Consider the following 57671-nt stretch of genomic DNA (forward strand, 5'->3'; position numbering starts at 1 on the left):
GCCGACGCCGCCGACGCCGCCCGCGCCGCCGACGCCGCCCGCGCCGTCGCCGCCGGTGCCGCCCGAGCCGCCGACGCCGCCGGTGCCGCCCACGCTCGAGGAAGCGGAGCCCGAAGAGGGCGAGCTCCCTCCGCCGCCGCAATGCAAGCAGAATCCACCGAGAACCAAGGAAAGAAGGATAGAATGTCGACGCATGTGACCTCCGCGCGGGAGGTCACATTGTCATGTTCACAGCGCGTCCACCAACGGAAGCACCTTTACGCGCGTCGACACGAGCGCGGGCTGCCCCCTCGGGCATTACGGCGCGAGCCGCACGAGCCCGAAATCCGTCCCGCTCTTCGGGTTGAACCCGCGACCGGCGAGGACGACCTTTCCATCCGGCTGGAGCAGCCCGTCGTACGCGCCCCACGGCCCCGGCGCCGCGACGAGCGCGCGCCCCGCATTGCCGAAGCTCAGGTCGGGTTTGCCGTCGGGCAAATACTTGAAGACCACCATCGTCTCGCGGTCGAGCACTTGCGTGGTCGCGAGGTAGAACGAGCCGTCCGGCAGCGGCACGACCGCGGGGGGGTCGGACGTGATGACGCTCGCGACGTTCTGCCGGACGAAACCATTCTCGCCGAACGTCATGTCTCGCACGCCTTTGTCGTCGAAGCGCGTGATGCCGACCTCGAAGTTGCTGATGTTTCCCGGCGACAAGAACACGCCCGCCGCGAGAAATCCTCCGTTCGCTTCGCGCGCAATGCGGTTGAGCAAGGCGCTGTTCGGCACCGTCGCCACGCCCGCATTGCCGAAGGACGCGTCGAGCGCGCCGCTCGGGAGCACGCGGAGCACGAACGAAGCAGTTTGATCTTTGTAGCCCGTGGCGACGATCGAGCCGTCGTCGAGCACCACGAGGTCGAAGACCTGCCCGAGAACCTCGGGAAACGTCACCGCCCCATCGCCGTCGAAGCTCGTATCGAGCGCGCCCGTCGCGAGGAGCCTCGCAAAATAGGCGGTCCCGTAGATCGAACCATTCCCGACCCCGCCCATCACCACGCGCCCGTCGCCGTCGATGCCCAGCGCGGTCGGCCTGCCATGCGTCGCCTCCGGCAGGTTGACCACGCCATTCGCGCCGAAGCTCGCATCGGGCAGGCCCGCCGCGTCGAGACGCACGACCCGGCGGTTGGTCGAGCCGACGGGCATGCCCGCGACGACCGTCTTGCCGTCCGCTTGCAGCACGACGTCCACGGCTTTCCCCAGGGTGTCGAGCACGACGACGCCGCCCGCGCCGAAGCCCGCGTCGGGCGCGCCGTCCGGCAGGTGCCGCGTGATCATGGCATTCGTGATGTCCGTGAAGCCGCCCGTCGTGCCGGCCGAGACGATCTTGCCGTCCGCGCCGAGCTTCATCGAAAAGGCGATGTCCCGCGTCGCGCCCGATTGCAGCGTGCCGACGCCTCCCGGGCCGCCATACGTGGTGTCCTGCACGCCGAGCGGCGCGAGCCGCGTGACCGTGGCGCCGAGGGTCGAAAAAGTCTGGCGGCCGGCGGCGACGACGCTTCCATCCGGGGCCACGGTGATATCGCGGACCGCGCCCTGCTTGGGGAGCTGCGCGAGGCCTGCCGTGCCGTAATTCGCGTCGAGGGTCCCGTCGGCGGCGAAATGCGCGACGGCGTAGGAGGTCTTCGAGCGGAAGACGACGAACACCGAGCCATCCGGCTTGAGGCTCAGCGACTCCGCGGAGGCCGAGCCGCCGGCGGCGTCGCTGACCGTGGCCAGGCCATCGCCTTCGCCGTACGTCGTGTCGGCCTTGCCGCTCGCGTCGAGGCGCAAGACCGCGCTGGAGTCCACGACGGCGCCGGCCACGAGGATCTTGCCGTCCGGCGCGACGGCGCAGATCGAGCCGGCATAGGCGGTCGTCCAGTCCGCATACTTCGACAGGTTGAGGAGCGGCGTCACGAGGATGCCGTCGTCGTCGAAGCTCGGATCGAGCGCCCCATTCGGCAGGAGGCGCACGAGGGTCGTGCCGCTGTCATTGCCGTTTCTCCCGCAGAGGACGATCTTGCCCTCGCTCGTGAGGGCCACGGCCGAGGCGAACGACCCGTTGTCGAATGGGGTCTCGACGACGCCCGCCTCCCCGAACGTCGTATCCACGCTCCCGTCGGCGTTGAAGCGCTGCACGAGGTGTCGGTACGGCGCGTACCACCCGCCCTGGCCGGCGACGACGATCTTGCCGTCGGGCTGGAGCGCGATCGCGAACGCCGTCCCTTTTTCGCCGAGCACGAGGCCTCCCTCGCCGAAGGAGGCGACAGGCTTGCCGGTCGCGTCGAAGCGCGCGACGAGCACGTGGTCCATGCCGAACTGCGACGAGGCCAGGCCCGCGGCGAGGATGTCGCCGTTCGGCGCGACGATCACGCCGTGGAACGAGGCGCGGCTCCGGGTCGTCGCGAGCACCTTGCCGCCCTCGCCGAACGAGGGGTCGAGCGTGCCGTCGGCGTTGGCGCGGAAGAGAAAGCCCTCGCCATAATGATAGTCCGACGTGCCGCCGGCGATGAGGACCTTGCCGTCGGGCTGGCGCGCGGAGGCGTGGATGAGATCCGGGTTCGCCCGGGTCCCGGCGGCCGTGGCGACGCCCTCCACGCCGAAGCTCGGATCGAGCGGCACGAAGGCCTCGGGGACGCCGCCGCCACCGCCCGCGCCGCCGACGCCGCCGGAGCCGCCGGAGCCGCCGACGCCGCCCGAGCCGCCCGCGCCCCCGGACGCGCCCGCGCCGCCGCCCCCCGACGCGCCCGCGCCGCCGGAGCCGCCGACGCCGCCCGAACCGCCGGCGTTCGATGTATTGGAGCTTGAAGAGGAACCGTCTCCGCCGCCGCAATGCAGGCAGAAACCGCCGAGGACCAATGAAAGAAGGAAGAAATGTCGACGCATGTGACCTCCGCGAAGGAGGTCACGTTGTCATGCTCACGGCTCTTCCACCATCGGGAACACTTCCACGCCGAGCGACTTCAGCGCGACGGCGCCTTCCGGCGGCTTCGCCTCTTTGAAAGCATTCATCTGATCGCGCGTCTCCCAGAGGCTGATGGTCATTCCTTTTCCGGTCGCCGGATCCGTCACGAAATAACTTGCTTTGCATCCGGGCTGCTTTCGCATCCAGGCCCGGTGGGCGCGCGCCTTCTCCAGGTCCGCCTCGCTCGCCTTCTCGTGCGTCACCACCCGGCAAAAGCCTTTCGTGGGCACCGACGACGCCGACTTCTCGTTCGCCTTCCACAGGTTCGCCGCGGCCCACAGCTTGCCGATCTGCAGCACGGGGTGCGCGCCCTCGACGCCGTAGTCCTCCGGCGTCACCACGCGGCCGCGTACCGAGAAGTAGCCGGTTCGAAGGCCGAACTCGTCGGTCACGGCGTACTGACCGCCCGCGGCGGTCACATGGTACAGGCTGTCGTCGATCGTCACCTTGTTGCCGTCGACGTGGGTCTTGCTCGCCATGGGCGTACACTACCAGAGCTCGGCGGCTCTTCCGCCTTTGAAGCTCACGGGTTCGTCCCTTCTTTGCTACCCTCCGCCCGGCGTCATGACCGCACGTGAAGACAGGGCAGGGGGCGAAGGACTCGGGCGTAGGGTGCGTCTCGTCCCCGGGGGCATCGAGATCGCCGGCAACGTCGTCCCGCTGCGCGCGGGCTCCGTCCACTACTGGCGCCTCGATCCGAACGAGTGGCGCGCTTGCCTCGAAGCCGTCAAGGCCATGGGCCTCGGCCTCGTCGACACCTACATCCCCTGGGGCGTCCACGAGGTCGCGCCCGGCAAACTCGAGCTCGGCGCGACCGACCCGCAGCGCGACATCACGCGCTTCTGCCGCATCGCCGAGGAGCTCGGGCTCTACGTCATCGCCCGCCCCGGCCCCCACATCAACGCCGAGCTCACGTACTTCGGCCTCCCCGAGCGCATCGTCTGGGACCCGGCCTGCCAGGCGCGTTCACCCGACCAGAACCCGGTCATGCTCCCGATGCTCCCGTTCGCGTTCCCGGTCCCGAGCTACGCGAGCGACGCCTTCCACGACGAGGCCGCGCGGTACTTCCAGGCCCTCGGCCCCGTCCTCGCGCCGCTGCTCTACCCGAACGGGCCGATCGTCCTCTTCCAGATCGACAACGAAGGCGCCCTCTACTTCCGCGACGGCGCCTACGACCAGGACTACCACCCCGACGCGATCCGCCTGTACCGCGAGTTTCTCCGGGAGAAATACGGCACCATCGACGCCCTGCGCGCCTCCTACGGCACCGAGCTCGCCGAGGGCGAGGTCCCGTCGAGCCGCCGCGGCGAGGTCAAACGCTTCTCCTCGATCGACCCTCCGCGCAAGCTCGACGCCGAGCGCCCGCGCGACCTCGCGCGCCACCTCGACTGGTCCGAGTTCCACGAGCACCTGCTCGCCACGGCGTTTCAGCGCCTCGGCCGCGCGCTCGTCGCCGCCGGCATGGACGGGCTGCCCACGACGCACAACCTCCCGCCGGGCCAGGACGCGACGCCCCTCAACGCCGCGCGCGTGACCAAGGTCGTCGACCTCGTCGGCCTCGACTACTACCACACGGCCGATCCCACGAGCCGCGCCATCATCGCGCGCCGCACGAGCGAGCTCGCCACGCGCTCGGAGGCCCTCGCCGTTCCCGCGTTTGCCTGCGAGATGGGCGCGGGCTTTCCGCCGTTCTTCCCGCCGCTCGACGAGCGTGATGGCGCCTTCACCGTCCTCTGCGCCCTCGCGTACGGCCTGCGCGGCTTCAACGTGTACATGGCCGTCGAGCGCGACCGCTGGATCGGCGCGCCCATCGATCGCCACGGCCGCGCGCGCCCGTACGCCGTCTTCTGGCGGAAGCTCAGCGCCGCCCTCGATCAGACGAGCTTTCACGAGCTGCGCCGAAAGACGCCCGTCCGCATCCTCATCCCTCGCACCGAGCGCAGGCTCGCGCGCGTCATGCACGCGTTCGGCCCGCTCTCCGGCGCGTTTTTCTCGATCGTCGGGGCTGGCGCGCGTGAGCGTTGCGTCGAGGACGACCTCGGCCTCGGTTATCCGGTCGCCATCGAGGCCGACAACTTCGCCCGCGCCTTCGAGGAGGCCCTCGAAGCGCGCGGCGTGCCCTTCGCCGTCGTCGGCGGCGAGGACCGGGACATCGCGCTCGGCGACGCGCGCTGGCTCATCTGCGCGACCTCCGGCGCCTTGAAGCCCGAGCTCTTCGAGCGGCTCGCCGAGGCCCATGCGCGCGGCGCGCGCGTCACGATCGGCCCGCGGGAGCCTCGCTTCGACGGCGCGTTCCGGCCGCTCGACGTCCCCTTCGACCTCGGCCGCCTCGGCGAGGGCGGCCCCCTCACCGGCGACGTCCCCGCCGCGGCCGACGCGGCCGTCTCGCACGCGATCGAGACGCTCAGCCTGCCGGCGTACGCCTGCGATCCCGGCGGCGTCTACGTCACCGTGCACGAGGATGCCTCGGGGGCGCCGCGTGTCCTCTTCATCGTCAATCCTTCCGAGCGGGACATCGTCACGCGCGTGAGCGCAGGCGCGGCGCGCACGAAGGCGACCGACCTCATCGACGATTCCACGTTCGAGGCCCGCGCGGGCACGCTCGAGGTGCGCATGAAGCCGCGCACGGTGCGCATGCTGGCATTGCGATGACCACGGAGGGGCATATCCGTTGCTAGGCGCCTTGCCGCGCCCTTGCTTCGGAGGTGCTCGATGAAGAACGTCATTCTCGTGGGATCGGCGGCCCTCTCCCTGGTCGTCGCCGTCGGCCTGGCCGCGTGTAGCGGAAGCGAGCTCAGTGGAGCTTACCAAGGGGCTCCGGAGCCGCCCGGTGGCGACGTCGTGGCGCCGCCGCCCCCGCCGCCTCCGCCCTCGGAGGGCAGCGACGCGGGCACCGACGCCGCTGCACCTTTTGCGTGCGAGGGCCTCGACAAGGACAGCCCTGTCATCCTGTACCTCTCGGCGGACGATTCGAACTCGATGGGCTCTCCGGTGCAGATCCGCGAGCTCTTGAACAAGGGCATCACGCCCTCGGCGAACCTCGTCCGCACCTACGAATTCCTCAATTACTACCGCATCCAGTACCCCGCGCCGCCCACGGGCGACCTCTCGATCTTCGCGCACCTCGGCGAGACCCAGGTCGCGGGGGAGCTCGACCTCCAGCTCGGCGTCCGCTCCTTCGATGCCGTCAAGCCGCGCCGCCCCATGACGATCACGTTCGTCCTCGACACCTCCGGCTCCATGGACGGCGAGCCCATCGACCGCGAGCGCGCCACCGTCGAGGCCATCGCGAAGAGCCTCGCCGAGGGCGACATCGTCAACGCCGTCACCTGGAACACGAGCAACAACATCGTCCTCTCCGGCCACAAGGTCACGGGCCCGAACGATCCCGCGGTGCTCGCGATGGCTCAATCCATCCAGGCGAGCGGCGGCACCGATCTTTCGAATGGCCTCAAAACGGGCTATGAGCTCGCGGGCCAGCATTACGGAACGGGCCGCATCAACCGCGTGATCCTCATCAGCGACGGCGGCGCCAACGTCGGCGTCACGGACGAGGACCTCATCGGCCTGCAATCGAAGGACGCCGACAAGGAGGGCATCTACCTCGTCGGCGTCGGCGCCGGCCCCGGCGAGAACTACAACGACCTGCTCATGGATACCGTCACGGACAAAGGCCGCGGCGCGTACGTGTATCTCGACAGCCCGGCCGAGGCGGAGCGTATGTTCGTCGACCGATTCGACGAGACGATGGAGGTCGCCGCGCGCGGCGTGCGGGTCGAGATCACGCTGCCCTGGTACATGCGCATGTACAAGTTCTACGGCGAGGAGTACTCGACGAACCCCGAGGAGATCGAGCCGCAGCACCTCGCCCCGAGCGACGCGATGATCTTCAACCAGGTCGTCAAAGCGTGCGACGCGTCGGTCGTCGATCCGAACGACAGCATCACGGTCGTCGCGCGCTGGAAGACCCCGCTCACGTATCTCGACCGCGAGGTGAAGGTCACGATGACGCTCGCCGAGCTGCTCGCTGCCCCGAAGCCCCAGCTCGCCAAGGGCAAGGCCATCGTCGCTTATGCCGAGGCCCTCAAGAACCCGAGCCAGGAGGCCTTCGCGAGCGCGCTCGCGCTCATCGAGGAAGCGAAGGCCGGCGCCGCCGATCCGGAGCTCGACGAAATCGCCGCGCTCCTCGTCAAGCATCCGGCCTTCGTCCAGCCCTGAGCCGGGCGGGACGAACGGCGCTGTTGCTTCTGCGCCGGAGCTCTTTTAAAAGGGGCCGTGCGAACGATTGCGAAGATTCTCGGAGGCCTGCTCACGTGGAGCCTCCTCTGGGCCGGCTGCAGCGACGATTCCCAGCAAACGACCGACGATCCGCTCGCCGGCCTCCCCGCGACCTATGCCCGCGTCCAGTGCGGCCGCGTCTTCGCCTGCTGCGACGCGGCCGAGCGCGACGACGTGCTCCTCTTCGACCCGGTCCCGGCGACCCAGGCCGAATGCGAGAGCCGGTACGAGAGCTTCTTCGGCGCCGTCGTCGTCGATCTCCGCAAGGGCATCGAGGCCGGCCGCATCGTGTACGACGCGGCGCGCGCCGACGCTTGCTTCACGAAGGCCGAGTCCGCGACCTGCGGCGATTTCTTCGGCTCCGATTTCCTCGACGAGGACCCCGATTGCGAGGCCGCGTTCCAGGGCACCGTCGCGCTCGGCGGCGCCTGTCTCGGCGACGACGAATGCAAGGACCCCGGCGCCTCCTGCGCGGGCGCCTCGGGCGCGGACCTCGGCACCTGCAAGGCCCCGCCCGGCGAGGGCGAGGCTTGCCAGGACGGCCTCTGCGGCCCGGGCCTCACGTGCCGGCTCGACGAGGGCATGCTGAAATGCGTCGCCCCCACGGCCGACGGCGCCGCGTGCGACCTCGACATCGATTGCAAGAGCGGCTATTGCGATTTCCAGGCCGGCGTCTGCGCCGAGCCCGCGCCCGAAGGCGGCGCGTGCGCCGTGAACGCGGGCTGCGCGAGTGGGTATTGCGACGTCGGGGCGGGGATGTGCGCCGCGAAGAAGGCCGACGGCGCGGCTTGCGTCACGAGCGTCGAATGCGCGAGCGGCTTCTGCGACGACGCCGCGGGCGCGGGCGCATGCGCTCCCACGAAGCCGGACGGCGCGGCCTGCATGGTCTCCGCCGAATGCGCGAGCGGCCTCTGTGACGCCGGCGCTTGCAGCCCGGGCACCGGCACCCCTGTCTGCGACGGCGTCTGACCGGACGAGAACCACGCCCCGCGGCGCACCTGCCATTCCGGTTGACGCGGCGCCTTTTTCATCCCACGTCCCCCTTCAGCGAGGCGTGCTGCCCATGGACCGAGACCGCTGGCTCTCCGTTGTGCTGAGGACGGCGCTGCTCGTCCTGTTTTTCTGGATGATCCGGACGATCGTCGTCCCGATTGTCCTGGGCGGCCTCTTCGCGCTGCTCCTGAGCCCCCTCGCCGAGAAGGTGAAGCCGCGGCTCGGCCGCGCCGCGCGCTACACGCCGGTCCTTTTCACGTTCGGCACGATCATCCTCGTCGTGATCCCGTTCGTCTTTTTCACGATCGAGGCCATCCAGTCGATCAGCGAGTTTTTGGCCCGCGACTGGACGCCGACGATCGAGCGCTTCCAGTCGTTCCTGACGGAGGGCATCGACATTCGGGGCCGGAGCATCCACATCGGCGGCCCTCAGCTCCAGACGGCCATCCAGAACATCGGTCAGCGCGCGGCGGCCATCGCGGCCTCGGCGGCCGGCGGCATGGCCGCGGCGCTCCCGGTGCTCATCCTGAACCTCTTCCTGTTCGGCGTCTCGCTTTATTATTTGCTGCGCGACGGCGGCAAGCTCGTCGGCTGGATGCACCGCCTCTCGCCGTTCCCGCCGAACCAGACGCGCGAGCTCTTTGCCTCCGTCCGCGAGACCGTCAATGGCGCCATCCTCGGCATCCTCGCGACGGCCGTGGTCCAGGGCAGCCTCACGCTGCTCGCCCTCAACGTGTTCGGCGTGCCAAACGCGTTTTTGCTCGGTGTCCTCGCCGCGCTGCTCTCGTTCATCCCGCTCGTCGGCACGACGCCGGTCACGGTGGGCTCGACGATCTACCTCTTCGTCACGGGGCACATCGGCGGCGCCATTGGAATGGCCGTCTCGGCTGTGATCATCGGCCTCTCCGACAACGTCGTGCGTCCGTGGGTGCAGAGCTCGTCGACCCGCATGCATCCGCTCATCGCGCTGCTCGGCATCTTCGGCGGCCTCGAGCTCTTCGGCCCGGTCGGCGTCTTCCTCGGCCCCGTCATCGCGGCCATGGCCGTCTGGACCGTCGACACCTACGCGAAGCTGCACCCGCCGCGCCGCGAGGCCAAAGCGCCGCCCACGGACGCGAGCGTGCCCCCGCCGAGCTCCGCGCCCCCGGCGGAAACCCCGCCGTCGTGAGCCCTCACAACCACCCCTGTTCCCGGTAAAACCTCGCCGCGTCCGCGAGCGACACGTCGAGCGGCCGCGAGCCATACCCGAGCTCCCGCGCCGCCCGCTCCGACGACATCCGCACCCGGAGCGTGCTCTGCAAGGCCATTTCGTGCGTCAGCATGGGCGGCCGTCCGGTGAGCCGCGACGCGCTTTCCATCAAGAACGACAGACCCATCACCGCGCGATCCGGCAGCGTGAAGCGCGGCGCCTTCCCACCTGCCGCGGCCGCGATCCGCGTGAGCAGCGCGCGCACCGAGAGCGCCTCGCCGCCGAGGATGTAATGCCGCCCCGAGGTCCCCCGCTCGGCGGCCGCGAGGTGCGCCGTCGCCACGTCCCGCACGTCGCACGTCGTCCGGATCCCGTTTGGCGCGGCGATCGTCGTGCCCTTCCGCGTCGCTGAAAAGAGCGGCAGCACGTTGCGTTTCCAGTCGCCCGGACCGAACACCGCCACGGGGTGCGTGATCACCACGAAGAGCCCCTCGCGCCCCGCCCGCTCCACCTCCTGCTCCGCCAGCCATTTCGTGTGCGGATAGACCATCTGGAGCGGCGCGAAATTGTACGCGCTCGACTCGTCGACCGTGACGATCGCCTCGGTCGAGGGATACGGCTTTCCGATCGTCGAGCCCGTCGACGTGAACACGAATCGATCGATGCCCGCGCGCCGCGCCGCGGAGAGCATGTTCCGCGTGCCCGTCACGTTCGTCCGCTCGATCTCCGCCCACTTCGCGCGCCACATCCGCACGTCGGCGGCGACGTGATACACGACGGACGCGCCGCGCATGGCCTCGGCCAGCGTCTCCACGTCGTCGAGATCCCCGCGCACGATTTCGAGCTCGGCCCGCGGCAAATCGCCCGGAAGCGCGTTGCTCCGCGACAGCGCGATCACGTGGTGCCCCGACGCGAGGAGCTGCCGCGTGATCTCCCAGCCGAGGAAGCCCGTCCCGCCCGTCACGAATGCGGTTTTTCGCCGCGGGATCGTGTTCATGCGCGTTTCCCTCGCCTGGGCGGCCGCGGGTGGGCGATGTAGGCGCGCGCCTCTGCTTCGGTCGCGAAGAACAGGACCTCCATGTCGGGCGGCGACGTCCCGAGGAACCGCGCCGCACGCACGACCATTTCGGCGAAGATCCGGGTCGCGAATTTCGCGCCGAAACAGACGTGGGTCATCGGGGTCGTGTGGCGTATGTCCTGGAGCACGCGCCGCGCCTCGACCGTCGCCCCGGTGACCGCGGAGAGGTCGCACAGCACGAAGGCATGGTCTTTCCCGGAAGCCCAGGACACTTGATAGGCGATGAGCGCGTCGATCGACGGCCCGTCGACCTCCCCCTCGAGGCGCATGGCGAAGATGTTCGGCTCCTCGGTCCACGCGACTTGCGCTCCGAAATGCCGCCGCTCTCCCGGCGTCGATTCCGCCATCGTCATTCCCCTCCGCGCTTCACCGGAGGAGGCTGCGCAGGCGCCCGCGCTCCTCGGCGAGCCACGCCCGCGCCTCGGCCTCCGAATGGAAGAAATCGAAGCGCATGTGCCGCTTCGAGAGCACCCGGACCGCGCTCAGCACCATTTTCGCGAGCGTCATCCCCGAGAACGACGCGCCGAACATGGCGATCGAGCCGGGCGCCGTCCGCTCGCGGGCCCATACGACCATGGCCTTTCGGGCGTCGGGGGTGACCGTTCCGAGCTTTCGCCCGTCGAGGAGGATGAGCCGGTAGCCATGGGCGGCTTCGAGCGCCTCGCGGGCGCGCTGCACGGAGAGCTCGACCTCGAGGTCGTAATTGCCGTCGAGCCGCGCCACGAGCAGATCTTCCTCGAAGGTCAGGTCGACGCGCGAGGGTTTCTCGGGTGGATTCATGGGACACCGTCACCACCTTTCGATCGGCCATCCGCGCTGCCGGGCGAGCCGTTCGAGCCGCGGATCGGGGTTCACGGCGATCGGCTCGGCCACCCGTTCGAGCAGCGGCACGTCGGTCACGCTGTCCGAATAAAACGTCGCTTCTTCGAGGGCAAACCCGAGCTTTTCAGCGAGCGTCTGCGCGCGCCGCACCTTGCCCGCGCCGAGGCAGAGCGGCCTCTCCGCCCGGCCCGTGAAATGGCCACGCCCGTCGACTTCGAGCTCCGTCCCCACGACGTGCTCGATCCCGAGACGCTGCGCCAGCGGCCGCGCCGCGTACTTCGTCGCGCCGGTCACGATCGCGCAGACGTCCCCCGCCGCCATGTGCCTCTTCACCGCGCGCCGCCCGGCGTCCGCGACGTGCGGCTCCACGTATTTGCCGAACCAGTCCTCGCAGCGCGTGACGAGCGTGCTCTCGGGCGTGCCCGAGAGCGGCGCGAGCGCCCTCTCCGCCATGCCCTCCGCGTCGAGAATGCCGAGCGTGTATTGCCCGACCCAGTAGAACGTCTTCAGGAGATCGAACGTCGATGCCTCGCCGATGTCGCGCAAATACCGCACGTACAGGCTCGCGGTCTCCTTGCGCACGAGCGTGCGATCCATGTCGAAGAGCGCCGCGCGGGGCTTCGGCGCGCTCATCGCGAAAACCCGTAGCCGCGCTGGAGCGTCGCCGAGAAGATGTTGCAGAGCGCGTGGAACACGACGCCCGCGCCGACGCCGCCCGTCCGCGCGCGGAGCCAGCCGAACACGAGCGACGGGAAAAACACCGCGAGCCTGTCCGGGCTCGGCACCGTCAAGAAGTGCCCGATCGCGAAGATGGCCGACGAGACCACGACACCCGGGCCGAGATCGGCGCCGAACACGCGCCACCGGGGCGCCCACGCGGCGTCGAGCTGGGTCTGGAGGTATCCCCGGAAAAACGCCTCCTCGGGGAGCGCCACGGCCAGGAAATGCCCGGAAATCTCGTTCCAGGGCGATTCGAAGCCCCGGAAGACGAAGGGCATCTTCACGCGCCAGAACAGCTTGAAGCCGAACCAGAACGGCGGAAAGATGATCGCCGCGAGCAAGAGCACCCAGAGCGAGGCCGTGGCCGCGTCGCGCATCAGCCTGCGCCGATCGAGCGGCAGCGGTTCGAGCAAACCGCCGAGCGAGAGCCCGTGCGCGCGGATCACGTGCTCGTCCGCGCGCAGGACGAGCCACCACGTGACCGCGAGGAACGCGAGCCCGACGGCCGTCCCCGCGTGATCCTTGGGCACGAGGTACGAGAGCGCGGTCACGAGGAGCGTCGTGGCGAGCACGGCGAGGAGCGGGCGGCGCGCGCTCGGCGCCTCGGGGACGGACGCGAGGGGCGCGGCGGGCGCGGGGCTCTCGGCGCCGAGGCCCGGTGCGGGCGGCGGCTCAGGGCTTTCGAGGGGGGCGGGAGGATCCGGGAGCACGCGCCGGCGAGGATAGCTTCGTCTGGTCGGCGATGCGAGTCCGTGGTCAAGGGGTCGTCCGGAAAGAACTTCGATTTTCTGGCCTTCCTGGGGACGGCAGGTAGAGTCGGCTCGTGGTGCTCGGTTCGCTTCTCCGCTCCCTGGCCCCGTCCTTCCTCGCGGCGCTCACGTTCGGCGCGGGCATGCTCTGCGCCGGCCCGGCGAGCGCGGTCTCGCCGTTCCTGGTGACGCCCGAGGCCTCGGTGGTCGAGGCGAGCCCGGCGTATCGATACGCGAACATGACGGACGACGAGGCGTTCGCCGAGCTCGATCGCCGGAGCCTGCCGTACGTGCGCGTCGAGCCCGTGCCCGGCGTGCGCGCGCCGATCCGGCTCACGGGTCGGCTGCACGGCGTATCCATCCATTCGGCGCTGCCGGAGGAGCAGCGGCCGACGTCGATGTTCGAGATCCTCGACGCGCGCCTGGCGCTCGCGCTCGACGATTTCACCGCGGTGCTCGAGCGTCACGAGATTGACGAGCTCGTGCACTACACGATGTACCGGCCGAACGTGCCCCGCGAGGTGCCCGTGACGGCGAAGAAGGAAACGCCGAAGAAGGCGGCGCCGAAGAAGGAAACGGCGAAACAAGAGGCGCCCAAAAAGGAAACGCCGAAAGCGGCAGCGCCGAAAGCGGAGGCGCCGAAAGCGGAAGCGCCGAAGACGAGCTCGAAGCTTGTTGCGGGGAATGCGGCGAAGGCGCCGGACCTCGGCAAGGGCTCGCTCGGGGCCAAGCCTTCGCACGAGGGCGCGGCGAAGGGCACGAAACACAAGGCGCCGGCCGTGGCCCAGGAGAAGCCGCGCGAGGTGGTGACGGCGAGCGAAAAGCCGAAATCCGCGCCGCGGCACGCCCCGAAGGCTGCCCCGCAGCACGCGCCGGCGAAGGCCGAGGCGAAGGCGGCGCCGGCGAAGCCCGAGGCGCAGGCGACGCCGGCAAAGGCCGAGGCGCAAGCGGCGCCGGCCAAGACCGAAGCGCAGGCGACGCCGGCAAAGGCCGAGGCGCAAGCGGCGCCGGCCAAGACCGTGCATCACCCGCGTTGGGCCCCGCCGGGCACGCGTCACCCCGCGGGGCTCGCGATCGACGTCGGCCGATTGCGAAAGAAGGACGGGACCTGGATCAGCGTCCTCGACCATTTCCACGGCAAGATCGGCGAAAAGACCTGCGGCGACGGCGTCCGGAAGCCCGAGCAGCCCGTCGCGCAGGAGCTCCGCGCCATCGTGTGCGAATCCCAGGACGCGGGCATCTTCACGTACGTGTTATCGCCGAATTACAACACCGACCACGCCGACCATTTCCACATGGAGATCAAGCCCGGCGTGCGGTGGTTCCTCGTGCACTGAGCGGCGCTAGCGGCAACCCATCGGGCGCACCGCGTTGGGAGGGCCGACCGTCCAGGCGCAGAGGAGCATGGCTCCAATGTAATTGTCGCTCGGGACCAGGGGCCGGACGTCGATCGACGCGGACGCGCCGCCCATGGCGACGCCCTGACTCTGTTCCAGCGAGGCGATGAACGCGCGCGTCGCGGCCTCGTGGCGGCCGGGCACGACATGGTGGTAGACGCCTCCGCCTCCCGGGGGCGGCTTCACGCCGGCGGGCGGCGCCGGAATGCCCGCGGGCCAGGGCAAAGGCGGCTTTCGTGCGCTGGAAAAATCCGAAAGCATGATCTCGATGGTCTCGGGCTTCCAGGGCGTCGCGCCCGGCGCGTCGAAGCTCGTGAGGCGCTGGTATGCCCGGACGAACACGGCCGGCGCCTCGCCCGTCTTCGCGGCGGTGGCCTTTCCATCCCGCCCGAGGCCCTCGACGGAAGCGTATTTCCATTGCGAGTCCTGGCGAAGCGCGATCCCCACCGTCGTCTGATCCTCCGCGGTCGTGACCGACATCTCCCGTGGCAGGGCCATGAAATCAGCCGTCGCGAGCTCCTCGACGAGTTTCCTCGCCGCCTCCGCGCCCACGTTCACGGTGAGCGCTTCGGCCTTGTTTCCCACGATTTTATGATAAACGACGAGCCCGTCTTCATACACGACGATCGTGGGCACGTCCGAGCCGAGGACCAGGAGCCAGGTATTCCTCTCGCGCAGCACCGCCAGCGGCTTGTGGTCGAGCTTGTCGAGGCCCTCGACCTCGAAGAGCGGCGAGGCATTGCGGGGAGGTTCTTTCGCGGTCGACGTCGGCGCGGCCGAAGCCGACGGCGTGAGAGGCGCGGACGGCCCGCGCTCGTCCGGGGGCGTGGCGTCGCGACAGCCGTAGGCCAGGGAGAGCAGCGCAAGGAGCGCCGTGACGCGGTGAGGGGGGAGGAGCATGCCTTTTCCTTCTACCGTCGCGGCCAGCGTTTTCGCAAGTGTGACTCACCATTGCAGCAGCACCCCGTGTTCGAGGTCGATGGGCAGCTTGAGGGTGCCGGCGAGGACGAGCTCGACGCGAGGGAGCGGGCCGTCCGAGAGCGTCGCAAACGGGAGATCGAGCTGGAGCGTGAGCGAAGCGAATCCGACCGACACGAAGGGCGCGAGATGCGCGCCGACGAATGCGGCCCGGTCCTTCGTCGCGCTTTCGAACGTGGCACCGACCTCGGCGCCGAAGATCGAGGTATTGATCTGCGGGCCGAACGAGACCCGCGCGCGCTCGAAGCCCACGGCGCTCGCCTGGACGAAGCCACCGAATCCCGCTCCCCGGCCGGACGCGTTCCCGTAATGCACGAACGTGACCTCGCCGCCGAGGAGACCCGCTGCGGTCTGCTCGGGGCCGAACACGATGCCGCCCATCGGCCCGACCGTGAAAACGTTCCACCCCTCGGCGCGGCTCGGGTTCGCGGAGACAAGGAGCGCGACGGCGACGGCGAGCGAGGTGATCCGGCGGCGCATGAACGGGGGAGCGTGGGGGGGCGCCTGCGCCCTGTCAATGGCAGAATATGCTCGCGTCCTCCCTCTTTCGAGGGATATGCTACGCGGCTGGCGCCGGAAGGAGAAAGGACTCTTCCGGGCCGTTCGGAGCAGCGTGGGACAGGTGACGGACACGAAGAGGTTTCGCCGGCGGCGGGCGTGGCGCCGCCTGGGAGCGCTAGGTCTGTGCGGGCTCCTCGTGTGTGGCGTGGTCCGGTCCGCGCGGGCGAGCAGCCGGGACCGTAGCATCGCTCAATTTTATCACTCGCGCTGGACGGTCAAGGACGGCGCGCCCGGCCAGATCTCCGCGCTCGCGCAGACCCGGGACGGCTTCCTGTGGCTCGCCGCCGCGGCGACGCTCTACAGATTCGACGGCGTCCGCTTCGAGCACGTGGAACCGCTGGACGGTGAACCCTTCACGGTCGGCATCCAGACGCTGCATGCATCGCCCGACGGTGGCTTGTGGCTGGGATTTCAGCAAGGCGGCGCGGCCTATTTCAAGGACGGGCACGTCACGCGTCATGGCGAGGCGCAAGGTCTGTCGCCGCATCAACTTTCGTCGTTCGCCATCGACGCAGACGGAGTCGTCTGGACGGGCGGCAGGTCCGCCGGGCTGCTCCGACTCGAGGGCGGGCGCTGGCATTCCGTGGGCGACGACTGGGGCTTCCCGAGCAGGCAGGCCACCTATGTGTTCGTCGACCGCGATGGCACGTTGTGGGTCGCCACGGAGAACACGCTCGTCTTTCTCCCCAAGGGCAGCCGCACGTTTCGCAAGACGGGCGCGCGCGTGAAATGGGTGGGCCGTATCGCGCAGGCGTCGGATGGCTCGATCTGGATCACGGAGCTCGATGGCAATGTGCGGCCCGTGGCACGCGCGAATGGAGAGCTCCTCGACGCACCGGCGAGCATCGACGTGCTGTCGGCCGGCATGGTCTTCGATCCCGAAGGCAGCCTATGGATGAGCACGCTCGGCGAGGGCATGCGCCGGCTGCCTCATCCCGAGCTTTTGGGGGATCGACAGATCGGCCGGCTCGATCCGGCCGCGGAGATTTTCACCGAGAAGGAAGGGCTCAGCGCGGATTACGCCTGGCCGCTCCTCCAGGATCGCGAAGGCAACATCTGGGTCGGCACGAGCGGCGGGCTCGACCGCTTTCGTCACAGCTCGCTGGTGCTCGCGGAGTTTCCTCGCGGCGCGCACGACTTCGCTCTGGCTGCGGGCGACGACGGGGCGATCTGGGCGGGCACGACCAATCGTCCCTTGATGCGGCTGCACGACAGGCAGGTCGAGCTCACCGAGCTCGATGCGGACGTCCGCTGCGCCTATCGCGATCCAGACGGCACCGTGTGGCTCGGGACCTCGAAAGACCTCTGGCGCATCGAGGGCAACCGGCCCGTGCGTGTCGCCGCGCTCCCCGAGACGGCGGTGTCCCAGCAGGTCCAGGCCATGACGAAGGACGCGTCGGGGGCGTTGTGGGTCGCCCAGGCGGCCGCAGGGCTCTTGCGCTGGAAGGACGGCGTCTGGACGCGGATGGAAGAACCGCTCGGCCTCGCGCCGGAGATACGGGTCTTTTCAGCGACGACCGACGCGGAGGATCGCGTCTGGCTCGGATCGCGTGACAATACGATCATCGCCATCGACCACGGGGTCGCGCGCCATTATGGCGCCGCGGATGGGCTCCACCTGGGGACGGTGATCTCGCTGCGAGCTGGAAAGCGGCTCTGGGCGGGTGGAGAGCACGGCCTCGCCCATTTCGACGGCCACCGCTTTCACCCCTTCGGCGTGGCGGACAAGGAGTCCTTTCGCGGCGTCGCGGGCATTCTGGAGATGCCCGACGGTGGTTTGTGGCTCCACGCAGTCCCGGGCATTTTCCACATCCCTGCGGACGAGGTGGCGCGCGCCGTCGCCGATTCGACCTACCTCGCGCGCGGCGAGCGCTTCGATTTCCTCGATGGTTTGCCTGCCCGACCCACCTTGTTGCGACCCTTGCCCACCGCGGTGCAGGGCACCGACGGCCGGCTGTGGTTCGCGACGAGCAATGGTGTGGTGTGGATCGATCCGGCGCGGATCTTCCGCAATCCCGTACCTCCCCCGGTGGCGATTCGGTCGGTGCACGTGAATGGGCGGCGGCTCGCGCCGAGCTCCTCACTCACCCTACCGGAGCGGGCGACGAGCATCGAAATCGATTACACGGCCCTGAGCTTCACCATTCCCGAGCGCGTACGTTTTCGTTATCGCCTCGAAGGCGTGGACGAGGCATGGCAGGACGTCGGCGCGCGGCGAGAGGCTTACTATACAACTCTCGACCCTGGACACTATCGCTTCCGGGTCATCGCCGCGAACAACGACGGCGTCTGGAACGAGACCGGCGCGACGCTCGACCTCACCTTGCCGCCGGCCTTCTTCCAGACGTGGTGGTTTCGCGCGCTCTCTGCCGCCGCGGTCCTTTTGGGGCTCTGGGCGGCGTACCTCTTGCGATTGCGAAAGGTGCGGGCGCACATGCGCAGCTTGCTGGAGGAACGCCACCGCGAGCGCGAGCGCATCGCGCGCGAGCTGCACGACACGCTGCTGCAGGGCTTCCAGGGCTTGATTCTCCGCTTTCAGGCCGCGGTGGAGAAGCTGCCGGCGAGCGAGCCGGCGCGGGCGGCGATGGAGAAGGCGCTCGACCGAGCCGACGAAGTCCAGGGCGAGGCGCGTGCCCGGGTGAAGGATTTGCGCGCGGCTTCGGAGCGCGTCGGCGAGCTATCGAGCGCCTTCACGAGGGTAGGGGAGGAGCTCGCGCAGGATGGGCCTGTGGAGTTTCACGTCTCGGTCGAGGGGCAGCCGCCGTCGCTGGATGCAATCGTACGCGACGAGGTCTTTCGTATTGGTCGCGAGGCGCTGCTGAACGCATTCCATCACGCCGGCGCGCAGCGGATCGAGGTGGAGCTCGTTTATGACGACGGTGAGCTCTGCCTGCGCGTCCGCGACGACGGATGTGGTGTCGACGCGGAGCTCCTCGAGGCCGGAGGGCGCCCCGGGCATTGGGGGCTGCCCGGCATGCGCGAGCGGGCGCGAAGAATAGGAGCGCAGCTCGAAATCGGGGGCCGCGGCGATGCGGGGACGGTGGTCGAATTGCGCGTGCCGGCCGCGGTGGCGTATCGCGGCGACCCGAAGCGCGCCTTTCGACATCGGCTGTGGCGTGTCGTCCGGGGAGGCCGCTGACCACGCTCGACCGTCGACGTCAGATATCGATGATGCCGCGCTTCAGCGCGACCACCACGGCGTGTGTCCTGTCCTTGGCGCCGAGCTTGGTCAGCACGTTCTTCATGTGCGTCTTGACCGTCTCCTCGGAGATGCCGAGCCGCGCGGCGACTTCCTTGTTCGCGTTGCCGGCGGCGACCTGGGAAAGGACGTCGCGCTCGCGCGCCGTCAGCTCGTCGTCCGCCATGTGTTCGGCCATCTCGGAGGCGATGTCGGCGGAAATGCGACGGCGCCCCGCGTGCACGCTGCGTATCGTCTCGACCAGCTCCTTTCGGAGCATGTTCTTGAGCAGATACCCCGACGCGCCGGCCTTGATGGCGCGCAGCGCCTGCGCGTCGCCCTCGTAGGTCGTGAGGACGATGATTCGTGCTGCGGGGAACTCCGCGCGTATCGCGGTGATCGCATCGATCCCGCCCATCGTGGGCATCCGGACGTCCATCAACGTGATGTCGGGCCGGTGCTCGCGGAAGGCTTGCAGGGCGTGCTCGCCGTCCTCGGCCTCGGCGATCAGCGTCATGTCCGTCTGCCCGTCGATCATGGCGCGGAGCCCTTCGCGCAGCAGCGGATGATCGTCGACGACCAGGATGCGAATGGGCGAGCCGGTGGAGCTCATCGTTACGTTGGATGCCCTACGTTCCCAGCTTCGGACTCCCCCAAAAGGGGGAGCGTAGAGTCCCTTATCCCAGGTTCCGTCGTGTCGCGCCAGTGGGAAATTTCGTGGATTCGACGCTTCGTCTCCCATTCGGCGAGCGTCGAGGCGCCGCGCGCCGCGGGAGCGTGCGTTCCCTCGACCGGGGGAGCGATGGCATGCCCTTCCGAGTGTTTCGCGACCGAACGTGACGCCCTACCGTGACATCGAGGAAGGGGCGCTGCGGCGCCCAGACGTCCTGATCCACGAGGGAATTCGACGATGACGATCGGAATTATCGGCGCCGGAGACATTGGCCTCGCCATCGCCAAGCGGCTCGCCCGCGCGGGCGTGCATGCGGTGATCAGCAATCGTCGGGGGCCGGATTCCCTGACCCACGTCGCGTGGGAGCTCGGCCCCACGATCACGGTCGCTTCGCGCGAGGTCGCCGCGCAGGCCGACATCGTGTTCCTGGCCGTGAACTGGGAGCACCATGTCGAAGCGTTGTCCGGTCTGCCGCCGTGGAGAGGTCGGATCGTCGTCGACGCCATGAACCCGATCATTGCCCCGGGCCTCACCGTCGCGAATCTCCGCGGGCGAACGTCGAGTGAGGTCGTGGCCGAGCGTGTCCCGGGCGCGCGCGTCGTGAAGGCTTTCAACACGCTGACGCCGGCGGCTCTCGAGGCCGATCCTCATGTGCGCGGCGGGCGGCGCGTGGTCGTCATGTCCGGCGACGACGCGGCGGCAAAAGCCGAAATCGCGAGGTTGATCCACCGACTGGGATTCATGCCCGTCGACCTGGGCGGCCTCGTCGACGGCGGTCGACTGCAGGAGTTTCCGGGTGGGACGTTCCCCGCCCTGAATCTCATCGAGCTCGGGTGACGAGCGCGGAGCCGCAACGCTGCAAGGCCCCGCTCCAGACCCCGCTTACAATTTCTCGGACAGCGCGCTGTGGTGGTATCGTGCGATCCTACCATGTCTCAGGTCGAGGGCCGAGATGCCGACGCTGGTCTACAATCCTGGTGAGCCGGACGAGCGCTGCTTCCCCATCGGGGAGGCCTCCGTGACCATCGGTCGCGCGGAGGACCAGGGCATCTACATCCCGCACAAGAGCCTGTCGCGGAGCCACGCGCGCATCGAGCCTTCCGAGGGGCGATTCGTCGTCGTCGATCTGGAGAGCAAGAACGGCACGCTCGTCAACGGCGTACGGGTCAAGCGCAAGGAGATCAGGCACGGCGACACGCTCACGCTCGGCGATCTCGATCTGCTCTTCCGCAACGAGGACACGCGCGACAGCGAGAACCCGGTGAGCCGGACGCACGACACGCAGCCCCAGGCGACACGCGCGCTCTTGCGCAGCCCCATCGCGCGGCTCGTCGGCGATCCGGACCTGGCAGGGAGCCAGGATCCCGGGACGCGGGCGCACGGACGGCTGCGAATTCTGATGGAGGTCGCGAAGCTGCTCCCCGTCTCGGACGACGTCGATTCGCTCCTCCAAAAGACCCTCGACCTCGTCTTCCAGATCCTCGACGTCGATCGGGGCGTGATCCTCCTGATCGACGAGCAGACGGGCGAGCTCACGCCGCGCGTGGTGAAGCCCGCGCAGCCGGCGCATGGTGACCTGCCGATTTACAGCGAAAACATCGTCGAGTACGTCCTCCGCAAGAGCGTCGCGGCGCTCTTCGCCGACGCGGTCAGCGATGCGCGCCTCGGCTCGGCCCGGTCTGTCGTCGTGCAGTCGATCCGCGCGTCGATGTGCGTGCCGCTCAAGCCGAGAGACGACGTGATCGGCGTGCTTTACGTCGACAACCTGCGCGCGGCGCACCGCTTTTCCGAGGACGATCTCGATTTCCTCGTCGCCTTCGCCAGCCAGGTGGCCGTCGCCATCGAAAACGCGCGGCTCTACCGGCGTGTCGAGCTGGAGACGGTCGCGCGCATGCAGCTCATCATGGAAGCGAAGCTCGCTTCGCTCGGCGCGATGGTCTCGGGCATTGCGCACGAGCTCAGAAACCCGCTGCACTTCATGATGAACTTCGCCGAGGTCTCCACGGGCCTGACGGCGGATCTGACAGAGGCGCTGCGCGCGCAAGGTCCTCGGCTCCCTGCCGACGCGCGCGCAGATCTGGACGAGATGCTGGTCGACCTGGGCGAGAACACGCGCCGGATCAACGAGCACGGTCGGCGTGCGAGCACGATCATCCAGAACATGACCCAGCATGCGCGCCGGACGGCAGGCGTGCGCGAGGCCGCCGATCTGAACACCGTGCTGGCGGAGAGCGTGCACCTCGCCCGCAAGGGGCCGCATGGGGCCGGGCTCGAGGTGACCGTCGTGGCGGACTACGATCCGGCGATCGGGCCCGTGGAAATGGTGACCCACGACATGGGCCGGGTTTTCCTCAACGTGATCGAGAATGCGATCGATGCGATGCGGGAGAAGAAGCGCGATCAGGGCCCGGGCTACGTGCCTGAGCTCCGCGTCCGTACGATCGGGCGTGGAGGTCAGGTCGAGGTGCGCATCCGCGACAATGGTACGGGTATCTCGAAGCGAATCGAGGAGCGGATCTTCGAGCCGTTCTTCACGACGAAGCCCTCCGGGCAAGGGACGGGGCTCGGGCTCTCGCTGAGCCACGAGATTGTCGTGCTCGGACATCAGGGGTCGATGCGGGTGGAGACGATCCCGGGGGAGTTTGCGGAGTTCGTGATCACGTTGCCAAAGGGGGCGGGCGTGGGATCGAGGCGGTGAGGAATGCGGAGCGGAAAGGCGCTGCCTTCATCGCGGGCGCGCCTCGCGCAGCGCCGTGCCTGCCGATCTGGGCGGGCCAACGATGGCCTTGACAGACCCCGCCAGGGCTGGTGTGGTACTTCTCTGCGGGGAGACACAAACCTCGTGATCAGCGGAACTGACGAGGCGGGCTAGCGATCATGGGGAACGAGGGCTCTCTGCTCGTGGTCGGCACGGGCATCCAGTGGGGCGGGCAAACGACGCTCGCCGCGCGACACGCGATCGAGAAGGCAGAACGGGTGCTGTTCGTCGTCGCCGATCCCTGGGCCTCGCAGTGGGTGCTCAGCCTGAATCCGCGCGCCGAGCAGCTCCCGTATCCGCTGGATGGACGTCCTCGCAGGCAGATCTATCTCGACATGGTCGAGCGCATCCTGAGCGAGGTACGGCTGGGCCGACAGGTTTGCGCGGTCTTCTATGGCCATCCGGGCTTTCTCACCGCTCCCGGGCACGAGGCCGTCCGCCGCGCGCGGAGCGAAGGTTTTTTCGCGCGGATGCTGCCCGGTGTGTCGTCGCTTGACTGCCTGATCGCGGACCTCGGGCTCGAGCCTGGGCACGATGGCTGGCAGGTCTTCGAAGCGACGAACTTCCTCACGCGTCCGCGTTCCTTTGACGTCCACACGGCGCTGATTCTCTGCCAGATTGGCGGGATCGGGAACCTCGGTCCCTTCGATCCATCGGAGCGGGAGCGGATCCGGCGTGGGCTCTCCGCTCTCGGCGAGCTGCTCCGCAGCCGATTTCCCGCGACCCATGAGGCCGTGATCTACGAGGCGTCCGTTCATCCGGTCGATCCACCCAGGATCGACCGGGTCACGCTCGGCAATCTCGAGGAGGCGTCCGTTTCGGAGCTCTCGACGCTTTACGTGCCGCCGATCGAGCGGGCCCCGCTCGACGCCCGGATGGCCACGCGGCTGGGGCTTGACGGGGGGGACCCGTCCCGTACCTGAGCATCTTGCCGTCGCATAAGGAGGCATTGCCCATGAATGAAATGATGGAGAAGGAAGCTCCCTCGCCGCAGCAGGCCGAGATGCTCCGCACGAGCGGTCTCTACTCGAATGCGGTCGACTGCTTCACGGCGTGGCTCGAGAACAACAAGAACGATGCGTGGAGCATCGCCCATCGTGGCGCTGCGCGGGCCGCGCTCGGGGATCACCAAGGCGCCATCGCCGATCTCGATCTGGCGCTGGAGATGCGAAAAGGGTATTATCCCTGGGCGCATGCGCAGAAGGGGGAGGCTCACCGTATCTATGTGCGGGATATCATCCCCTGGGTCGAGGAGAACCTGTCGAGGCTCGAGGGAGAGATCAACAAGTCGCTCGCGTCGTTCGCGGAGGCCATCAAGCAGTCGAGCGGCTATGCATGGGCTTATGCGCACAAGGGGGCCATGCATGCGGTCGCCAGCTTCATCTACAAGAGATTTCCCGCTGCCACCGGAGACTGGGAAAACCACTTCAACGAGGGCTCCAGGTGCTTCCGGAGGGCGACGGAGCTGAATGGCGCGTACGCCTGGGCCATTGCATTTCACGCCCTTCTGCACGCGACCAATCAGGATTTCGATAAGGCGCAGGAGCTGATGGGGCTGGCCGTGCAGCGCAACGTGAACCACGATCTGCATCACCACCGGGCGATGGCCGAGTTGCTGTATTATGGGGGCCGATACCAGGAGTCTTTGGTGCAGGGGTGGCTGACGCGCCAGCTCGACCCCGAGGACATCCTTGTGCTGTATTTCGTCGCGCAGAGCCTCTTCCAATCAAAGAGCCCGAACGCAAAGGCCGCCAGCGACCTCGCGCTCGACCGGCTCTGGACGCTGCTCAACATCAACGTGCTCATGATTTCCGGACTTTACTACGCGAGGGGCGAGAGCAAGGAGGCCGCGGATATGATCAGGCTCCTCCTCGGAAAACAGAACATGGAGACGCTCTTCATCGCTCATAGCGATCCGGTGTGGGAGGACGTACGAAACGGGCGCGTGAAGGACGAAGAGCTTTTGCCTGTCTACCAGGCTCTCATATCGGGCAAGAGCCGTTATAAGAAAGAGACATGAAGGAGGCGGCGAATGAATGAAATGATAGAGGCAAGGTCAGAGCATCTCTTCCATTGGCTCGCGGAGCTGAGCGTCGATCCCTTCAAGCTCGAGGCGCTGGTCCGAGATCCTGCGCGGGTGATGGCGGAGGCTGGGCTTTCGCCCGCCGAGCAGGCGCTCGTCGAGCGCCGCCTGAAGGGGGAGGGTAGCGTGGCAGCTCCACCTGTGCGGGGGGCGTTCGTCTTCGATCCTGGTGATGATCCCGACCCGAACCCGGACCCCATGCCTGAGAGGCCTGCGGAGCCTTCCTCCTAGGACTGCCGATCGCGTTCCCGCTCAGCGTACGACCGGACGTCCCTGTTGCCCTCGGGAAGTGCGTACCGCCGGAGCGGACACGCGCTGCCTTTATCTCGGGCGCGCCTCGCGCAGCGCCTCGAGCAGTTCCCTGTCGCGTTCCTACGATTTCTACTCTCTTTTCGTCGTCGGGCTCAACGAGAAGCGCTGGATCCGTGTACGCGCCGTCGGGGTGGGGTGCACGGACGAGGGGTGGGCGCGTGCCGTACGCAGGCACGACCCTGCTCGCCGGGCCGTGCCTGCCGTTTCAACGACTATCCGTACAACTTTTTCAGCGCCTTCAGGAGGTTCCTTCCCATGGGTGAGCCGAGCCCCGTGCAAGGATTCCACACCTGCCCCGGGCGCGCGTCGTAGCCGCCGTTGCTCCCCTTTTCTGTGGTGCGAAACAGATTCTTCTTTTCGCGCTGCAGCTCGTAGAGGAAGGGGTGGATGAATCCCAGCCTGCGGCCCAGCATCTGGTTCAGCCGGATGATGAGGCCCGCCAGCACCGGCGAAGCGGCGCTCGTGGCCCCGCCGGAGCCCCATTGGCCGTCGAAATAGATGTCGTACCCATGGAGAAGATCCGCGCTCGCGGCGATGTCCGGGATTCCGCGCCCGCGATAGCGCTCGAGCGGCTGCACCACCGTGCCCCGAGCCGTCATCGTCACGGCTTCGGGCACGTCCAGGCCTTCCTGATAAACGGGGAGCGAATTCAGAACACTGACGCCACCGCCGCTCGCGCCGCCGGGCCCGCTGTAGATGATATGGCCCCTCTCGTCTTCGATGCTCCAGCGCTGTGCTAGCTGGTTCCAGACCACCTCTTCGCGGATCCGATTGCCCTCGGCGATGAGCTTGGTGCCACCACAGGCGAGTACGAGGGGGCTCGCGGCCGGATAGCAGGTGACCGAGCCCATCACCAGGAGCGGCACTCCCTGCCTCTCCGATACATGGACCGGATTCATCGAGCCGAAATCACCGGAGGGTGCGCAGATGGTGATACCCAGGAGCGTGGCCTTGACCAGCAGCTCGTTCAGCGCTGCCTCCTCGGCTTGGCTGATACTGGCATCCGCGCCTTCCGGCGCACACCAGGCCACGGACAGCACCGACGGCTGGTTCTGCGTGTCGAAGATGGCCGTCGCCATGACACGATAAAGATCGTGAACGGAGAAGTCTTGCGAGTGGTGATTGTAAAGGACGATCTTCGCGCCTGGACAGACGGTCCCCGCGAGCTCGACGCCCATGGTGACTTCCACGTCGAACGTGTAGCTCGGCTCCGCTCCTTCCCCCCCGGCGGGAACATGCGCGATGACGGGCATCGGGGCGAATGTTTCGAAGTAGCGCGCGATATCCCGAGCGTCGTACGTGCCGGCCATCTCGATGAGCCCCAGGCATTGCCCTTCGCCGGGGAGGCCGTGTGCAGGCGCTGGATACTCGTAGAGCTCTGCGATCTGCCGCGCGGAGTAGTTCGACGCAGCGGGAGCTCCGCCGCGGGCTTCCTTCTGACGTTGATATGCGGGGGTGTGCAGCGCGGGGGGAACACGCGCGCTCCGGAGAACGTGGATCACGCCATCGAGGCGCTCGACGCCTTCGAACGAGCGCGTCGGGCCTTCCAGCGTCAGAGCGGCCATGAGCTTCACCGCGCCCGAGAGCTTTTCCCCCGCCATGAAGCTGCCAGGATCGACGACGCGCAGCCCCCTTTGCACCACGAAGCTTTCGACCGCCTCGAGGGCGCTCTCTGTCGCGCCATAACGTTCCTCGAACTGGGCGTAGTCGAGGTGCCCTGGGGAGGGGAAAGCATCGGGGGCCCTGTTCGTCGGCCTTGACGGCGGGTATTTGCAGATCTGCTGGACCGACGGGAGCTCACTCCGGGTGCGGAGCACCAGAGTGCAGCGGCTCACGTCGTCGCGCGGGGGCTCGCGGGTCGCGAGGTCCACGCGGGCGTCGGTCGCTTTCTCAGGCAAGTTCGTCCTCCTTCCGATGGCTCGTCATGGTACCGAATCTCCTTCCAGATGGAAGGCGCACGGCCCCGCTCTGCATCTGGAAAACGCGGCCGGTCGCATGTATTGTGAGCCGAACGCTCACCGATGAACCGAGTCCTGCGCTTCAAGCACCATCTCCGCATCGAGCCGCTGGACGGCGAGCGCGTCTTCCTCGTCTCCGAGCAGGACAGGTTCATGCTCCACGGGCGTGTATACGCGCAGATCGCGCCGCTCCTCGACGGGCGGCATTCGGAGCGGGAGGTGGTCGCCGCGCTCCGCGGGCAGGCCTCCCTGCCCGAGATCTACTATGCGCTGGTGACGTTGGAGCAGCGAGGCTACATCGCCGAGGAGATGGCGTCGCTCCCGGGGGAGGTCACGGGTTTCTGGCAATCGCTCGGCGCGGATACCCGGCAGGTGACGGAGCGACTCGCAGCGGCGCCGGTCTCGGTATGCGCGCTGGGCGGCGCGGATTCGGGGCCGCTCGTCGAGGCCTTGATGGGCGCGGGTGTGGTGGTGGGGGACGAGGCAGAGAATCGCGTCATTCTCACCGGTGATTACCTGGATCCAGAGCTCTCCGCGTGGAACCGCGAGGCGCGGCGTCGGGGTATCACGTGGATGCCCGTCAAACCGTCAGGCCCTGCGCCGTGGTTCGGGCCCGTCTTCCAGCCGCGCGGGGCCTGCTGGGAGTGCCTCGCCCAGCGGCTCCGGGCGAATCGGCCGGTGGAGAGTTATCTCGAGCAACGTCGCGGGGACGGCTCCGCGATCGGCGCACCCCGGGTGGCGCTTGCGACGAGCGCGCGCGCCGCAATGGATCTCGCGGCCGTGGCGCTGGCTCGGTGGATCGGCGAGGGGGGCGGCCCGGTCCGCGACAAACTGCTGGTCGTCGACCTCGCGCGCTTCGTGATCGCAGAGCACGCCGTGACGAAGCGACCGCAATGCGCGGCGTGTGGAGATTCGGAGCTCTTGCGCACGCGCGCTCTTTTGCCCGTGGTGCTGGAGAGCCGCCCGCGGCGCTTCACCGAGGATGGTGGGTATCGCGCCGTCTCGCCGGAGGAGACCTGTGCGCGCCACGAGCACCTGATCAGCCCGATCACTGGTGTGATCAGCAGCCTCGGGCCCGTGCCCGGGCACGAGTATCCGCGCGGGACGGCCTATCGCGCCTCGTTCCGGGTGAGGCCCATCGAGAATGCGCCCTCCTTTGACGATTTCCACCGGGCGAGCGCGGGCAAGGGTCGAACGCCCGCGCAGGCCCGCGCCAGCGCGCTGTGCGAGGGCCTGGAGCGATACAGCGCCATTTTCCAGGGAGACGAGCCCCGCCTCCGCGCGACGCTCGCCGAGCTCGGCGGCGAGGGCATTCCCCCGCGCGAGCTGGACCATTTCAGTGACATGCAGTACGCGTCCCGCGTCGCGACGAATGCTGCGGCCCGCGACAGGCGGCTCGCGGTTCCACCGCCCTTCGATGAACGGAAGCCCATCGACTGGACGCCGGTCTGGTCGCTGACCCACGAGCGGCGCCGGTATGTCCCGACAACCTATTGCTACATCAACGTGCCGTCGCCCCCGGACGAGCAGGTCTGCCCGTTCAGCTCCAACGGCAACGCCGCGGGCAATTGCCTGGAGGAGGCCGTCCTGCAGGGTTTTCTGGAGCTTGCGGAGCGCGACGCCATCGCCGTGTGGTGGTACAACCGCCTCCGCCGGCCCAGGGTCGATCTGAAGAGCTTCGAGGATCCCGTTTTCGTCGGGTTCGAGGAGCATTATCGAGCCCAGGGTTTTCCCCTCTGGGTCCTGGACCTCACGCACGACCTCGGCATCTTCTCCTTCGTCGCGCTCGCTCGGTCCGCGGACGGGCGCTTCTGCGTCGGCTTCGGCAGCCATTTCGACGCACGGATCGGCATTTCCAGGGCGCTCACGGAGCTCAATCAGACCTTCGATCCCTCGCTCGGCGCGCCCATGCTCTGGGACGCGGCGGCGGTGCGCGATCCTGGCTATTTGTACCCGGACGAGGCCGCGCCTCCGCGCCGCCGCAGCGATTATCCCGCGCAAGGCGGCGATGACCTCTCTGCGGACATCCGCCTTTGCGTGGACCGCGCCGCGCGCGCAGGCATGGAGACGCTGGTGCTCGACCAGACCCGACCCGATATCGGCCTCTCGGTGGTCAAGGTGATTGTCCCGGGAATGCGCCATTACTGGCCGCGGCTCGGGCCGGGGCGGCTCTACGACGTTCCGGTCCGCATGGGCTGGCTGGCTCGTCCGCTCACGGAGAACGAGATCAACCCGGTGCACCTCCTCGGGTGACCGCGCGGAGGCAGACGGCCATGCGTGATGGTTTCAGGATCCTCGACGCAGATCGCCACGTGATCGAGCCGATCGATCTGTGGAGGAAATACCTCCCGGCCGAGTTCGCGGCCTCGGCCCCGTACATGGTTGAAATGCCCACGACGGAGTCGCTGCCCGCGCGGATTCGCCGGCTGGGCGAAAAAGGCCTCCTCCCGCCCCTGCCGGTGCCCATGTTCGCCGGAGAGCCGGTATGGCACAAGCTCACGGAGCGAGCGCGTGTCGAGCTCGCCTGGACGAGCTCTCGTCGAGCAGGGCAGATGGCCGCGGGCGCGAGCCCGGAGGCGCAGCTCGAGGCCATGAATCGAACGGGGATCGACGTGGCGCTCCTGTATCCCACCTTCGCCATGTATTTGGTGGGCATCGACGGCCTCGAGCCTCGGCTCGCCGCGGAGCTCGCCGGTGCCTACAATGCCTGGCTTCACGATTTCTGCAGCCGGGATAGCGCGCGCCTTCGCGGGGTGGGGCTCATCAGCCCCCATGATCCCGCCGGGATGGTGGCGCAGCTCGAGCGCGTCGCGGCGTACGGCTGGAACGTGGTGGTGCTCCGGCCAAACCCTATCCAGGGCAGAACGCTCGGGCACGCAGCTTATGAGCCTTTCTGGGCGGAGTGCGAGAGGCGTTCGATCGCCGTCGCCATTCACGAGGGGACGCACGCGCGCTCGCCCGCCGCCGGCGCCGATCGTTTCGAGACGCGCTTCGCCCTGCACGCGTGCTCGCACCCGATGGAGCAGATGATGGCGCTCCTCGCGTTCATCGAGGGCGGCGTCCTCGAGCGCCATCCGGGCCTGCGCGTCTCGTTCCTGGAATCCGGCTGCGGCTGGCTCCCCTACTGGCTATGGCGCCTGGACGAGATCGAATTCAAGAGCCTCTCGGGCGAGGTCGCGGAGCACGTGCGCCGGCCGCCTTCCGAATACTTTCGCCGGCAGGGGCTCGTGGCCTTCGAGCCCGAGGAGCCCTATCTCCCGGAGGTCCTGCGGCAGGTCGGAGAAGATCACCTGATCTTCGGGACCGACTTCCCGCACCTCGATCACGACGATGGCATCGTCCAGCGCGCGCTCGCGCTGCGGGCCCGGATTCCGGAGGGAGCGCTCCGGAAGATGTTATGGGACAACGCGGCCCGGTTTTGCGGGCTCGATGGATGAGTCCGCACGGGGACGGCGCAATGCTTCCACGCGAACGAGGGTGTCCGCCGTGGTCTCGTTCTCCATGGCCACCTGGAGCTCGGCGCCCGGGCCATAGGCTTGCTCGAATTCGGCAATCAAATCTGGGTGAGCGGTCGCCAGGGGCACGTGCCAGCCGTCGAGCTCCACCGCGTAGCTTCCCGCGCGAGCCCAGACCATTTCATCCGTGAGCAGCCCGGAGTTTTCGCGTGGACGGCCCACGAGTACGGCAGCCGCTTGCCGGCGCGTGAGCGGCTGCTCCGCGACGGCCCCGGGGAGGTCGCGCGTGTCGGTGAGGTGATATGTGTCGGGGGCCGTGCGGCTCACCGAGAGGATCGGCAGTTTGCCCCTGCCGGGGAGCCAGCGCGCATTCCAGGCACGCACCTCCCGGTCGATGGCGGCGATGAGCTCGGGATGCTCGCCCGCCACGCTCGAGAAATCGCCATCGAAATAGTATGCGACGAGCCGTGCGTCGGCGCCTTCGGGCAGGATGTCGCCGTAGACCTCCGCCGGCCTCAGGTTCTGAATGCCATAACGCTCCGGATACTTCCAGTACGGGCTGAACCGGAAGAGGCAAAGAGGCATGAAAATCTTGGGTGGCTCGAGGTGATGGAGCAGGGGCAGGAGCGTGAGGTAATGCTCGTAGTCCTCCGCGCGATCGCCCGGGAATCCGAAGAGCAGGCCCCAGATCAGGCTCAGGTAGCTCGCGCGCGCGTAGCGGAGGAGCGCGACGTTGTGGCGCGCGAGGGTACCTTTGTCCATGCGCCGGAGGAGCGGGCTCGAGAGGGCCTCGATCCCCGGCTGCGCGATGTCCACGCCGGCCTTCCGGAGCAAAACGACCTTTTCGAGCGTGAGATTCGCCTTCTCCTCGTAGAACATCCGCACGCCCGGCAGCTCCTCGGGCAGTCGCGGCAGGACGCTCTTGAAATAGGAATGTGGCATGATGTCGTCCACGTTGTGGACGCGCCGGGACGGGTGCTTGGCGAGGAGCTCTCTGAGCTCGCCGATGACGCGATCGGGCGCCTTTTCGCGATAGCGCATCGAGGCCACGCCGCAGAAGGTGCAATGGTGCTTTTGCCCCCACCAGCAGCCGCGGCTGCTCTCGTACGAGAGCGCGACCATCTGTCGGGCGAGAGCGTCGTCCTCGAAGCAGGCGCGGCGCTGTCGATAATATTCATCGTAATCAGGCGTGGGCAAAGCGTCGAGGTCCATGCAGACCTCCCCCTCGACGACGCGCCCCTCCGGACGCGCGCCGGCGAGAAAGGCGGGGAAGGCCTTCTCGCATTCACCGGAGAAGGCAAAGTCGATCGCGTCGCTCAGCGAGGCGATCCCCTCCGCCATGCCTCCCGTGCAATTGGCTCCGCCGATGAGGGTCGTGGTCCCGGGCGCGCGCTGCTTGATCCGCCGCAGGATCGCGATACTCGACGCGGTTTGCTCGAAGACGGTCGTGCAACCGACGACAGGGCAGCCGAGCTCCGCGACGGCCTGCGCGAAGCGCTCCACCCAGTCCTCGACGTGCGCCGAGAGCTCGACGAGCCGAGGGAAATCAATGACGCACCGCTTGCGCCCGAAGCCCGCCTCCAGGCGTATCGACGCGAGCTTCGCCTCGGCTTGCCGCCCGAGGAGGGGCACGCCATAGGCAGCGCGGGCGAAAACGCGCTCTCCGAGCATGTTGCTGAAGACCCGACCCCCGGACCAGTGGAGGGTCACGGCGTCGCTCAGCGCGTGATAAACGGGCTGCGTGATCTCCCGGGCCAGGAGCATGCCGGCGTAGATCACCGCGACCTCGAAGCCGGCCGCCTTCGCGCAGCCCTGGAGGAGATGGACGCCCAGGTGAGGAAAATCGAGAGCCGCGAAGGGGGGGACGATCAGGATGGCGTCCGGGCGTCGCGGCAAGTCGGGGAGCGTCATGGGCTCGGCGCGGAAGCTCGAAGCGGTCGGCTGGTCCTGGGTGATATCCATCGTCGTCCTCCTCTTCGATTTCGATGAGGCGAGCGGCCCCTCGTCCTTTCTCGAGGATCGACGGGCCGCTCCTCGGGGGCGCAGGATCAGCAGCAGAAGCAGGGATAGCTGCGACCGCGCATGTATTCGACGAGCGCGAGCGGGGCGTCCTGGATGTTGCTCGGGCGCCTCGGGAGCCACAGGGTCACATGGGCCCCCGGGAGGGGGACCGCATCGGGATCCTCGCTCTTCGCCTCGCTGTCCTGGCTCGATGAGCCCTTCACCACCAGACTTGCAGATTGGTGCAGATGATAATCACAATGCTGCGCCAGGAATGCACGAGGGTCGTCCTTCAGCGCAGTTTCATATTTTTCCGGGTCGCTCCACACCAGCGCCACCGCCTTGGTCCAGGCGATTTGCCATTCCTCCAGCGTGCGCAACGCCTCGATCGTGACGGCCTTCGAGGGTTGCTGCGACCCATCGCCGGCGCTTTTGTTCCCGTCCGCCATGTCATCACCTCCCGGCGCAGTGTCGAATGGGCTCGACGTCACTGCGCCACGGCAACGAAGTGTACCACAGCCAGGTTGCCTTTGCGGTTCGGTTCTGGCATCTCCGCGACCGGAAAATTTCGATGTCCTCAACCTTTTGCGATATCCTTGACAGGCATCGCCGACGATGATGTCGTCCCTCTTTTGAACGGCCATGCGTAACGAGCTCCGCATCTTCGACGCCGATCGCCACGTGATCGAACCCGAGGAGCTCTGGCCTCGATACCTCGAGTCTGCGTGGGCTGGCCACGCTCCCTATGCTGTTCAGCAAGCCCCGCGTGAGCAACTCGGCGCACGCATCGCGCGGCTTGGCGCGCGCGCGCTTCTCCCGCCGTCATCCGAGCTTTACGTCGATGGCGAGCCGATTGCGGCGCCGCGCCTCGAACGGACCGCGCTCGAGCTCACCGCATCCGCGCTCGCGCGGCTCTCCGACATCAACGCCGCGGGCCGAGCGGACGCACAGCTACGGTCCATGGATGCGGCGGGGATCGACGTCGCCGTCCTGTACCCGACGCACGCGCTTTACCTGACGGCGATCGATGGAATGGCAGCGGACCTCGCGGCCGCGTTCGCGCGCGCCTACAATGACTGGCTGCGCGACCTTTGTCGCGAAGAGCCCAGGCGGCTGCGCGGCGCAGGCCTGATCAACAGGCACGATCCGGGTGCCATGGTGGCGGAGCTCGAGCGTATCGTGGGTTTCGGGTGGCGAGCGGTGGTGCTCCGGCCAAACCCCATTGCCGGCCGCACGCTCGGCGATCCGTCCTACGAGCCATTCTGGACTGCGTGCGAGTCCCTCGGGGTCGCGGTGGCAATGCACGAGGGCACGCACGCGCGCGTCCCCACGGCGGGCGCAGATCGTTTCCGCACGCGTTTTGCGCAGCACGCCTGTTCGCATCCGATGGAGCAGATGATGGCCTTTCTGGCGCTGCTCGAAGCCGGCGTCCTCGAACGGCACCCGCTGCTCAAGGTCGCGTTCCTCGAGGCAGGCGCGGGGTGGTTGCCCTACTGGCTGTGGCGGCTCGACGAGGTGGAATACAGCGCCCTCGCGGGCGAGGTGGCCGAAAACGTCCGGCAGAAGCCGTCGACTTACTTCCGGAGGCAGTGCTTCGTCACCGCTGAGCCCGGCGAACCTGGTTTGACCGAGGTTTTGCGCTGGGTCGGCGAGGACCGCGTGCTTTTTGGCACGGACTTCCCGCACCTCGATCACGCGGGCGATATCATCGACAGCGTTTTTCGGACATGGAGCGATTTTCCGCGCAGCACGCTGCAGAAGATCCTCTGGGAGAACCCGGCGCGGTTTTACAATATCGAACGGTAGCCAGGAAGCGCCGGGGAGCTCATCGCGCCTCGCGTGAGCGCGTGCGAGGAGGATCCGGCCTGCTCAACAGAAAATTTGCTTGATCGGGCGATCGGCGCCCCACTGCGCGAGTGCGACGGCGCCGTCGTTCATATCGGCGGGTTTCGGCGGGAGCACCAGCGTGATCGACGTCGAATCCGAACCTGCTTCGACGAACCGGAGCTGGACGTTCTCCGGCATGTTGCACCCAATCGAGCCCAGCGCCGCGTGCGCATCTTTGAGCAGTAGTGCCCGGAAACGTTCGTCCTCCCATGCCCGCGCGATGGCGAGGAGCACACCTTGGTAGAAGTCAATCTCTCTGGAATCGGCGCTCATGAGGGTTCGTCTCCTTGGGGTGCGTTTGCCTGGCCGCGCCCCCTTGATCTGGAGGGACGAGGCGTTTAGCCTCAACTGTCCCAAAAAGAGGGTATCACATGGTCATGCTAGGTGAGAAGGACGTCGTGGAAGATGTTGACGTCGCCATCGTCGGCGGAGGGCCAGCGGGATGCTACGTAGCGTTTCGTTTGGCCAGCGCGGACCTCTCCGGTACGAGGCTTGCGGAGTGGGCGCGCGCGCGTTCGGATGGGAAGCTCAAGGTTCGTCTCTACGAGCGCAGCGATCGCGTCGGCGGGCGCGTCCACTCCATCTTTCGCAAGGACCTGATGCCGGACGTGGCCATCGAGTTGGGCGCCGAGGGGTTCTATGAACCGCCGGCTCCGAACGGTTCGACCCCGCCCCCGTACCCTGGCCATGTGCATGTCGCGGCGCTCGTGGAGCTCTTCAAGCTTGCGACGACGCCGTTCGAGCCCGGGAGCGTGCTCAATCCCTACTACACCCGAGGCAAGCGATTCACCGCCAGCGCCGTGATGCCTCCAACAAATACGGATCCGTCGGCCGTGCCATACGACGTGACGTGGTCGGAGGGCCTCAGCCTCGGAAACATCCTGGGGTATGCGTTCAACCGTATCTATCCCGGCGCGACCACGAAATCCGCCAGCGAGTGGCGAGAGCTGCGAAAAACGGCGACCTTCAAGGGGGATCCGCGCGGAGAACTGCTCTACAAGCTGCGTATCGGTGATCTTCTCCCGAAGGTGCTCAGCCCCGAGGCGTTCGCATTCCTCTGGGATACGACACCGCTACGCGGGCGGATCACCATCGCCAACGCAGCAGACACCATGGCGGAGCTGATCTGTAACGACTTCACGACGCTCACGCCCGTATGCATGCCAAAGGAAGGTTATCAGGCGATCGAGAACGGCCTCGCCGAGCGGTTCGGGCTCCAGAACATCGCTTTCCGTAGCTGCCTCCAGGAGATTTGGCCAAACGACGACGGCTCTCTCGACTTGCGTTTCGAGGGACGGCCCGGGGTGGTGCGGGCCAGGAGCGTTGTCCTGGCCCTTCCCCGAACCGCGCTCGAAGCGCTCTCTGGCAGCCCTGTTTTTCAGGGTGAGCGCGCGCAGCAATTTCGTGACGACCTGCCCGCGGTCCAACCGGTGCCGGCGCTCGTTCAATGGGGAATCTACCCCTACCCGTGGTGGCGCGCCGCCGGGGTCACGGCAGGGCCGAGCTTCACCGATCTCCGCATCCGTGAGACCTGGCCCCGGCAAACGCAAGGGGAGCAGCCGGGCGCGAAAGACCAGAACGATCTGTCGTCGATGCTTCTGATGGCCTTCCGTGACGGCGAACAGATCCGCCAGTATTTGGCAGCGCAATCGTTCCGCCCATCCGAGGCGTCCTGCGACGAACCGAGCTGCCTCCTCGGAGACGCCGTGAACGCCGCCTTTGCCACGGACCGGGGCGACCTTATGAAGCTCTATGGCGTGTCGTACATTCCACCGGCCGAGGCGTACATCAGCAAGATCTGGCAGGCGCCGCCGTTCGGCGGAGCGTACCACGTCTGGCTCCCGGAGTGCGAATCAGGGGCGATCGGCAAGCGGATGCTCAATCCAGTGCGTGGCGTCTCGCTCCACGTCGTCGGCGAGGCTTACTCTCAAAATCAAGGTTGGGTCGAAGGCGCGCTGGAGACGGCCGAAGCGCTCCTCGAGACGCATTTCGCGCTGCAGCCGCCTCCCTGGCTGAATCGTACCCAGGCCACGGTCGGGCGATAACAAGCGCTTCAGCGATTCACGAGCGCGTGCGCCTGAAGGTACTCCGGCACGCGCTCGCCTCCCGGGAACGTGCGAACCAAGGATTCGAGGATTGCAAGAGACTCCGGGTGGGGACGCAGCCGGGCAAGGGCGAGGGCTGTGCGTAGCGCCGGCATGTGCGCTCCCTGATCCCGAGCGAGCCCGGCAGCACGCTCGAGGCACGACACGGCCTGCTCGACGGCGGCTGGATCTCTTGCGAGCAGCCATTCGGCCTTCCAGCGGAGGAGCTCGGGGACGTAGTACACCTCCCCGTTATCATGGGCGAGCTTGAGGGCCGATTCCAGGCGCGTGAGCGCCGCGTCGAATTCGCCTCGTCGTGCTTCCGCTTCCGCTGCCAGGGAGGTCAGGTAGGGCAAGATCTGCCCCATGCCCATTGCGCCGAAGGACGCAAGGATGTGCGAGGGTCCCGTCGGATCGTTGTCGAGCCAGCCGCGATACAGGCCCCCGATGGCGCCCATGAGCTGCTGGCCATTCTTTTCGGCGAGGGTGAGCATCTCCTCGCAGAGCGCCCGAACCTGGTCGCGCTCCTGCCTCAGATGATGCAGGCTCGCTTGGAAATAGAGCGAGAGGGCGAGACTGTTCGTGTGGCGTAACTCGCGAGCCCACGCCACGGCCGCGGCGGCCTGCTCGATCGCCTCGTCGGGACGGCCCAAGAACCAGAGGGTCAGGCCGAGGAAGCTGCGGGCGTGCGACAAGCTGTCCTGCCCAGAGAGCATGGCGTGATGCGCGTGCGCGGCAGGGTCGTAAAGGTCGACCGCGCGCTGCAGATGCTGCCGCGCTTCCTCGAAATGGCCACTGAAAAACGTGTGATGACCGAATTGAAGGGCCACAGCAATGCGCCGGTCGTTGTCGGCCTGACGCTCGGCGACCGCATGGCAACGGTCCGCGAGGGTCCGGGCGGTGGGATAGTTGCCCCGCACGAGATGATACTGCCAGAGGCCCCATAGCGTGGGGAACGTGTCCTGCTCCTCGCCGAGCTGGTCGAGCAGCTCCTGCGAGCGGTGAATCGTCGCCTCTACCTGCGGCACACCATAGCCTTGCGTGAGCATCAACGCCGGCGTGAGGATGCCGTTCAACCCGAGCTCCATCTCCGCCCGCTCGCGCGTATCCTCGATGGCTTCCAGCCAGCCCAGCGCTTGCCGCACCTGCGTGATCGCCTCCGCATACGCCGACCGCATCAGCGCCCCCATCCCCGCCTTCTGCGCGTACCCGACGGCCTCCCGCTTCTGCTCCGCCGCCGCGTGGTGATGCGCGAGCAAATCCGGCCGCTCGTTCACCACGTCCGGGAACTTCTCCTCCAGCGCCTTTGCGATGCGCGTGTGCACCTGCTGCCGCGATCGCTTGAGCATCGAGTCGTATGCCGCGTCGCGCACGAGCGCGTGCTTGAACAGGTACGCCGGGTTCTTGAGCCGCCGCTTGCGGTACACGAGCTCCGCCGCGACGAGCTTGTCCAGGTGCTCCTGCGCCTCCGCCGGCTCGAGCAGGCTCACCTCGCGCAGGACCTCGAACGTAAACTCCCGGCCGATCGCGGCGGCGACCTGCGCCGTCTCCTTGGCGCGGCCGATCCGGTCGAGGCGCGCCATCAAGGAGTCGCGCAGCGTGCTCGGGATCGACAGCTCCGTCAGAGGTCGTGTGAGCACATAACGATCTGCGCGCTCGACCAGCGTGCCGGCCTCGATCATCGCCAGGATCAGCTCCTCGACGAAGAGCGGCACGCCGTCGGTGCGGTTTGCGATCTGCTCGAGCACCTCCGCGGGCAGCGCGCGGCCGCCCGTCACCTTCGACGCCATCTGCTCGATCTCCGCCTTGCCCAGGCGGCCGAGCTGGATCTGGAGCGCGGCATTCGAGGGCCACGGCGGCGTGAACTCGGGCCGCGCCGTGAAGATCGCGAGCACGCGCGCCGAGCCCACCTCGGCGACGAGCTGGCCGAGAAGCTCCACGGTGCTCGGATCGGCCCAGTGCAGGTCCTCGATCACGAGCACGACGGGCTCCTTCTCGGCCATCTCGAAGAGCAGCGAGAGCACCGCGTTGCGCGTGAGCTCGCGCTGCTTCTGCGGCGAGACGTCGAGCGGCGCCCACTTGCTCGGCAGCGACATCGACAGGAGCGGCGCGAAGAGCGGCATGGCCTCGGAGAGGTCGAAGCCGTGCAGCGAAAGCAACGCCTCGAGCTTGGTGATCCTGGCCTCCGAGCCGCCCTCGCGCTGCGGGTCGAGCAGGCGATCGAGGAGATCGATGATCGGGTAAAAGGCGCTGTTGACGCTGTCCGGCGTGCAGCGGCACTCGAGCCAGGTGCGCGCCTCGTCGCCGAGCCGCTCGTCGAGCTCGCGGGCGAGGCGCGACTTGCCGATGCCCGGCTCGCCGCTCACCAGCGCCGCTTGCCCGGCTCCGCCGCGGGTCCGCGTGAAGCGATCGAGCAGCGTCTCGACCTCGCGCTCGCGACCGACGAGCGGCACGTCGCGGATGCCCGACGACGGATCGCCTTCGCGAAGCACGAACGTCTCCACCGGCGCGGTGCTGTCGTCGACGGCGCGCACGCCGAAGTCCTCGAGGAGGAACTGCTTACGGAGCAGGCGATGCGTGCTGCCGCTGACGAGGATGTTTCCGACCTTCGCGAGGCCGGAGAGGCGCGTGGCGAGCTTGGGCGTCGTGCCCATCACGTAGCCGAGCCCGGTGCTGGCGGGCTCGCGCAGCTCGCGCGCGACCACCAGGCCCGTATGGATCCCGATGCGCAGGTCGACGCGCGCCTTGCGCTCGGCGAGCAGCGCGGGGCTGCGCCTTCGGATCTCCACGGCCATTGCGAGGGCCGCGCGGGCCGCGCGCCGGGCGTCGTCCTCGCGTGCCGCGGGGTAGCCGAAGTAGAAGAGCACCGCGTCGCCCAGCGCGCCCGCCACGTGGCCCTCGAAGCGGCGCGCGATCTCCGTGCACGCCTCCTGGTGCACGCCGAGGATCTGGTCGAGCTCCTCCTCGTCGGCCGCCCTCGGTCCCACGCCCGCTGCGCTGAGGCTGCAGCACAGCGCGGTGATCTGCCGGCGCTCGCCCTCGACGAGCCGCTGCGACGGGGGCGCGGGTTTGTACGGTGCGCGTGGCATGTTGATCGTCGCCGTCGCCGCGTCCGGGGGCGCCGGCGCGATCTGCACGGGCGCGGTTCGCTGGCGCAGCCCGCTCATGTCGCACGTCTCGAGCTCGCGCATGAGCGGCTCGGCCGCGGCGTCGCGCGCGTCGTGGTTCTTGGAGGTCACGCGCCGCAGGATCTTCCCGAGCCGGTGATCGGCGATGTGGTCGGGGATGGGGATGGGATCGGGCGAGAGCTGCTTGAACACGACCTCGGCGAGCGTCGCTCCATCGATGACGCGCTTGCCCGTGAGGCACTCGAGGAAGACCAGGCCCCAGGCGTAGAGGTCGGACTGCGGCGTCGGCGGCTGTCCGAGGAGCTGCTCCGGCGCCGCGTAGGAGGGCGTGCCGATCGACTCGTTGGTCACCGTGAGGCGATCTTTGTCCTCGCGCCGCGACTCCTGCGTGAGCGCGCCGATGCCGAAGTCGAGCACGACCGCGTTTCGTCGCGCGCCGGTCGGGATGATCATGATGTTGGCGGGCTTGAGGTCGCGGTGGACCACGCCCTGGGCGTGCGAGCACGCGAGCGCGTCGAGGATCTGCATCATGAAGTGCCGGGTCTCGAAGGGATCGAGGCGGCCTTCCTCGGCGATCACCTCCGCGAGGTTCTTTCCGGGCACGAAGGCGAAGACGGAGTAGACGATGCCATCGCCGGCTTGCCCCGAGTCCATGAGGCGGACGATGTTGGGGTGATGCATCTGCGCGCAGATCTGCATCTCGCGCTGGAAGCGCGCGATCCGCTTGGCCTGCGCCTGCGATCCGTCGCCGTCCGGCAGGCGCAGCACCTTGATGGCCACGGGCTGCCCCGTCGCGAGCTGCCGCGCCTTGTACACCGTGCCGAACCCGCCCTCACCAAGCTGAGCGAGCAGCTCGTACCGGTCGCGAAGCACCGCCTTGATGGTCTCGGCTGTATCCTGCATCGTTACATCACATCCCCCGCCCAGGATACATCACAACCCCTCCAGGGTTTACCGCATCTGTGCAGGGCGTCCTCGAAGACCTCGCCGCGACGAACGGGCATGGAGGTCGCGCCGCCACTGCGTCTTCGTCCAGTACCCGCCTTCTGCGTTCTGAACATTCGTCCTCCCATAACGATTTTTACGTCCAACGACGCAACTGCGGCCCCGCTCCGGTCGACATGAGCGCGTGGGGGTGATGCTTGGACGAACCCCCGGGAGGACGAACTCATGCTCATCGACGTCGCAGCGCTTCCAACCGATCCGCTCGTGGGGACCCGTTATCGTGCCGTTCGTTTGATCGGCGGCGGCTCGTCCGCCGACGTGTACGAGGCCTCGGGCCCTTCCGGCGAGCTTTATGCCATCAAGGTGCTCCGTCTCGACATGCGGGACTCGCAGGAGGCCGCCGCGCGCCTCCTCCAGGAGGGGCGCCTGCTCGCGTCGATCCACCACCCGAACCTCGTCCCTTTGCGCGAAATGGGAATGACCCGGGACGGCCGTCCTTTTCTCGCCATGCCCCGCCTCTCCGGCGAGACGCTCCGCGAGATTCGCCTCCGGAAGGGCGCCCTCGCGCCCGCGTTCGCCGCGTCCCTCGCCGCCGGCGCGCTCGATGGATTGCACGCCGCCCATCGACACGGCGTCGTGCACCGCGACGTCAAACCCGGCAACATCTTCCTCGTCGCCGCGAATGCCGGGCCCCCGCGCCCCGCGATGATCGATTTCGGCATTGCCAAGGTCTCCGGCGTCGCGTCCTTTTGCACCACCGACCCGCAGTTCGTCCTCGGCACGCCCCGTTACCTCACCCCCGAGCAGATCCTCGGCGGGCGTGTCGACGCCCGCACCGACGTGTATGCCATGGGCCTCGTCCTCTTCGAATGCATCGCCGCGCGTGGCCCGTTCGATCTTCTCGCCGGATCCGATGGCCTCACCGTCATGCGCGCCCACCTCGGCCTCGCCCCCCGCCGCCTCGACGACGTCGCGGACGCCCCACCCGCCCTCGCCCGCGCCGTCGCGCGTGCCCTCGAAAAGAAGCCCGCGCGCCGTTATCCCACGGCCGCCGCTTTCGCCGCCGCGATTCGCGGCGCCGTCGCGCCCGAGGCCTTCTCCGGCGCCGAGCGGAGGGCGTCATGACGAACGCTGCCCTTTGCGCGAACCTCCACGAGCGGCCCACGCTGCCCGACGAGGACGCCGCCCGGAGCGCCCTCTCTCCTCGGTCCTCCGCGCGCTCCACGCCGCTCCGCCGCGGCGAGCGCGCGCCGGGCACCCCGTGGATCGTCGTCCGCCCCCTCGGAAAGGGCGGCGTCGGCGAGGTCTTCGAGGTCGAGCACGCCCTGCTCGGGCGCCGCGCCGCGCTGAAGGCCCTCCTCCCCGCGAATACCGAGCGCCGCGGGCTCGCCGAGCGGATCGCCGACGAGGGGCGGATCCTCGCAAGGGTACGTCATGACAACCTCGTCGACGTCCTCGACCTCGGCCTGCTCTCGGACGACGGCCGCCCCTACCTCGTCCTCGAGCTGCTCGAAGGCCGTGATCTCCGGGCCGAGCTCGGCCGCATCGGCGTCCTCTCCGTGCCGAGCACCCTCGCCATTGCGTCGCAGATCCTCCGCGGCCTCGCGGCATTGCACCGCGCGGGCTTCGTGCACCGCGACATCAAGCTCGAAAACCTCTTCCTTTGCGACGACGGCCGCGCCAAGATCCTCGACCTCGGCGCCGCCGAGCCTGCCTCGGGCTCGGAGGGGCCGGGCGCGCGCGGCGCCTCGCTCGGGACGCCGCGCACCATGGCGCCCGAGCAATTCGAGGGAAAACCCGTCGACGCGCGCGCCGATCTGTATGCCCTCGGCCTCGTCCTTTACGAGCTCGTCGCCGGTCGTGGCCCTTTCGACGACATCAAGGACCTCGACGCGCTGCGATTCGCTCACCTCGATCGGACCCCCGCGCCCCCGTCGTGGTTCGCCCCGCAGCCCATCCCCGCCGCGCTCGACGCCTGGATCCTCCGCGCCCTCGAAAAAGACCCGGACGACCGCTTCGCCTCGGCCGAGGCCATGGCCGCCGAGATCCCCGCGCTCGTCGCGCCCCTGTACACCCCCACCCCCCGCGAAGCCGAGGACACGACGCCGTCCGCTTTTTCCCCGGACGTTCCCCGTCCGCGAGAGCGCGGCGTGGACACCACGCGCCGCGCGGTGGTCTCTGCCCTTGCCATCGCTTCGCTCGCCGCCGGGCTCGCCGCGGGCAGGCTCCTCGGGCTCCCCTCTTCGTTCGGGCGCCCCGTGAACGATCCGATCGCCTCGCGATCGGTGTAAGGTCTTCTTGCACGCCTCCGTTTCCACCGGCGAACGGCGCGAGCCGTGGGGAGAACGACGATGGACCTCATCCGACGTGGGTTTTTGGCTGTTTCGTTGACGACGTTGGTTTCCTCCGCGATCGGCTGCGGAGGGAGCTCCTACACGGGTGGCGGCTCGACGACGCCGAGTGAGGCGAAGGGCGCCGAGGTCCAGACGACGGGCGCGAGCCAGGCGCCAGGCGATTTCGGCCGCGATTCGGACGGGTTCCCCACCACGGACGAGGCTGCACCTGCCGCGCCTCCGCCGGCGTCCGTCAGCACGCAAGGGACCGCCGCGCCGCGCGGCGTGTGGGAGGCCGAGAAGAAGGCCGAGGTCATCCAGCCCGAGCCCCAGAACCGCCCGGGCCTCGGCACCGAGTGGGGCGAGACGCGCTCGTCGTCGATCACGACCGTGGCGTTCCAGCGCGCCGAACCCACGAGCCCGTTCTCGATGGCGAGCATGTTCTACAACGACGAGGAAGGCGCGCGCGCCATGGCGAACGCCGCCGGCTTCCGTCGCACCTCGGGCGGCGTCACCCCCGTCGCGGGCGGCGCGCTGCTCATCGGCCTGCGCGACGAGAACGGCGCGTTCCTGAACGGGTTCGTCGCGAGCGACAAGACCTACACCGTCGGCGAGGCGGGCCGCCGCTACACGATCGTCATCCGCAACCGCACGCCGAACCGCATCGAGTGCGTCGTCTCCGTCGACGGCCTCGACGTCATCGACGGCCGCGCCGCGAGCTTCTCGAAGCGCGGCTACCTCGTGCAGCCGCACGGCGAGCTCGAGATCGACGGCTTCCGCCAGAGCGTCGACGCCGTCGCCGCCTTCCGCTTCGGATCGGTGCGCGGCTCGTACGCGGCCAAGAAGTCCGGCGGCGATTCGCGCAACGTCGGCGTCATCGGCTTCGCCTTCTTCCACGAGCGCGGGACGAACCCGTTCCCCTGGACGAACGACGAGGTCAACAAGCGCCACGACGCGAATCCGTTCCCCGGCCAGTTCGCCACGCCTCCCTGATCCGGCAATCCGCCGCGGTCCCGGAATCCGGCCTGATCCTGGGCCCCGACGCACCGCAAAATTTCCGACTACCCAACCCGCCACGGCCGCGCTACCCCCCGGCCGTGGCGATCGATCTCAACCCCTCCCAGAAGCAGGCGGTCGAGCACGATCTCGGGCCGATGCTCGTGCTCGCCGGGGCAGGCTCGGGCAAGACGCGCGTCGTCACCGAGCGCATCGGGCGGCTGCTCGGCAAGGGCGTCCCCGCGACCAGCATCCTCGCGATGACCTTCACCAACAAGGCCGCCGCCGAGATGCACGAGCGCGTCGCGAAGCTCGTCGGCCCGAAGGTCGCGAAGGACCTCAAGGTCTGCACGTTCCACCGCTTCGGCCTCGACACGCTCGGCCAGGAGACACGCGCGCTCGGCTTCCGCGGCTCGAAGTTCGCGATCCTCGATCAGGCGGACCAGACGAGCGCGATCCGCGAGATCCTGCGCGAGCTCCGCACCACGAAGAACTACGACATCGGCGCGATCCTGGCGCGCATCTCGGCCGCGAAGAACGACTTCATCACGCCCGAGGAGTGGCTGGAGAAGCAGCGCAAGGGCCGCGGCGTGGACGAGTACGACGAGATCAGCATGCTCGTCTACCCGAAGTACCTGGCGGCGCTGCGCACCTTCCAGGCGTTCGACTTCGACGACCTCATCTGCGAGCTCGTCCGGCTCTGGAGAAAACGCGCCGACGTGCTCCAGAAGTACCAGATGCGCTACCGGTACCTGATCGTCGACGAGTACCAGGACACGAACCACGCGCAGCTCGAGCTCGTGCTGCAGCTCGCGGGCGCGCACCGGAACGTGGTCGTCGTCGGCGACGACGATCAGTCGATCTACGCGTGGCGCGGCGCCGACGTGAAGAACATCCTCTCGTTCGAGGACCATTTCCCGGGCGCGAAGGTCGTCAAGCTCGAGCACAACTATCGCTCGAAGAAGCCGATCCTCGACGTGGCGAACGCGATCCTCGCGAAGCAGGCGGGCAAGCGTCATCGCAAGGTCCTCGTGCCCACGCAGGGCGACGGGCCGATCGTGCAGGTCGTCGTCTGCGCCGATCCCGAGGTCGAGGCGAGCTTCGTGGCCTCCGAGGCGCAAGAGCTCATCGAGAAGCAGGGCGTGCGCCCCAAGGACATCGCGGTGCTCTACCGCTCGAACCTCCAGGCCCAGCCGATCGAGCAGGCCTTGAAGGAGCGCAGCATTCCGCTCCGCATGATCGGCGGCCAGCAGTTCTTCGAGCGCAAAGAGGTGAAGGACCTCATCGCGTACCTCAAGGTCGTGCTCTCGCCGGACGACGAGATGTCGCTGCGGCGCGTCGTGAATTATCCGGCGCGCGGCATCGGCGAGGTCGCGTTCCACAAGATCACGGCGCACGCGACCGCGCAGGACATGAGCCTCTGGGCCGTCGTGCAGCGCGCGCACGCCGTGAAGGAGCTGCCGCCGGGGGCGCTCGAGGGGTGCCGGCAGTTCGTCCGGATCATCGAGGGCGGGCGGCTCTTGTTCGAGCAAAAGCTGCCGAGCGCGGAGATCGCGTCGAAGCTCTGCGAGGCGATCGGCCTCAAGGCCGACATCATGGCGGCCTCGGCGAACCCGCAGGTCGCGGCGCGCCGCTGGGGCAACGTCGAGGGATTGCTCAAGGTCTTCGCGCGCCGCGACGAGGCCGGAAAGGGCGATCGGGAGCATTTCGCCGAATTTTTGCGCCTGCTCGCGCTCCGCCTGGACGGGCAGGATGAAGAGGCCACGGACCGCGTCACGCTCACGACGATGCACGGCTCGAAGGGCCTGGAGTTCCCGTACGTCTTCGTGATCGGCGTCGAGGAGGGCTTTTGCCCGCATTCGCGCACGACGACCGAGCGCGCGACCGATTTCGTGCCCGGCGATCAAGATGGGGCGGTGAGCCTGGAGGAGGAGCGTCGCCTTTTCTACGTGGCCGTGACGCGCGCCCGGGAAAAACTCTTCATGTCGCGCTGCATGGCGCGTGGGCAACGCGGCAAGCTCGTGCCGCGCACGCCGAGCCGATTCTTGCTGGAGCTGCCGCGTGAGCTCTACGAGGAGCGTGAGGAGACGGCGCCGATCGCGCCGGGCATCGAGAAGACGAAGGCCGGCGCCGCGGGCCTCCTGGCGGCGCTGCAGGCGCTGCCGCCGGGCGAGCTGCCCATGATCCCGCGGCGTCCGCGGTTTTGAAAGACGAACCTCCCCCCATTCCCTCTCCGCCGCGCCGCCCCGGGTAAGACCATTCCGGGAGCCGGGCTGCTGAGCGCGATCGCTCCCCACGAACGGCGCCTCCCCGAGGAAGGATGGTTTTTCCGGACAGCTTCCAAAAAATGCATTCCTCGTGACGTACGACCTGCGCAGATCATAGTAGGGGTCTGTACGTAACGATCCGTGACGTCGCGGAACCGAATGCAGACGCAACGAAAACAACGGTCCACGTCGCTCGGGCTCTTCCTGGCCGTGCTGTCGACCACCACGGCGATCGCCGTGCATGCGTCGCTCGAACGGTGGCTCGGAGAGCGCCCACCGCTCTCCCTCTTTTCCATCGCTGTCGCATTGCCCGCCGTGTTCGGCGGCATCGGGCCCGGCCTGCTCGCCACGCTCCTCTGTGGCCTGGTCGTGCTCGCCCGCGGGGCGATGTCCGGCGATGCGCTGCGCGTCGTGCCGTTCCTCGTGCTCGGCCTCGCCATCACCTGGGTCGGCGAGCGCATGCGCCGGTCCGACCGCCAGTTCGGCGATTGCACGAGCCTGCTCGAGCGATTGCGGGCGCGCCAGGTGCAAACGCTGGTCGAGGTCGAGGTCCTGCGCGAGAGTGAGGAGCGATTTCGTGCCCTGGCGCAAGCCTCCTTCGATCCGCTGGTCCTCCATAGTGAGGGCGTGATCCTCGACGTCAACCAGGCCTTCACCGAGGTCTTCGGCTACCGCCGCGAGGAGGTCGTTGGGAACCGCAAGGAAATGCTCGCGCCCGAGGATTTCCGTTCCCTCGTCGAGGGGCACAGCAAGAGCGGCGTCGAGACTGCGTACGAGGCTGTGCTCCAGCGCAAGGACGGCAGCCGATTCGTGGCCGAGCTCCGTGGCGGCAACGCCCGCCTCAAGGGCCGGCCGGCGCGCGCAACGGTCATCCGCGACCTCACGTCGCGCCGCACGAGCGAGAGCGTGACGCGCTGGACCGACGAGCTGTTCCGGCAGCTCTACGATTGGATTCCCCTCGGGATGGCGCAGGCGGACGTCAGGGACGGGCGCTTGCTCCGGGTCAACGCCTATTATTGCGACATCACCGGATATTCGGCGGCCGAGATCCTCGGCAAGAGCTTCAGCGACCTCACGCACCCCGACGATCGTGACAAGGACGCAGCCGGGTACCGAGAGGCCGCGCGGGACGGGCAGGTGTATCGCACCGAAAAGCGGTACATCCGCAAGGACGGCAGCATCGCATGGGTACGCGTGCACTCCTTTTTCTTGCGGGACGTCCACGGGGCGATCTCCACGTCGACCGCGGTGATCGAAGACATCACGCAAAGGAAGCGCAGCGAGGAGATGCTCCACGAGATGCAGCGCGCGACCGAGGAGGAGCTCGGCCTGCTCGACAACCTCTTCGCGTATGCGCCCGTCGGCATTGCCTTGCTCGATCGGGAATACCGGTTCGTTCGGATCAACGAGTCCCTGGCGGCGACGAACGGTTGTTCCGTGGCCGAGCACATCGGGCGCCGGGTCGTCGACGTCATCCCCGACCTCTGGCCGCAGCTCGAGGACGCATACGCCCGCGTGCTCGCGGGCGAGCGGCTCCTCGACGTCGCGGTCACCGGCGAGACGCGCGCGTGCCCGGGCGAGATCCGGCAATGGATCGTCAATTTTTATCCGATCCGCGGCCCGTGGACCGGCGACATCGTGGGCATCGGCATCCTGCTCTTGGACATCACCGATCAGAAACGCGCCGAGGAGGCCCTGCGCGAGGCCGATCGGCGCAAAGACGAATTCTTGGCCATGCTGGCGCACGAGCTCCGCAATCCGCTCGCGCCCATCAAGACGTCCGTGGAGATTCAGAAGCGGCTCGCGCTCGGCGAGCCGAGGCTCTCGCGATCCCGCGACGTGATCGAGCGGCAGGTCGGCCACCTCGGGCGCCTCCTCGACGATTTGCTCGACGTTTCGCGCATTTCGCGCGGGCGGATCGCCTTGCAAAAAGAGACGCACGAGCTCTGCGAGATCGTCGGGCAGGCGGTCGAATCGACGCGGCCGCTCATCGACGCGCGCAAGCACGATCTCGTCCTCGCGCCTTGCCCCGAGCCGCTGCACGTGAAGGTCGACGCGGCGCGCCTCACGCAGGTCGTGGCCAACCTGCTCAACAATGCGGCCAAATACACCGACGACGGAGGCTCCATTCACCTCGGCATCGAAAGGGGACCCCGAAACGAAGTGCTCATCCGGATCAAGGACAACGGCCGTGGGATCGACCCGAAGGACCTACCGCATGTATTCGACACCTTCTTTCAATCGACGCGCACCCTCGACCGTTCGGAAGGTGGGCTCGGAATCGGACTCTCCCTCGTGCGCCGCCTCGTCGAGCTGCACGGCGGGAAGGTCGAAGCCCATAGCGATGGGCTCGGGAAAGGCAGCGAGTTCGTCGTCCGTCTCGCACGGGAGGCAGCCCCGATGACGACCCCGCAACAAAGCCACGTCCCTTCGGCCGGGCAGAGCCGCCGCGTCCTCGTCGTGGACGACAACGTCGACGCGGCCGAGACCATGGCCGCGCTCCTCGAGACGCTCGGACACGAGGTCTCCGTCGCGCACGACGGCGAGGCGGCCCTCGAGGCCGTGTCGAATGGCCACCCCGAGATCGTGCTGCTCGACATCGGCCTGCCGCGCATGGACGGCTACGAGGTCTGCAAGCGCCTGCGCGACGACGGCACCCCGCGCCCCTTCATCGTGGCCGTCACCGGATACGGCCAGGCCGAGGACCGCGAGCGCGCCCTCAAAGCCGGCTTCGACGCCCACCTCGTCAAGCCCGCGAGCTTCGACGCCATCCAGGCCGTGCTCCGCGCGGCCTGAGCCCTCCCGAAATCAGCCTGGATCCAGCCTCGGACAATATTCGTCCGAGCCTGTCCAAGTTCTCCACACCTGAACGCTTTCCGCGTGGTAGACGGACGAGCAGGCTCCTTTTTGGGAGCCACCCTTCCGAATGTCCAGCGGCAAGCGCCACACTCCTCCCGCGGATCCCGCCTTTGGCCCCGCCAAACGTGTATCGGAGCTCGTCTCGGGCGCCGATCCGGAGGCGCAGAAGGCGCTCGCCGACCGGCACCTCGCGCGGGCGCGGCGGCCTCGATCGGTGAAGGCCATGCCCGCCGTGCAGCCGAACGAACGGGGCTCCGGGACGTACTTGCGCCTCGCCCCGACGCGCTCGCGGGTCCTCAATGCCTTCCTGCACGAGGCCGACGTGGCGGGGCTGCTCACGCCGGATGTCATCGTGCTCGACGAGCAGGCGCTCGCCCCGCGCCTCGTCGAGCTCGCCCGCAAGTACTTCGCGCCCATGCTCGCCGCGGCCGGCAATGTCGAGGGCGCGCTGCGGATCGCCGCGGAGCTGCCGCCCGTCACGGGCGAACGGGGCGCGCGGCTGGTCGTGCGTCGCGCCTTGTCCGCGCCGGGCCCGCTCGGCGCCTGCGCACGAGATTACGAGGAGCACCGGCGCAAGACGGGCGCCCCCGATCAGGACGATCTCGAGGGTCAGGCGATCCTCGCCGCGTTCGCCGGCCGTATCGTGGCTCAGGCCGAGCGGCTCCTCGGCCCGCACGTGCGGGAGGAGGTGCAGGCGACGCTCCGCCTCCTCGCGCCTCCTCGCGCCGAGGGCAGGCCTGCGCGCAAGCCTTCGGTGCGTATGCCGGCGGCCGCGGGGCAGGGCGCGCCGGCCGACAAGAAGCGCAACCTCGGCTGAGGTCCGGCCCCGTGGTACAAGGGGGCTTCATGGATCAGCGCGAGATCAGGTTTCCTTGCGACGACGGCTTCTCGATGCGGGGCATCCTCACGCTGCCGGATCGGCCGGAGCCGCGGCCCGGGCTCTTGCTCATCTACGAGGTGTTCGGCCTCAACGAGGAGATGAAGCGCGTCGCGCGGGAGTTCGCGGAGGCGGGGTACGTCGTGCTCATCCCGGACCTCTTTCACCGCGGCCCGAAGATTCTCTGCGTGGCGCGCGCCATTCGCTCGATCATGAAGCAAAGCGGCCAGCCGCTCGACGATCTCGAAGCGGCGAGGCGGTATCTCGCGACGCGCCCCGAGGTCACTGCGTCGCAGCTCGGGGTGGTCGGGTTTTGCATGGGCGGCGGCTTCGCGGTCGTGCTCGCGATGCGGGGCCATTACAAGGTCGCTGCACCTTTTTACGGCGAGGTCCCCGAGGATCTGCCGAGCGCCTGCCCGACGGTGGCGAGCTTTGGCGGGCTCGACAAGCCTTTGCGTGACGCGCCCGCGCGCTTGCGGCGGAACCTCGACAAGCTCGGCGTCCCCTCGGACGTCAAGGTCTACGAGGACGCGGGGCATTCGTTTTATACGCGCACCGAGGGCGCAATTCTCCAGAAGATCGGCCCGCTCCTTCCGATGCACGCCGGCTACCACGAGCCGTCGGCGCTCGACGCGAAGGAGCGCGTCCTCGCGTTCTTCCAGGAGCACCTCGACGGCGCGTCCTAGCGCGTCGAACCGATCGAGGGTCCATGGTCGAGGCCGAGCGGTTCGCGATAGCGGACCCGCGCTCGGCCGACGCCCGGCGCGATTGCGACGTCACGTTGCGTGAGGCATTGGGCGTGCTCTACGCCCCCGGCGGATTTTCAAACGCAGAAGAATTCTCGACCCCGCGGAGCCGCGTGAGCGCTCGTGCCTTGCTCTGGCAAAGACGCGGGTGCTCCGTTTTCCAGGCACACGGTGACGATTGCGTGGAAGCGGTGTCAGATCGTTGTCGCTCATGCATGGCGCTCGGCTATCGCTGGGTCCTTTTATTTTGCTGGCAGGATTTCGACGCCCGCGATACGGTCGATTGTTGTTGCGAGGTGGGTCCGGAAGATGGGCGACAAGTTCCGTATTGGGGGGATCGACGTCGAGTGGGACGCCGAGAAGGGCGTGTGCACCTGGGCCGGCGCTCCCGCGGTGGCAATGTGGACCAAGACGTCCGTCGCAGGGCTCCTTTCCGGGTTTCACCGGATGGTCGGCACCGAGCGATTCAAGCTCGCGCTCCACGGTGGTGGGCGCGACAGCACCGACGGAGATTGGGCGCTCATTTCCTCGAAGCCCGCGTTCGAGGAGGGCTTCGCGGCGCTCGCGGAGGTCGCCTCGTCGGCGGGCTGGGGGCGCTGGGAGATCGTCTCCATCGACGCGAAACGCAAAGAAGCGCGGCTCCGTGTCCACAATGGCTGGGAGGCCGTCGCGCAGGGCGCGATCGAGGCCGATTGGGGCTCCGCCTACGTGGGCGGCAAGTTCGCCGGCATTTTTCAGCGCCATTTCGGGGTCGCGGACTGCTGGGCCGAGCAGACGGCGTTCGCCGTCCGGGGCGACGCGTACGACGAGTTCGTCGTGAGGACCTCCGACAAGAGCCTCGAAGATCGGCTCGACGTGCTCTTTCAATCGGACCAGGCCACGAAGGCGGACCTCGCGGTGGCGCTCGAGCGCGTGCGCAAGGAGGTCGAGGAGCGCGCCGCGGCCGAGCGCGAGCTGCGCGAAAAGCTCGAGCTCATCGCGCGGCAGGAGGAGGCGATCCGGGCGCTCTCGACCCCGATCATCGAGGTCTGGGACGGCGTGCTTTCGCTGCCGCTCTTCGGCGTCGTCGACAGCCAGCGCGCGGCCGAGATGATGGAGCGGCTGCTCGACGCGATCACGCAGAAAGCCGCGACGTACGCGATCATCGACCTGACGGGCGTCGACGTCGTCGATACCACGACGGCCGATCACATCGGCAAGCTCGTGCGCGCGGCCGAGCTGCTCGGCGCGAAGTGCATCATCACGGGCATCCGCCCGGCCGTCGCGCAGACGATGGTGCAGATCGGGATCGATCTCACGAAGATCGTCACGCTCGCGACGCTGCGCGAGGCGCTCCGGCGCTGCATGCGTTCGACCGAGGCAGGCCGCAAGTAATGGCCGACGCTCGGGCGAGCCGAGCTACGCCCCAAACCCCATCGCGCGTTCGCCCATCCTCCCGCATACTCACCGCCGAGGAGTGCCCGCGATGACCACGTTCGACTTCGATCTGTTCACCATCGGCGCAGGCTCGGGCGGCGTGGCGGGGAGCCGCAGGTCGGCCTCGTACGGCGCGCGCGTGGCGATCTGCGAGGCGCGGCGCGTGGGCGGCACCTGCGTGCTGCGCGGCTGCGTGCCGAAGAAGCTGCTCGTGTACGGCGCGCACGTGGCCGAGGAGCTCGAAGACGCGCATGGCTTCGGCTGGACGTTCGGCGAGGCGAAGCTCGACTGGGCAAAGCTCATCGCGGCGAAGGATCGTGAGCTCGATCGGCTGAACGGCATCTACGTGCGCATGCTGCGCGACGCGGGCGTCACGACGATCGAGGGGGCCGCGAAGGTCCTGGATCCCCACACGGTCGAGGTCGCGGGCAAGCGGTACACGGCGCGGCACCTGCTCATCGCGACGGGCAGCCGGCCTGTGCGGCCCGACATCCCGGGCAAGGAGCTCGGCATCTCCTCGGACGAGGCGCTCGATCTGCCGTACGTGCCGCGCCGCGTGCTCGTCGTGGGCGGTGGCTACATCGGCGTGGAGCTCGCCGGTGTCTGGCGCGCCGCGGGCGCAGAGGTGACGCTCGCGCTCCGCGGGGACAACGTGCTGCGCGGCTTCGATCAGGACGTGCGCGAGTCCGTGGCCGAGGGCATGCAGAAGCGCGGCATCCAGATCCTGCGCGAGACGATCCTCAGGAGCGTGGCGAAGGAAGCCGACGGCCTGTCCGTGCGCCTCGCGGGCGGCGAGATCCTGGACACGGACGTGGTTTTGTTCGCGACGGGGCGCGCGCCGAACACGGAGGGGCTCGGGCTCGAAGCGGTCGGCGTGGCCCTCGACGACGTGCGGGCGATCAAGGTCGATTCGTACTCGCGAACGAGCGTGCCGAGCATTTTCGCGGTCGGCGACGTGACCGATCGGATCAACCTGACGCCGGTGGCCATCGCGGAGGCGCGGGCCGTGGCGGAGACGCTCTTCCGCGACCGCCCGACCGTGATGGACCACGAGAACGTGCCGAGCGCGGTCTTCTCGCAGCCGCCGGTGGGCACGGTGGGCCTGCCGGAGCACGAGGCGCGGCGGCGGTACGGCAAGGTCGACGTCTACCGCGCGCGCTTCCGGCCGATGAAGCACACGCTCTCGGGGCGGGACGAGCGCACGATGATGAAGCTCGTCGTGGATCGGGCGACGCAGAAGGTGGTCGGCGCGCACATGGTCGGCGCGGACGCGCCGGAGATCATCCAGGGCGTGGCCATTGCGGTCAAATGCGGCGCGACGAAGGCGCAATTCGACGCGACGGTCGGCATTCACCCGACGGCCGCGGAGGAGTTCGTCACGATGCGCGACCCGATCCCGGATCCGGGGCCGACGACGGGCGATTGAAGGGTTTTCAGCGCGACGCGAAGAACGCCGCGGCAGCCACGGCCACGATCGCGATGACGGCGAGCGTGTAATTGATGGTGCTCGGCTTTTTCTCGGGGGCGCGCTTCGCGGAGGTCGCGAGCTCGTCGCCCTTCGCCTTTTTCTTTTTCTTGCGCGCCGCGCTCGGCGACGCCGGTTCGGACGCCTTTGCCGGCTCCGGGGCCGCGCTCGGTTCTTCCGGGGGGCGCACCGTGATCGGGGGCGGCGGCGGCGTGATCTTCCTCGAACGCGCGGCCGCTTCCTCGACGGGCTCGCTCGAAATGGCGAGCGCGTCGAGCGCCTCGATCACCGCGCCAGCGTTCTGGAATCGCTCGTAGGGGTCCTTTTCGAGCAGCTTCTTCACGAGCGGCTCGAGCTCGGCGGGAATCTTCACGTCCGGCGCGCGCACCGAAAATGGCGGCGGCGGCGTCGTGCGGTGGTGCGAGAACATCTCGACCGGATCGGTCGAGTCGAACGGGTGTTGGCCCGTCAGCATCTCGTACATCATCACGCCGAGCGCATAGAGGTCCGCGCGCTCGTCGACCGCGTCCATGCCGTGCGCCGCCTCGGGCGCGAGGTAGTTGATCGTCCCGAAGATCACGCCGACGCCGGTGAGGCGCGACGGCGGCCGGCCCTCCTTGGGCACCGTGAGCGGGAGCTTGCCGACCGAGACCTTCGCGAAGCCGAAGTCGATGAGCTTCGCCACGAAGCCCGCTTCGAGCATCACGTTTCGCGGCTTCAGATCGCGGTGCACGATGCCGAGGTCGTGCGCGGCTTGCAGCCCGAGGAGGATCTGCCGCGCGACGTGCACGACGGTGCGCGGCTTCATCGGCCCCTCGCGGATCACCTCGGCGAGGTTCTTCCCGTCGACGTACTCGAGGATCAGGAAGTACGAGCCGTCGTCGAGCTTCCCGAAGTCGGTCGCGTGGGCGATGTTCGGGTTGTCGATGTGCGCGCCGACGAGGGCTTCACGCTCGAAGCGCGCCACGATCTCGGGGTTGTCGTCGCTCTCGGGGTGCAGGATCTTCACGGCGACGCGCTTGTGCATGAGCGCGTGCTCGCCGAGATAGACCGCGCCCATGCCGCCCATCGCGAGGAGGTCGATGATCCGGTAGCGCCCCGAGATCGTCTGGCCGATGAAGTCCCGCGCGCGCTCGAGGGCCTTCTGGTGGGCCTCGGCGTTCGCCTGGTCGACGTCGACCGGCGCGTCGGCCGCGGCCTCGGACTCGTCGATCTCGATGGACTGCGCGCTCTCTTCGGTAGGCGACATGCGGGGCTAGCCGGGTAGACGGAAGGTTTGTCGCACCCGATCGGCGCTCGGGCCTTTGCCGTTCATCATCACGCGGATGAGGTCGTTCCACAACGTGGGGATGTACGGGTAACGCTGGTTTGGATCGGCCGCGAGCGCGCGCTGTGCCCACGCGTCGATCTCGGGGGCGAGGTCGGGGCGCAGCGGCGAGAGCTCGGGCCTTTGTGCGGTCGTCACGGCGAGCGAGAGGTCCGCGACGGAGTCGCCCTGGAACGGCGCCCGGCCGGCGAGCGCGCGGAAGACGAGGGCGCCGAACGAGTAGACGTCGGCGCGATGATCGAGCGGCTCGCCGCGCCACGCCTCGGGCGCGACGTAGCTCGGCGAGCCGTCGGGCTGGTTTTCGGCCGTGAGGGCCTCGAAGCCGAGGACCTCGGCGAGGCCGAAGTCGAGGACGCGCACGCCGCCGCCGTGCTCGGGCGAGACGAGGAAGAGGTTGGCCGGTTTGACGTCGCGGTGGACGACGCCGAGCGCGTGCGCGGCGTGGAGCGCGCGCGCGATCGGATCGAGGAGCGTGAGCAGGTTGTACGAGCTCAAACGATCGCCGAAGAGCTCCAGATCCGCGAGGTGCGCGCCGAAGGTCTCGCCTTCGAAGAGCTCCGTGACCATGTACAAGGCGCCGTCGGGGGCGGCGCCGAAGGCGTGGACGCGCGCGACGCTCGTGCCCCAGAGCGACGCGAGGGACTGGGCCTCGCGGAAGAGCTGCGCAGCGAGCTCGGAGGCGCCCTCGACCTGTTTGCGCAGGAGCTTCAGGGCGACGTCCGTGCCGGTTTGCAGGTCGTTCGCCCTGTAGACGACGCCATGACGCCCGCGGCCGAGCTCCTCCCCGAGCTTGTAGCGGCCCTCGAGCGTCTCGCCTTCCATAGGTTCCCCGAGGAGCAATCTACCTGTTCCCTTCCACGGAGGGCATCTTTTCGCGGAGCTCTCCGGTCCGGTCCGGTCGATCGACGCGAGCGCCCTCGGTCGCCGCTCTCTTTGCCCGGGGGCGGGGGGCGATGCTACGGGAAGGGCCGTGAAGAGCGCGGTCCCGGAGAACGCCGCGAAGGGCGCGGGCCTCGAGGAGGCCGTGGCGCGTTTCGTGCGCCACCTCGGTGAGGAGCGTCGAGCATCGCCGCACACCGTGGCCGCCTACCGCCGAGACCTCGCCCAGCTCGTCGCCCACGTGCAAGAGCGACGCGGGCGCGTGCGAGGGCCCGCAGATCTCGACGTGTTCGTGCTTCGAGGTTTCCTCGGGCAGCTCGCCCGGACGCACGCGCCGCCGTCGATCGGCAGGAAGATCGCCGCGGTGCGAGCTTTCCTGCGCTGGCTCGAGCGGCGCGGCGAGATCGAGAAGAACCCCGCGGCCGAGCTCGAACTGCCGAAGGTGCGTCGGCCGATGCCCACGTTCGTCAACGCGGACGCCGCCGCGGAGGTCGTCGAGGCGCCCGACGAGGCGACGGCGGAAGGGCAGCGGGATCGAGCGATCCTGGAGATGCTCTACGGCTCGGGGCTCCGCGTGTCGGAGCTCGCGGGGCTCGACGTCGGCGACGTGGAGATCGAGGCGGACGGGGGACGCGCGCGCGTGCTCGGCAAGGGGAGCAAGGAGCGGATCGTGCCGTTCGGCTCGCACGCGCGAGCTGCGCTCACGCGCTGGCTCGGGCGGCGCGCGGAGCTTCGCAACGCGAAGACGGGCGCGCTCGACGAGCGAGCGCTCTTCGTGTCGCGGCTCGGTCGGCGCATCAGCGTGCGGCAAGTGCAGCACCTCGTGCATCGGTACGGCGCGCTCGGCGCGGGCCGCGCGGACCTGCACCCGCACGCGCTGCGGCACACGTTCGCGACGCACCTGCTCGACGGCGGCGCGGATCTGCGCGCGATCCAGAAGATGCTCGGGCACGCGAGCCTGTCGACGACGCAGCGGTACGCGCACGTCTCGATCGATCACCTGACGAAGGTGTACGACGCGGCGCACCCGCTGGCGCGAAGAAGCCCCACGAAGGCGGCCGCACCGGATGCGGCGCCACCCCGCGCGCCGCGCGCGCGAAGCAAGGGATGAAGACCGCGCTCTACGTTCGAGCATGGGCGAGCCGGATCGCCCGCGGGGCGATGGGCGCGTCCATCGCGGGCCTCGTCACGGCCGCGCTCGACGCCGCGTATGCGCGCGGCGGCGAGGAGGAGCGGATCGCCGGAAAGGCGCTCGCGATCTTCGTGGCGGACGCCGGGCTCGTCGCGCCCGTCGCGCTCGTCGTGGGGCTCGTCGTGGCGACCTCGCTCGTGGTCCTCTTCCCGGACGCGGCGCCGACGCCCGCGTCCGCCGTGGCGTCGCTCCGCGCGCGCGCCAAAGGCCGGCCCGCCGACGTGGCCGCGTTCGTGCCGCTCGCGATCGTGGCGGCGTTCCTGTGGATGACGCTGTCCGCGCAGCTCGCGCGGGCGCTGCTCGCGCTCGACGTCGCGGCGCCGCTCGCGGGCCTCGCCATCGCGACGGGCACGCTCGTCGTCGGCCTGCTCGCGGCGCTGCTCTCGCTCGCGCTCACGCCGGCCCTCCGGCAAGCGCTGGCGACGGCGAGCGAGGGCCGGCCTGCGTTCGTCGACCCTGCGAAGACGGCCTTCGCCGCGCTCGTGCTCGTCGGCCTGCTCTTCGGCCTCGGCGTCGCGACGGGCGGGCCGAGCGGCGAGGGCGGGCTCTTCGGGATCTACGGCGTGCTCAAGCGCCCCGAGCTCGATCTGCGCGCCGTCGGGATGCTCTCGCTCATCGCGTTCGCCGCGTTCCTCTCGTCGGCGCTCTCCTCGCCGCGCAGGTCGTTCGTCGCGGCGCTGCTCGCGGTCGCGCCGCTCGTCCTCACGCCGCGGACGGCCGTCTCGCTCGGGGGCGAGGGCGCGCCCGTGGCGCAGGCGATCGAGCGCGACGCGCCGCTCGGCAAGCTCTCGCTCGCGGTGATGCGCAAGCTCGCGGATCGGGATCACGACGGCGCGAGCGCGCTCTTCGGCGGCGGCGATTGCCGCGAGGGCGACGCGTCGGTCGGGCCGCTCGGCGTGGAGATCCCCGACAACGGCGTCGACGAGGACTGCTCGGGCACCGATCTCCGCGCCGAGGTCCTCGCCGCGCTCGCGCCGGCCGCAGCGCCCGCGCCCACGCCGAAGAGCGCCGACGTCCCGGCCGATCTCAACGTCGTGCTCATCACGGTGGACACGCTGCGCGCCGACCTCGGCTATGCCGGTTATCCGCAGCCCGTTTCGCCGA

Annotated in this window: 42 protein-coding genes and 1 pseudogene (1 of these 43 running past the window's edge); 25 read left to right on the forward strand and 18 right to left on the reverse strand. The window is 68.5% G+C overall.

Features of this window, described 5'->3' with window-relative positions; all coding sequences use genetic code 11:
- The 3 genes from QHF85_RS34770 to QHF85_RS34780 all read right to left on the reverse strand — a co-directional run.
- Positions 1-195: hypothetical protein (locus tag QHF85_RS34770; protein WP_281331689.1), on the reverse strand; the 195-nt coding region annotated here is incomplete at its 3' end.
- 102 nt (positions 196-297) lie between these two features.
- Entirely contained in the window at positions 298-2904 is a 2607-nt protein-coding gene (locus tag QHF85_RS34775; RefSeq protein WP_281331690.1) for a delta-60 repeat domain-containing protein, read from the reverse strand.
- Positions 2905-2937: 33 nt separating this feature from the next.
- Positions 2938-3462 (reverse strand): hypothetical protein, encoded by a 525-nt coding sequence (locus tag QHF85_RS34780; RefSeq protein ID WP_281331691.1) that lies wholly within the window; start codon positions 3460-3462, stop codon positions 2938-2940.
- 133 nt (positions 3463-3595) lie between these two features.
- Here QHF85_RS34780 and QHF85_RS34785 point away from each other — a divergent pair, with 133 nt between their 5' ends.
- The 4 genes from QHF85_RS34785 to QHF85_RS34800 all read left to right on the forward strand — a co-directional run bounded on the left by QHF85_RS34785 (position 3596) and on the right by QHF85_RS34800 (position 9422).
- On the forward strand, positions 3596-5635 hold the full coding sequence (locus QHF85_RS34785; protein ID WP_281331692.1) for a beta-galactosidase: 2040 nt from the start codon (positions 3596-3598) through the stop codon (positions 5633-5635).
- Positions 5636-5695: 60 nt separating this feature from the next.
- On the forward strand, positions 5696-7201 hold the full coding sequence (locus QHF85_RS34790; protein WP_281331693.1) for a VWA domain-containing protein: 1506 nt from the start codon (positions 5696-5698) through the stop codon (positions 7199-7201).
- 57 nt (positions 7202-7258) lie between these two features.
- Complete coding sequence (locus QHF85_RS34795; protein ID WP_281331694.1) at positions 7259-8230, forward strand: hypothetical protein; 972 nt, start codon at positions 7259-7261, stop codon at positions 8228-8230.
- Between the two features lie 94 nt (positions 8231-8324).
- Positions 8325-9422, forward strand: a complete 1098-nt coding sequence (locus QHF85_RS34800; protein ID WP_281331695.1) for an AI-2E family transporter — start codon at positions 8325-8327, stop codon at positions 9420-9422.
- 4 nt (positions 9423-9426) lie between these two features.
- On the opposite strand, the gene QHF85_RS34805 is transcribed toward QHF85_RS34800, so the two are convergent.
- Genes QHF85_RS34805 through mrtC form a run of 5 tightly spaced genes read right to left on the reverse strand, consistent with a single transcriptional unit; the run spans position 9427 to position 12773 of the window.
- Positions 9427-10440, reverse strand: coding sequence for an NAD-dependent epimerase/dehydratase family protein (locus QHF85_RS34805; RefSeq protein WP_281331696.1), 1014 nt, complete (start codon positions 10438-10440; stop codon positions 9427-9429).
- Complete coding sequence (locus tag QHF85_RS34810) at positions 10437-10868, reverse strand: hypothetical protein (RefSeq protein WP_281331697.1); 432 nt, start codon at positions 10866-10868, stop codon at positions 10437-10439. The genes QHF85_RS34805 and QHF85_RS34810 overlap by 4 nt, the downstream gene beginning before the upstream one ends.
- A 19-nt stretch (positions 10869-10887) precedes the next feature.
- Positions 10888-11301 (reverse strand): hypothetical protein, encoded by a 414-nt coding sequence (locus QHF85_RS34815; RefSeq protein WP_281331698.1) that lies wholly within the window; start codon positions 11299-11301, stop codon positions 10888-10890.
- Positions 11302-11310: 9 nt separating this feature from the next.
- Positions 11311-11976 (reverse strand): HAD family hydrolase, encoded by a 666-nt coding sequence (locus QHF85_RS34820; RefSeq protein WP_281331699.1) that lies wholly within the window; start codon positions 11974-11976, stop codon positions 11311-11313.
- On the reverse strand, positions 11973-12773 hold the full coding sequence (gene mrtC, locus QHF85_RS34825) for a myxosortase MrtC (RefSeq protein WP_281331700.1): 801 nt from the start codon (positions 12771-12773) through the stop codon (positions 11973-11975). Before mrtC ends, QHF85_RS34820 begins: the two co-directional genes overlap by 4 nt.
- A gap of 113 nt (positions 12774-12886) precedes the next feature.
- Between mrtC and QHF85_RS34830 the strand changes: the two genes are divergently transcribed.
- Entirely contained in the window at positions 12887-14149 is a 1263-nt protein-coding gene (locus QHF85_RS34830) for an extensin family protein (RefSeq protein ID WP_281331701.1), read from the forward strand.
- Positions 14150-14155: 6 nt separating this feature from the next.
- On the opposite strand, the gene QHF85_RS34835 is transcribed toward QHF85_RS34830, so the two are convergent.
- The gene (locus QHF85_RS34835) at positions 14156-15109 is read right to left on the reverse strand and encodes a hypothetical protein (protein ID WP_281331702.1); all 954 of its coding nucleotides are present in this window, start codon (positions 15107-15109) and stop codon (positions 14156-14158) included.
- A gap of 45 nt (positions 15110-15154) precedes the next feature.
- Positions 15155-15667, reverse strand: coding sequence for a hypothetical protein (locus QHF85_RS34840; RefSeq protein WP_281331703.1), 513 nt, complete (start codon positions 15665-15667; stop codon positions 15155-15157).
- Between the two features lie 226 nt (positions 15668-15893).
- Here QHF85_RS34840 and QHF85_RS34845 point away from each other — a divergent pair, with 226 nt between their 5' ends.
- A complete protein-coding gene (locus tag QHF85_RS34845) occupies positions 15894-18887 on the forward strand; it encodes a sensor histidine kinase (RefSeq protein WP_281331704.1) in 2994 nt (997 codons plus the stop codon).
- Positions 18888-18906: 19 nt separating this feature from the next.
- Here the strand turns inward: QHF85_RS34845 and QHF85_RS34850 are convergent, their stop codons facing one another.
- Entirely contained in the window at positions 18907-19539 is a 633-nt protein-coding gene (locus QHF85_RS34850) for a response regulator transcription factor (protein WP_281331705.1), read from the reverse strand.
- Positions 19540-19827: 288 nt separating this feature from the next.
- Here QHF85_RS34850 and QHF85_RS34855 point away from each other — a divergent pair.
- The 4 genes and pseudogenes from QHF85_RS34855 to QHF85_RS34870 all read left to right on the forward strand — a co-directional run.
- Positions 19828-20436: pseudogene (locus QHF85_RS34855) on the forward strand (NAD(P)-binding domain-containing protein); the annotation flags it as partial.
- A 115-nt stretch (positions 20437-20551) separates the two neighbouring features.
- Positions 20552-22297 (forward strand): ATP-binding protein, encoded by a 1746-nt coding sequence (locus tag QHF85_RS34860; protein ID WP_281331707.1) that lies wholly within the window; start codon positions 20552-20554, stop codon positions 22295-22297.
- 203 nt (positions 22298-22500) lie between these two features.
- Entirely contained in the window at positions 22501-23280 is a 780-nt protein-coding gene (locus QHF85_RS34865) for an SAM-dependent methyltransferase (protein ID WP_281331708.1), read from the forward strand.
- Between the two features lie 32 nt (positions 23281-23312).
- Positions 23313-24377, forward strand: coding sequence for a hypothetical protein (locus QHF85_RS34870; RefSeq protein WP_281331709.1), 1065 nt, complete (start codon positions 23313-23315; stop codon positions 24375-24377).
- A 587-nt stretch (positions 24378-24964) separates the two neighbouring features.
- Here the strand turns inward: QHF85_RS34870 and QHF85_RS34875 are convergent.
- Positions 24965-26623: a S53 family peptidase gene (locus tag QHF85_RS34875; RefSeq protein ID WP_281331710.1), complete on the reverse strand. Its 1659-nt coding sequence runs from the start codon at positions 26621-26623 to the stop codon at positions 24965-24967.
- Positions 26624-26773: 150 nt separating this feature from the next.
- Here QHF85_RS34875 and QHF85_RS34880 point away from each other — a divergent pair, with 150 nt between their 5' ends.
- Both QHF85_RS34880 and QHF85_RS34885 read left to right on the forward strand, forming a co-directional pair.
- Positions 26774-28963 (forward strand): TOMM precursor leader peptide-binding protein, encoded by a 2190-nt coding sequence (locus QHF85_RS34880; RefSeq protein WP_281331711.1) that lies wholly within the window; start codon positions 26774-26776, stop codon positions 28961-28963.
- A 20-nt stretch (positions 28964-28983) separates the two neighbouring features.
- Positions 28984-30147, forward strand: coding sequence for an amidohydrolase family protein (locus QHF85_RS34885; RefSeq protein ID WP_281331712.1), 1164 nt, complete (start codon positions 28984-28986; stop codon positions 30145-30147).
- On the opposite strand, the gene QHF85_RS34890 is transcribed toward QHF85_RS34885, so the two are convergent.
- Entirely contained in the window at positions 30106-32127 is a 2022-nt protein-coding gene (locus tag QHF85_RS34890; protein WP_281331713.1) for a RiPP maturation radical SAM C-methyltransferase, read from the reverse strand. The genes QHF85_RS34885 and QHF85_RS34890 overlap by 42 nt on opposite strands.
- 86 nt (positions 32128-32213) lie before the next feature.
- A complete protein-coding gene (locus QHF85_RS34895; protein WP_281331714.1) occupies positions 32214-32615 on the reverse strand; it encodes a hypothetical protein in 402 nt (133 codons plus the stop codon).
- Between the two features lie 193 nt (positions 32616-32808).
- Here QHF85_RS34895 and QHF85_RS34900 point away from each other — a divergent pair, with 193 nt between their 5' ends.
- The gene (locus QHF85_RS34900; RefSeq protein ID WP_281331715.1) at positions 32809-33972 is read left to right on the forward strand and encodes an amidohydrolase family protein; all 1164 of its coding nucleotides are present in this window, start codon (positions 32809-32811) and stop codon (positions 33970-33972) included.
- A 63-nt stretch (positions 33973-34035) separates the two neighbouring features.
- Here the strand turns inward: QHF85_RS34900 and QHF85_RS34905 are convergent, their stop codons facing one another.
- The gene (locus tag QHF85_RS34905) at positions 34036-34326 is read right to left on the reverse strand and encodes a nitrile hydratase subunit alpha (RefSeq protein ID WP_281331716.1); all 291 of its coding nucleotides are present in this window, start codon (positions 34324-34326) and stop codon (positions 34036-34038) included.
- Between the two features lie 104 nt (positions 34327-34430).
- Between QHF85_RS34905 and QHF85_RS34910 the strand changes: the two genes are divergently transcribed.
- Positions 34431-36098: an FAD-dependent oxidoreductase gene (locus QHF85_RS34910; protein ID WP_281331717.1), complete on the forward strand. Its 1668-nt coding sequence runs from the start codon at positions 34431-34433 to the stop codon at positions 36096-36098.
- Between the two features lie 8 nt (positions 36099-36106).
- Here the strand turns inward: QHF85_RS34910 and QHF85_RS34915 are convergent, their stop codons facing one another.
- Positions 36107-40168, reverse strand: a complete 4062-nt coding sequence (locus QHF85_RS34915; RefSeq protein WP_281331718.1) for a TOMM system kinase/cyclase fusion protein — start codon at positions 40166-40168, stop codon at positions 36107-36109.
- Between the two features lie 267 nt (positions 40169-40435).
- On the opposite strand from QHF85_RS34915, the gene QHF85_RS34920 reads away from it, so the two are divergent.
- From QHF85_RS34920 to gor, 9 genes are all read left to right on the forward strand, one after another.
- Positions 40436-41335, forward strand: coding sequence for a serine/threonine-protein kinase (locus QHF85_RS34920; protein WP_281331719.1), 900 nt, complete (start codon positions 40436-40438; stop codon positions 41333-41335).
- Positions 41332-42501, forward strand: a complete 1170-nt coding sequence (locus tag QHF85_RS34925) for a serine/threonine-protein kinase (protein ID WP_281331720.1) — start codon at positions 41332-41334, stop codon at positions 42499-42501. Before QHF85_RS34920 ends, QHF85_RS34925 begins: the two co-directional genes overlap by 4 nt.
- A gap of 60 nt (positions 42502-42561) precedes the next feature.
- Entirely contained in the window at positions 42562-43536 is a 975-nt protein-coding gene (locus tag QHF85_RS34930) for a hypothetical protein (RefSeq protein WP_281331721.1), read from the forward strand.
- Positions 43537-43640: 104 nt separating this feature from the next.
- Positions 43641-45746: a UvrD-helicase domain-containing protein gene (locus tag QHF85_RS34935; protein ID WP_281331722.1), complete on the forward strand. Its 2106-nt coding sequence runs from the start codon at positions 43641-43643 to the stop codon at positions 45744-45746.
- Between the two features lie 201 nt (positions 45747-45947).
- On the forward strand, positions 45948-48602 hold the full coding sequence (locus QHF85_RS34940) for a PAS domain S-box protein (RefSeq protein WP_281331723.1): 2655 nt from the start codon (positions 45948-45950) through the stop codon (positions 48600-48602).
- A 130-nt stretch (positions 48603-48732) separates the two neighbouring features.
- Positions 48733-49482, forward strand: coding sequence for a hypothetical protein (locus tag QHF85_RS34945; RefSeq protein WP_281331724.1), 750 nt, complete (start codon positions 48733-48735; stop codon positions 49480-49482).
- 29 nt (positions 49483-49511) lie between these two features.
- The gene (locus tag QHF85_RS34950) at positions 49512-50228 is read left to right on the forward strand and encodes a dienelactone hydrolase family protein (RefSeq protein WP_281331725.1); all 717 of its coding nucleotides are present in this window, start codon (positions 49512-49514) and stop codon (positions 50226-50228) included.
- A gap of 369 nt (positions 50229-50597) precedes the next feature.
- Positions 50598-51662, forward strand: a complete 1065-nt coding sequence (locus QHF85_RS34955; protein WP_281331726.1) for an STAS domain-containing protein — start codon at positions 50598-50600, stop codon at positions 51660-51662.
- A gap of 91 nt (positions 51663-51753) precedes the next feature.
- Positions 51754-53130 (forward strand): glutathione-disulfide reductase, encoded by a 1377-nt coding sequence (gene gor, locus QHF85_RS34960; RefSeq protein WP_281331727.1) that lies wholly within the window; start codon positions 51754-51756, stop codon positions 53128-53130.
- A 7-nt stretch (positions 53131-53137) separates the two neighbouring features.
- On the opposite strand, the gene QHF85_RS34965 is transcribed toward gor, so the two are convergent.
- Together QHF85_RS34965 and QHF85_RS34970 are read right to left on the reverse strand one after the other, a co-directional pair.
- Positions 53138-54418: a serine/threonine-protein kinase gene (locus tag QHF85_RS34965; protein ID WP_281331728.1), complete on the reverse strand. Its 1281-nt coding sequence runs from the start codon at positions 54416-54418 to the stop codon at positions 53138-53140.
- Positions 54419-54424: 6 nt separating this feature from the next.
- Positions 54425-55318 (reverse strand): serine/threonine-protein kinase, encoded by an 894-nt coding sequence (locus tag QHF85_RS34970; RefSeq protein WP_281331729.1) that lies wholly within the window; start codon positions 55316-55318, stop codon positions 54425-54427.
- 148 nt (positions 55319-55466) lie between these two features.
- Here QHF85_RS34970 and QHF85_RS34975 point away from each other — a divergent pair, with 148 nt between their 5' ends.
- Together QHF85_RS34975 and QHF85_RS34980 are read left to right on the forward strand one after the other, a co-directional pair.
- Positions 55467-56486 (forward strand): tyrosine recombinase XerC, encoded by a 1020-nt coding sequence (locus tag QHF85_RS34975; protein WP_281331730.1) that lies wholly within the window; start codon positions 55467-55469, stop codon positions 56484-56486.
- Positions 56483-57671, forward strand: partial view of a sulfatase gene (locus tag QHF85_RS34980; protein WP_281331731.1) — the 5' portion only. It continues 1088 nt past the right edge of the window; the window shows 1189 of its 2277 coding nt (coding positions 1-1189); its start codon is at positions 56483-56485; its stop codon lies beyond the right edge, outside the window. The genes QHF85_RS34975 and QHF85_RS34980 overlap by 4 nt, the downstream gene beginning before the upstream one ends.

The sequence above is a fragment of the Polyangium sp. 6x1 genome, assembly GCF_029946515.1.
Taxonomy (GTDB): domain Bacteria; phylum Myxococcota_A; class Polyangia; order Polyangiales; family Polyangiaceae; genus Polyangium.

Excerpts from the sequence above, each read along its gene's own strand:
- QHF85_RS34945 (WP_281331724.1), top strand. The coding sequence starts at position 48,733 with ATGTCCAGCGGCAAGCGCCACACTCCTCCCGCGGATCCCGCCTTTGGC.
- QHF85_RS34775 (WP_281331690.1), bottom strand. The coding sequence starts at position 2,904 with ATGCGTCGACATTTCTTCCTTCTTTCATTGGTCCTCGGCGGTTTCTGC.
- QHF85_RS34965 (WP_281331728.1), bottom strand. The coding sequence starts at position 54,418 with ATGTCGCCTACCGAAGAGAGCGCGCAGTCCATCGAGATCGACGAGTCC.
- QHF85_RS34840 (WP_281331703.1), bottom strand. The coding sequence starts at position 15,667 with ATGCGCCGCCGGATCACCTCGCTCGCCGTCGCCGTCGCGCTCCTTGTC.
- QHF85_RS34885 (WP_281331712.1), top strand. The coding sequence starts at position 28,984 with ATGCGTGATGGTTTCAGGATCCTCGACGCAGATCGCCACGTGATCGAG.
- QHF85_RS34925 (WP_281331720.1), top strand. The coding sequence starts at position 41,332 with ATGACGAACGCTGCCCTTTGCGCGAACCTCCACGAGCGGCCCACGCTG.
- QHF85_RS34820 (WP_281331699.1), bottom strand. The coding sequence starts at position 11,976 with ATGAGCGCGCCGAAGCCCCGCGCGGCGCTCTTCGACATGGATCGCACG.
- QHF85_RS34815 (WP_281331698.1), bottom strand. The coding sequence starts at position 11,301 with ATGAATCCACCCGAGAAACCCTCGCGCGTCGACCTGACCTTCGAGGAA.
- QHF85_RS34930 (WP_281331721.1), top strand. The coding sequence starts at position 42,562 with ATGGACCTCATCCGACGTGGGTTTTTGGCTGTTTCGTTGACGACGTTG.
- QHF85_RS34870 (WP_281331709.1), top strand. The coding sequence starts at position 23,313 with ATGAATGAAATGATGGAGAAGGAAGCTCCCTCGCCGCAGCAGGCCGAG.
- QHF85_RS34905 (WP_281331716.1), bottom strand. The coding sequence starts at position 34,326 with ATGAGCGCCGATTCCAGAGAGATTGACTTCTACCAAGGTGTGCTCCTC.
- QHF85_RS34955 (WP_281331726.1), top strand. The coding sequence starts at position 50,598 with ATGGGCGACAAGTTCCGTATTGGGGGGATCGACGTCGAGTGGGACGCC.
- QHF85_RS34950 (WP_281331725.1), top strand. The coding sequence starts at position 49,512 with ATGGATCAGCGCGAGATCAGGTTTCCTTGCGACGACGGCTTCTCGATG.
- QHF85_RS34880 (WP_281331711.1), top strand. The coding sequence starts at position 26,774 with ATGAACCGAGTCCTGCGCTTCAAGCACCATCTCCGCATCGAGCCGCTG.
- QHF85_RS34910 (WP_281331717.1), top strand. The coding sequence starts at position 34,431 with ATGCTAGGTGAGAAGGACGTCGTGGAAGATGTTGACGTCGCCATCGTC.
- gor (WP_281331727.1), top strand. The coding sequence starts at position 51,754 with ATGACCACGTTCGACTTCGATCTGTTCACCATCGGCGCAGGCTCGGGC.
- QHF85_RS34860 (WP_281331707.1), top strand. The coding sequence starts at position 20,552 with ATGCCGACGCTGGTCTACAATCCTGGTGAGCCGGACGAGCGCTGCTTC.
- QHF85_RS34790 (WP_281331693.1), top strand. The coding sequence starts at position 5,696 with ATGAAGAACGTCATTCTCGTGGGATCGGCGGCCCTCTCCCTGGTCGTC.
- QHF85_RS34890 (WP_281331713.1), bottom strand. The coding sequence starts at position 32,127 with ATGGATATCACCCAGGACCAGCCGACCGCTTCGAGCTTCCGCGCCGAG.
- QHF85_RS34920 (WP_281331719.1), top strand. The coding sequence starts at position 40,436 with ATGCTCATCGACGTCGCAGCGCTTCCAACCGATCCGCTCGTGGGGACC.
- QHF85_RS34895 (WP_281331714.1), bottom strand. The coding sequence starts at position 32,615 with ATGGCGGACGGGAACAAAAGCGCCGGCGATGGGTCGCAGCAACCCTCG.
- QHF85_RS34810 (WP_281331697.1), bottom strand. The coding sequence starts at position 10,868 with ATGGCGGAATCGACGCCGGGAGAGCGGCGGCATTTCGGAGCGCAAGTC.
- QHF85_RS34970 (WP_281331729.1), bottom strand. The coding sequence starts at position 55,318 with ATGGAAGGCGAGACGCTCGAGGGCCGCTACAAGCTCGGGGAGGAGCTC.
- QHF85_RS34900 (WP_281331715.1), top strand. The coding sequence starts at position 32,809 with ATGCGTAACGAGCTCCGCATCTTCGACGCCGATCGCCACGTGATCGAA.
- QHF85_RS34805 (WP_281331696.1), bottom strand. The coding sequence starts at position 10,440 with ATGAACACGATCCCGCGGCGAAAAACCGCATTCGTGACGGGCGGGACG.
- QHF85_RS34835 (WP_281331702.1), bottom strand. The coding sequence starts at position 15,109 with ATGCTCCTCCCCCCTCACCGCGTCACGGCGCTCCTTGCGCTGCTCTCC.
- QHF85_RS34850 (WP_281331705.1), bottom strand. The coding sequence starts at position 19,539 with ATGAGCTCCACCGGCTCGCCCATTCGCATCCTGGTCGTCGACGATCAT.
- QHF85_RS34915 (WP_281331718.1), bottom strand. The coding sequence starts at position 40,168 with ATGCAGGATACAGCCGAGACCATCAAGGCGGTGCTTCGCGACCGGTAC.
- QHF85_RS34780 (WP_281331691.1), bottom strand. The coding sequence starts at position 3,462 with ATGGCGAGCAAGACCCACGTCGACGGCAACAAGGTGACGATCGACGAC.
- QHF85_RS34800 (WP_281331695.1), top strand. The coding sequence starts at position 8,325 with ATGGACCGAGACCGCTGGCTCTCCGTTGTGCTGAGGACGGCGCTGCTC.